Origin of the sequence: Butyrivibrio sp. INlla21, from assembly GCF_900116875.1 — a bacterium.
Taxonomy (GTDB): domain Bacteria; phylum Bacillota; class Clostridia; order Lachnospirales; family Lachnospiraceae; genus Butyrivibrio.
In genome coordinates this window covers 1-57,671 of sequence record NZ_FPCC01000003.1, presented here as the reverse complement: position 1 = coordinate 57,671, position 57,671 = coordinate 1, and the positions used below count along the sequence as shown (strand labels likewise).

The following is a 57,671-nucleotide window of genomic DNA, read 5'->3' as shown; positions in this document are numbered from 1 at the left end:
CAAGAGGTCTTGAGCTCGGACAGGGCTGATGATCTCGGAATTATTATGAGTATCTTTTTGGGAGGATATTTATATGGCATCACTTGATATTTCTCAGCTTAGAAACGTATCATCACCTGTTATCAGGAATGCTGAGAAGGCTAACAGCAGAGTATATAACGTTCTCGGTAGCGATCAGAAGGGCAATGAGCAGGCTTTTTCAGTGTTCTTTGATAAGGCTGTGGAGAATATCCATACAACCAATGCTTATTTATCTGACGCAGAGAATGAAGAGATCAAATGGGCACTCGGACAGACGGACAATACCCACGATCTTTCAATTGCTCTTCAGAAAGCGCAGATGGCTCTTCAATATACAACGGCCATCAGAGACAGAGCGCTTGCTGCTTACAGAGAGCTTACTCAGATGCAAATCTGATGTTTTTTAGATTTATTTTTTAGTTTTTTGGGGAGGGAGAATACATGGCTGAAAGACTTAAGGCCTTGTGGCAGAAAATTCTCGACTGGTGGAATCAATTTACTGCAAAACAGAAAACACTCGTTGTTGGGGCGGGTTCTGTTATATTACTGACCATAATTATAACGGTTTCCGTACTTAATCAGCCTCAGTATATTCCTTTGGCTACCGCCAATTCTACGAAAGAAGCTTCAGAGATAAAAGAGCTTCTTGATTCTAACTCTATTAACTACAAGATTTCCGATGACGGATTGGAATTCAAAGTACTTAAAAAAGATCAGGCCAATGCCAATCTGTTGCTTGGAGCCAATGATATTCAATCATACGCTTACAGTATCGATAATGTCACAAGCGGCAGTTTTTCAACAACGGAATCAGACAAACAAAAGAAATATGTGCTTTACTTGGAGAGTAGGCTGGAATCCGACTTTATCCAAAAGTTCAGCGCAATAAAAAGTGCCAACGTCAATCTCCATATTCCGGATAATGACGGAACACTTATCGGTAATAAGGAACAGTCAAGCGCCAGCATATTATTGGAACTTGCAGAGGGCGCCGAATTTTCGGAAGATAATGCGGCTTTCCTTGCAAAGGCCGTTGCCAAGGCTATAGGTAATGACAATACTCAGAATATTGTTATTCTTGATACTAACGGAAACATGCTCTTTTCCGGAGACGAGGACACAACCACTTCCGGAATGGCAAGCACACAGCTGTCTGTTAAAGCCAAGGCTGAGCAGATAGTTAAAAATGAAGTGAAGAAAGTATTACTTGGAACCAAGCAGTATGATGATATAGAGGTTGCAAGTAATCTTGTCATGGATTTTTCTCATGAAGAGACTGTAGATCATACTTATACACCCGCTGAAGATCAGACGCAGGGTGTGCTTAGTCATGAGGATATTTATACTGCGGAGAACGTAAACGGTATCAGCGGAATTCCGGGAACGGATACCAATGCCGATGATGAGACCACATACGTAACTCAGGACAATAACAATTCAAGTTCGAATATCAACGAGGAATCAAGGGATTATCTTCCCAACGAGAAGATAACCACAAGGACCAATCAGCCGGGTGCTATAAAGTACTCGGATTCATCAATATCTGTTACTGCGATCAACTACATTGTCATGAAAGAAGAGGATTATGATCCTGCTGAGAATGAAAACATGACATGGAATGAGTTTAAGATCGCAAACAAGGAGCCTATTCCGACCGAGGTTCCCGAGGATATGATAAATGTTGTTTCCAAGGCAACGGGTATCAGCCCCGAGAATGTTGCGATGACGGCCAATAATGAGTATGTATTCTTTGACAGAACAGGATCGAGGATGACTCTTACAGATATCCTTCAGATACTGATGATACTCATTATTCTCGGACTTTTGGCATTCATTATCGTCAGAAGTATGTGGATGCAGAAAAAGACAGAGGAAGAGCCCGAACCCGAACCGCTTTCGGTTGAATCACTTCTCGAGTCACAGCCTGAGGAAGTTCTTGAAGATATCGAGATTGATACGGGATCTGAGACTAAGAGACTTATCGATAAGTTTGTTGATGAGAATCCCGAAGCCGTTGCGACACTTCTTCGCAACTGGCTCAATGAGGATTTTGGTTGATATATTTAATTTTGAGCATCTAAGTATTTTAACTTAATAATATATACAAATAAAAGTTTCAAGAGGGTAGAATTATGGACGCTGGGATGAGAGGAACCAATCCGCTTACCGCGGATTTTACCGGCACACAAAAAGCGGCAATACTTCTTATAGCTTTAGGACCTGAGAAGTCATCCGCCATATTCAAACATCTCAAGGAAGAGGAAATTGAGGAGCTTACTCTTGAGATTGCCAACACAAGGAGCGTAACATCGCAGATCAAGGAGGCAATTCTTGAAGAGTTTTACGGTGTCTGTCTTGCGCAACAGTATATTGCGGAAGGTGGTATCAATTACGCCAAAGAGCTTCTTGAAAAAGCCCTCGGTGAAGATAAGGCTCTCGATGTTATCAGTAAGCTTACCGCTTCACTTCAGGTTAAGCCCTTCGAGTTTATCAGAAAGACCGAGCCGTCTCAGATACTTACCTTTATTCAGGACGAGCATCCGCAGACCATCGCTCTTATTTTGTCATACATGTCACCTGCACATTCATCGCTCATTCTTTCGGCTCTTCCGCCTGACAGACAGGCAGATGTTGCCAAGAGAATTGCGACCATGGACAGAACAAGTCCGGATACCATAAAGGAAGTGGAAAAAGTGTTGGAATCCAAGCTGTCTTCTTTGGTAAATCAGGATTATACGATTATCGGCGGCGTAGATGCTGTTGTAGAGATCTTGAACACAGTAGATCGTGCAACGGAGAAGCATATCATGGAGACTCTCGAGATCGAAGAGCCCGAGCTTGCCGACGAGATCAGAAAGAAAATGTTCGTATTCGAGGACGTTCTCCTTCTGGACGACCGTTCTATTCAGAGAGTGCTGCGTGAAGTTGAGAACAGTGACCTTGCTCTTGCATGTAAGGGTGCTACCGAGCAGGTTCAGAATGCTATCTTTAACAACCTGTCCAAACGTCTTGCTGCAATGATCAGAGAGGATATGGATTTTATGGGTCCTGTTCGTATGAAGGATGTTGAAGAAGCACAGCAGAAGATTGTTAACGTTATCAGAAAGCTTGAAGATTCCGGCGAGATCGTAATCTCCAGAGGCGGAGGTGATGAGCTAGTTGTCTAATCTTTTTAAGGCCGGTTATGTAAGCTTTGGTCAAGGTGAAGCCCGCATAATTGACAATAACGAACTTGCCAACAAAAAAATAGAAGAATATCAGGAGCAGGAAATTAAACGCCAAAGAGCTCAGATGGCAACGGAAGAGGGCTTTGAGGAGGAAGGTGCTCCTGAGGAATTCACACCCGGAATAGATATGAACCAGCTTACTCAGCTCACGGAAGATCAGGGCATGCTTGGTTCTTTTCCTGACCCTCAATTTGACATGGAAGCAATGCAGGCTGAGATCGATCTTAAGCTCCAGCAGGCGCAGGAGCAGGCTGATATGATCATAGAAAATGCCAATGCACAGGCTGAAAATATCAGAAATCAGGCTATTGAAGAGGGACGAACAGAAGGCTTTAACGCCGGTTATAATGAGGGCGTTGCCGAAGCGGAAGCCATTAAACAGGAGGCTGAAGCGCACAAACAGGAGCTTGATAAAGAGTATCAGCAGCTCGTAGATGAGATAGAACCCGAGATGGTTGATGTTCTTACACAGATATATGAGCACGTATTTGATATCGACCTTAGAGAAGATAAGGGTATTATCTTACATCTTTTGAAGAGTACTCTCGGTCGAATTGAGCCCGGAAATGACCTTATCGTTCATGTTTCATCCGATGACTATGACGAGATAATGGATCATAAGGAAACTCTGGATGCGTGCATAACTTCACCGAATACCACGATGGAGATCATTGAAGATCCGCTTCTTAAAGAGAACGAGTGCATGATCGAGTCTGACAGTGGGGTATTCGACTGCAGTCTCGGCGTAGAGCTTAAAGAGATTTCAAGGAAGCTGAAGCTTCTTTCTTTTGACAGAAAAAAGAGATAGTAAATTTGAAGAAAAAAGAAGGAACTGCCTATGCTTACATCGTCTATTGATTTTTCAAAATATAAAAAGATGCAGACCGCGCCTTTTTATCGCATGAGAGGCAAGGTCGTCAATGTTATCGGCCTTACCATTGAATCTGCGGGTCCCGATGCTAAGCTTGGTGACATCTGTCTTATTTATCCTAAGAAAAAAGACAATGAGTCTGCGACTGAACATGTCGAAAGACCTGCAATGGCTGAGGTTGTCGGGTTTAAAGACAATCATGTTCAGCTTATGCCTTATGAAAATACCAGCGGAATCGGTAACGGAAGTATTGTTGAGAATACCGATTCGCCGCTTCGCGTTAATGTTGGAGAGGGACTTCTGGGAAAGACTCTCGACGGACTCGGAAGGATTGACGGAACGAGCTTTGGAAAAGGTACTATGCTCGAAGGCGGAGTTGCCTATTCTGTTGAAAATCAGCCGCCGGATCCAATGACAAGAGACCCGATATCGGATGTGCTTTCTCTCGGTGTTAAGGCCGTTGACGGACTGCTTACAGTCGGAAAAGGCCAGCGTATCGGAATATTTGCAGGTTCCGGTGTCGGAAAGAGTACACTCCTTGGCATGTTTGCAAGAAATACTCAGGCCGATATCAATGTTATCGCACTTATCGGAGAGCGTGGAAGGGAAGTTCGAGAGTTTATCGAACGAGACCTTGGCGAAGAAGGTATGAAGAGATCCATCGTTGTTTGTGCAACCAGCGATAAACCTGCGCTTGAGAGACTTAAAGCTGCCAAGACGGCTACTTCTATAGCCGAATATTTCAGAGATAAGGGTAAAGATGTTCTTCTTATGATGGATTCGCTTACCCGTTTTTCCATGGCACAGAGAGAAATAGGACTTGCCAGCGGAGAACCTCCTGTTTCGAGAGGATATCCGCCCAGTGTTTACGCAGAGATGCCCAAGCTCCTTGAAAGAGCCGGCAGATCAAGAAAAGGATCCATAACAGGTCTTTATACCGTTCTTGTAGACGGTGATGACATGAATGAACCCATTACCGATACCGCCAGAGGTATTTTGGACGGACATATCGTTCTTAACAGAAAGCTTGCGCAAAAGAATCACTATCCTGCGATAGATGTTCTTGCGAGTATTTCCAGATGTATGTCGGCAATAGCCGATCCCGAGCATAAAAAAGCCGCGGGAAAGCTTAAAAACGTTCTTGCCACATACAATGACGCCGAGGATCTTATCAATATCGGCGCTTATAGAGCAGGTGCCAATAAGAATATCGATTATGCCGTATCCAAGATAGAACGTGTTAATGAGTTTCTTATGCAGGAAACGGATGAGAAATTCTCTTTTGAACAGATCAGAGATATGCTTTTAAACATTTTTGCCGATTGATTTTTATATGTGGTAGTGTATGGCGAGATTTGTCTATAGAATGCAAAGTGTCCTAAATATCAAGCAAAAGACCGAAGGGCAGATAAAAATGGAATTTGCCGCTGCCCAGGCCGAGCTTAACAGGCAGTATGATATTTTGGATGAATATATAAACAGAAAAGAGAATTATCTTATCGAAGCCGAGAAGCTTCGAAATGAAGAGACTCTTCCGCTTCAGGATATTCTCGACAATCAGTATGCGACTGCGCAGATGGACGTTATGATCGCTTCGCAGTACAAGATTGTTCAGGAACATGAGGCGGAAGTGGAAAAGGTTCGTGTCAGGCTCACAAGGGCCATCCAGGAAAGAAAGATGCAGGAAACCTTGAGGGAAAGAGCCTACGCTGAATATCTTGAAGAAGAAAAACAGGAAGAAGCCAAGGAAAACGACCAGAGAAGCAGTTTTACTTACGGACAGAGACAACAGGAGAATAACTGATCATGGCAGATACCAATTTAACAATGCCGCCGTTTGACGATCCCAAGGCGGCAAAAGCCAAGCTTAAGGCTGATAAAAAAGAATACAGAAAACAGCTTCGCGAACAGAGAAAAGAACAGAGGGTAAAAGAAAAAGAGTTTGCCGACAGAGCAGCCGATCTTAGCGGGGATGACGCCGGCGGACTTGCCACTTTGGTCATCACTTTTCTAATTGTTCTTATTTGGCTTGCCATTATGTGCCTTTTGATCAAACTGAACGTTGGTAATTTCGGTTCCGATATTTTGGCTCCGATCATTAAAGATGTTCCTTATCTTAATCTTATCCTTCCGGATGAAGTATTGGATAAGGATGACGACGTTGCGGTAGTATCACTTCCGGATAGTGCCAATGTTGACATTTCCGTAGAAGATGCCGATTCTATCACAACTCCGGAACAGGCCAATGCTTATATTAAGAGGCTTGAGAAGGCTCTTCAGGATGAAATGGAGCAAAACAGCGCGTATGCTTCCGAAATAGACAGGCTTAAAACCGAAGTGGCAAGGCTTGAACCTTTTGAACAACAGCAAAAAGCATTTTATGAACAGCGTAAACAGTTTTACGAGGAAATGGTTAACGGTGAGAACGCACCGTCTACAGAAACATATACACAGTGGTATGAGACTATAAATCCCGAGGATGCCGAGCGAATTTATAAAGAGATTAAAGAAGGCGACCTCGATGAAGCTGCCATTAAGGCATTCGCCACAACATATTCGGGCATGAAGGCTAAACAGGCTGCCAAGATCTTTGATGAGATGGTAGCAGAGAATCAGATTCAGCTTGTAGCTCGTATTTTGGCGCAGATGAGCGTTGAGAACAGAGGAGACATCCTTGCTCAGATGGAAAAGCCGAATGCAGCCAAACTTACACAGCTTCTTGAGCCCGGTGCACTTGAGAAAAAATCAACACAGGTTACGGGATAAAATATCTAAAAAAGTTTGATTTTTCTCTAAAGTTTGGATTAAATACTCCGATATACAAACTGAAAGTGTATAACTATGTTTATGCACAAAAGTTAATATCGGAAGGAGGACATTTAATGAGCAGTGCAGCAAACGCAGTTAACAGCGTAATGCCGATCATGGCACAGAGCACTGCAGCCGCAAATGTTTCCGCTTTATCCGAACTTAGACAGACTGCATCCAAGGCAGGCGCAAGCTTTGATAACATCTTGGGAAAGGTTTCCGAGACTGTTATGAACACCAAAGCAAACGACAACGGAAATAACCTTGGTAAGATGCAGCAGGATACAAAGGATGTATCCGCTCAGTCTAAAGAAAACAATTCTTTCCTTGAGCAGACCAAGACGGTCTCCGGTGAGAATGAAAACAAACTTAGCGATGACACAAACGTAACAGAGGAAACAGCACAGATCGTTAAGGATGCGGATAACGGAGCACAAGGCAAGGAGGCTTTAAAAGAGCTGCAGGAAGCTATCAATGAAGAAGGCAATAAGCTTATCTCCGAGATAGCACAAAAGCTTGAAATGTCTGAAGAAGATATCATAAACGCTATGCAGGTGCTTGGACTTACAGCAGCGGATCTGCTTATTCCAAACAATTTACAGCAAGTCGTTTTGGCATCAACTTCTAATGACACAGCCCTTGATCTTATCACAGACTCAGACCTATATGCATCATTGCAGGACCTCATAGAGGATGCGGATAGTATGGGAAGCGAACTTATGAATGAGTTCGACTTAACTGAGGAAGAATTTCAAGAGGCTATAGGCATTACTCATGAGGAATTTTCTGAAAAACTTAAGGGTGAAGGCAAAAAGGATCCCGAAGCTTTGACAGTTCCCGTCATGGAAGATGAACCTGAAGAAAACAATGAAGTTTTAATTAGGAACAAGACAAAAGAAACTGTTAAAGTGACTTACGAAGAAGATGTGGATCATGACTTTAAACCCATCGAAATTTCCCATGAAACAGACCAAAATAATAACAGCAGCCTGAATAAGCAGGCAAATCCGGAGACTTTCTTCAATAACTTTATTAAGAACGTCACGGACACGATAACAAACGAATTTGATGTAATGAACACGGAAGTGTTTGAGCAGAGAGCTCAGATGGAAAACGTGATCAGACAGATTACAGAGAAGATCACAGTAACCGCCAAGGAAGACGTTACATCAATGGAACTTTCACTTCATCCCGCAAGTCTTGGTAACGTAAGTGTACATCTTACAAGCACCAAGGACGGAATCGTAGCTAAGTTTGCAGCTCAGAACGAGATCGTAAAGGAAGCGGTCGAGAGTCAGCTGGTAATGCTTCAGCAAAAGTTTGAAGAGAAAGGCATCAAAGTTACAAGCGTAGAAGTTACGATAGCAAGCCACGGATTTGAGCAGAACCTCGACGGAGGCAATCAGAAGGAAGCTCAGGGAGAGGATCCCAAGAATAAAAAGAGCCTTCGCAGGATCAACCTTTCGGAGATAAAGGATATCGACGAAAGCCTCGAGGAAGAAGAAAAGCTTCAAGCTCAGATGATGGCAATGAACGGAAATACCGTAGATTTCAGTGCATAAGCAACAGCTTATAGAAAGAGGGTATTATGGCAGATAACAATATTAATCCTGTAAGCGCCGTTATCAAGGATGGTAAGATCGAAAATCTCGATACAAAAAAAGCGTCAAAGGATATGAACACAGCTGCAGGCTACGACAAAGATTCTTTTCTTAAGATCCTTGTAGCTCAGATGAAATATCAGGATCCCATGGAGCCTACATCCAATACCGAGTATATTTCACAGTATGCGACATTTACTCAGGTTGAGCAGCTTTCTAATATGGCTAATGCCATGAGCATGTCCAGAGCATCTGAAATGGTTGGTAAGACCGTTACCATTAAGCAGGTAAATGCAGAAACAGGTAAGACATCCGAGATACAGGGTGTTGTCGATATGGTTACCTACAGCGGAAACAAGGCATACCTTACAATCAACGGCAACAATTACAGTATCGACGATGTTACCGAGGTACTTAACAGCGATTATGTTAAGCAGACACAGATCGTTGAAGATCTTCAGAAGAACATTGACGGGCTTCCCAGAACTCTCGATCTTATCAGCCTTGGTGAGCACGGTGAGAAGATCCTTACAATGTATGATTATTACAATAATCTCGATGATAAGACCAAGAACCTCATCGATAAGGATTATGTAACCGCGCTTACTCAGTATAAGAAGAGAGTTGATGAGCTCAACGATGCTCTCGGTGAGTTTGAAAAAGCAATCGAGAATCTTCCCAAGAATGAAGAAGATGTCACACTCGAAGATCACGGCGAAAAGGTTGATGAGCTTTACAAGTACTATATGGCACTTGATTCTGCTACCAAGCAGGTTGTTGAAGAAGATTACAAGACAGCACTTCAGCAATATGTCGATAAGATCGACGAACTTAGAGGCGACACACACAGGGTTGTTTCAAAACAGTAACCGATAAAATTAGCGGAGGAATAAATCATGATGATGGATAATCGTCAGTTCTTATCCATTGGGCAGGTGCAAGACCAGTATTTAACCGGTAACTTGCCCAAGGATGATAAGAATAAACAAAATATTCCCGCAGGTGAAAATTCTTTTGCATCTGTTCTAAATAAAGTTAAGGAATCTGCCGATAAAAGTTATAGTACGGAGGACCTTAAGTTTTCTAAGCATGCCGTGAACAGACTTAACGACAGAAACATCGAGCTTTCCAAGGAGCAGATGCAGAGACTTAACCAGGGCAAGATAGAAGCCGGAGAAAAAGGCATCAAAGAATCACTTATTCTGGTTGATGAGCTTGCGTTTATAGTAAATGTTCCGAATAACACGGTAGTGACAGCAATGGATCAGACCGAAAACAAGAACAACGTATTTACAAACATAGACGGTGCAGTGATAGTATAATGGATTGGACCGAAGCGGTAATGAGCCCGAAGTGCCTTGCCGTCAGGAAATCTAAGCTTCCCGACCGACAGAAGGAAGCATCTTAAAAAATCACAAAGCATCCGTCCAAAATCCAATTTAATAACCTTTTTATTTATTTATGATGGAGGACTTTGCCTTATGATGAGATCTTTGTATTCCGGTGTAGCAGGACTTAAGACCCACCAGACAAAAATGGACGTTATTGGTAACAATATCGCCAACGTTAACACAACATCTTTCAAATCTCAGTCAATCACATTCTCTGATCTTATGTATCAGACAACACAGACAGCTTCAGGCGCAACTGAGACTAAGGGTGGTGTAAACGCTCGCCAGATCGGTCTTGGTGCTAAATCCGGAGCGATCAACACAGCAATTACAGCGCAGGGCGCAACTCAGACAACAAATAACCCCTTTGATATCATGATCACAGGAGAGTCATTCTTTGTTGTTAATAACGGAACTCAGAACCTTTACACAAGAGACGGTTCTTTTTACGTAGACGGAGCAGGTAACCTTGCAATGCAGTCTAACGGATATCTTGTTCAGGGATGGGCAGCAAAAGAGGATCGTGAGACAGGTGAGATCACAATCAACAAGGGAACTCTCACTGGCCTTCAGATCATGAGTGCTGCTAACTACACATATGCACCTGCTTCTACAACAGCCGGACTTGTAAGCGGAAATATCGATGCAAGAGATAAGAACGTTCAGTCTGACGATGGAAAGACAATCACTCTTGAGTTTTATGATAACAAGGGCTACCTCTACACAGGTAAGTTCGTACTTAAGGATACAAAGCCTGAGGACGAGCACATGTACGCCCTTACACTTACAGATATTATTGACTCTAACGGAAAGTCAATTAACGAAAACGAGAATATGTATGATCTTATGAGCCAGATTACTTTCGGTAACACAGAAGCTTCTTCAAGATCATCAAAGCCCAGCAAGACTGAGCCCAATTACAGCATCGTTGCAGGAACGGATTCTGCACACGTTGTTATAAATAAAGCAGACGGTGATGTTAAGTTTGATAACGTTCCCGCTACTGGAAACCTTAAAAATCTTATGTCAGCTGAATCTGCAGGAAATTCACCTTATGCAAACCTTTTATCAAACGCATACGGTTTATCTGATGATGCAGTAAAGGCACAGCTCGGAGATGCTTGGGAGACAGCTCAGTACACAATCGATTCAAGCGGAGAGCTTACAATCAGAAGTGAAGTCTCTGATTTCCCGAGCCCTGATTCATCCGATTCTTATGTAGGCTTTAACACAACCAAGTTTGCCAATATTGATTTCAGAACTCCCAATGAGACTGTTAAGTATTACACACAGATTGACGGAAATGTGGCTTATAAGGTTCCTACAGCAGTTCCACCTGAGGCAAAAGAGCTTACTGCAGACCTTCTTTCAGATGTTTTTGGTATAAATCAGACTTACGGTGATGAATACAGATATGAGATGACTGCAGGTGGAAAATTAAACATCTACAAGAAGACAACCAATATTAATGCTTCAGCTGATAATACAATTACTCCTGAGGCGAAGGCGCAGATGGAGTTCTTCAAAGATGCAAATGGTAATTCATTAATTGATGCAATTGATGGATATACAGGAACAGGCGTACTTAAGTATACATATACCGATGGTAAGCTTACTTTAAAACTGACAGTGAATCAGCCAACAACAATTACTGAGACAATTCAAACTGATGTATCAGCTAATGGCCAGGGAGCTTCAGATTTATGGTCTCAGCTTGGTATTTCAGATTGGGCAACAGCTGCTTCATATGACCAGATTGCTGCTTGGCTTACTACTGCTGACACGACTGATCCCGCATTGGCAGATGCTATCGCATCAGCAAATGCAATAATGACTGCTATTAGTGCCAACTCACAGTTACAAGGAAAAGATACATCAACATTTATGATCACATTAGCTAATGTAACCGGAACAAATGGATTTAATGTTGATTATGATGAATATAATGATGTTACAACTGATTATCCCTCTGCAGGAGTATCTTATGAGAATAAGGCTGCTGTAAGTGCATCACCTATTACAACAGCATTTACAACAAAGACTCCCGCATATGTATATACAAGCGTAGATACATACGGAAAATCATACTTCGTTCCGGAGGATAAGCTTGAGAAAACAGTAACTAAGGATACAGCTTCAGATAACATGAATGCTGACTTTATCAGCAACGTATTTGGAATTGACGTATCTACTCTTACTGACGGAACAGAGTATACATTATCAATCGATAAGAAGACAGGCGGAATCAAGATATCTCATTATCAGAACGGAACACCCAATCCTCTTGTAGGAGAGTACTCAGGACAGGGAATGTTCGAGTCAACAGGCGACGGAAAGTTCAGATATAAGACAAGCAAGGCCTATGTAGATGTTCCTACAACAGGAAATATCGCAGACCTTCTTGAGAAAGCAAGTTCAACTGATGATGCTGCAGGAAGGTACGCAGGTGTGCTTAGCAAAGTATATGGAATCACAGATGACATGGCAAGAGCTTACGGTACAGACGGAACGTATACAATTGACAATACACCCGGTTCTGCAACATATGGTCAGATCACACTTACAACAGGTAAGCACACAGTTCAGCTTAAGTTTAACGCTGATGACGGATCAATCCTTTCAGCCGACAACGACAAGAATGCCAAGATCAACATGACATTCGGACAGGGTTATCCCGGACTTGAGGCTTTCGGTTTCCAGGCATCACCTAACAACGCAGCTGAGCAGGAGAGAGCATATACAATCTCCTTTGACTTTACAACACTTACAAACTACAACACTAACGGATCATCAACAATCACAGCTACAAAGGGTGATCTTTCATCACTTAACACAGGACGTGCCGTTGGTGAGATGAACGGTGTATCTGTAGGAACAGACGGACGTATCTTCGCTAACTATTCAAACGGTCAGACTAAGCTTCTCGGACAGATCGCATCTGCAGAGTTTGCCAATGCATCAGGTCTTTCCAAGGAAGGTGATAACCTCTATGCTTCTACTCTTAACTCAGGAGAAGCAACAATCCAGGATATCACAACAGACGGTGGCTACATGAATACCGGCGTACTCGAGATGTCAAACGTAGATCTTTCACAGCAGTTTACAGAAATGATCACTACACAGCGTGGATTCCAGGCTAACAGCCGTATCATTACTGTATCTGACACACTTCTTGAGGAGCTTACAAACCTTAAGAGATAATAGTTAAAAATCATAGGCAAAGTTATAGAAACCCTACTTTTCTGTCGGAAGTAGGGTTTCTTTTTGAATTAATGCTGTACTATACCAAAAAATGTGTTACAATAAATAAAATACCACAATATGTAGTACTATGTCTTTTTATAAGTAACCGTTAATTAGTTACGAAATAGCATAGATACACAATAAAATTTCATAAATCGAGTGCGAAAATGAAATTTTTATTCAAAACACGTTCACATATAAACGCAAATACGAGATTTTGAAGGCGAAAAGTGGTAAAATATTAGTATCTGGAAATAAAATTTCAATTTTCATTCAATAATTTCATTCAAAAATGAAATTTTATTGCGAAAGGCGCTATGAATTCAGGTATCATCGAGCTTACCAAACTTGATACAAGAAAGATACTTATCAATCCGGCGGCCATAGAAAGCGTTGAGGCCAATCCGGATACTGTGATCATTCTTACGACCGGACGCAAGCTTCTTGTAAAAGAGAAGCTTGAAGAAATATACACTAAGATTAACGGTGGACATTAAATTTTTTTCAGATGAGGGGTAAATGCTGTGGATATTGCGTCAATTATCGGTGTAGCAATGGGTATTATTCTGATGCTTCTGGGTATTATCACATCCGGTGGTATTCAGACCGTAGGAAACTTTTTGGATGTACCGTCTGCTCTTATCACTATCGGTGGATCTAACATGGCGGTTCTTGCGTCAAGAAGTATTCCGGAATATGTTGGGGCTTTAAAAAGTTATACAATGATCTTTAAGGTGGCTGCGAATGATACCAAGGGTGTCATCAAGCAGATCATCGATCTTTCCAATACAGCCAGAAAAGAAGGTTTGCTTGCTCTGGAAGAAGCTGCGGGCGCACTTGACGATCCTTTTATGAAAAAGGGCGTTATGCTTATCGTTGACGGTACCGAGCCTGAGCTTGTTAAGAGCATTCTTGAGGCTGAGATTGATTCCATGGCCGACAGGCACAAATCCAATTATTCTGTTTTTGAAGATATCGCAGCTCAGGGTCCTGCTTGGGGTATGATCGGTACCCTTATCGGACTTGTTAACATGCTTAATGATATGAGTGATGCGTCCAAGATCGGTCCTTCCATGGCGGTTGCTCTTATCACTACTTTGTATGGATCTATCGTAGCGAACTGGTTCTGTTTCCCTGCTGCGGGTAAATTGAAGGCAAGAAGTAATGCCGAATATATGGCTAAGAGTATTGTTATCGAGGGTCTCCTTTCCATTCAGGCAGGAGAGAACCCACGTGTTACCGAAGAGAAGCTTAAATCATTCCTTTCACCTGCCGACAGAGCGGCTTATGAAGCTGATAACGGCGGCGGTGCTACTGAGGGAGGCGCAGAGTGATGGCAAAAAAAGCGGAAGAAGTAAAACCCGGCGCACCGGCCTGGACCGCGACGTTTGGCGATCTGATGAACCTTCTTTTGTGCTTCTTCGTTTTGCTTTTCTCCATGTCAACTATGGATGCCGCAAAATTCGAAGAGGTTGCCGCTTCGTTTAGTTCTGCTTTTGGTATTTTTTCAGGCGGAGAGATGGCGATAGGTCAGGGTGCACTTATAGGAGACGGTGTTTCGCAGTTAACCGAGCTTTCAAGCTATATTACATCTATGGGACTTGCACAGAGCGGTGACGATTCCGATTCGGAAGAAGCTGCCGTGGGCGACATGGAACAAGCGGAGCTTTTGGAGGCTGCGGAAGAAGAACAGCTGGAGGCATCTCAGGAACTTGCAGAACAGATCGAGAAGGCTCTTGAAGAAGAACAGATTCAGAATGATGTAGATCTTAATTATACAAGCCAGTATGTACAGCTTACGATCCAAGGTTCGATTCTTTTCGATTCAGGTAAGACATATCTTAAGGAAGATGCGATTCCTGTTATCGACAAACTCGGACAGGTTCTTGAAACATATGCGGGCGGTACGATTGAGATCGAAGGTCATACAGATAATGTTCCGATGACTTCCGGAGGAAAATATTCCAATAATGATGAACTTAGTTCCGGAAGAGCGCTTTCCGTATTTTACTACCTTGTAGAAAATACGAATCTCGATCCGGCCAATCTGATACATACGGGGCGCGGCGAATATAGCCCGATAGCCGACAATTCGACGGATGAGGGACGTGCTCGTAACAGAAGAGTAGAGATAAAGATTTATAATCCGCTTAGTTCTTCATATTAACAAAGAGGGGGATCAATCCTATATGAAAAAGAATCTATTATCGATAATCATCTTGGCACTACTGGTTGTAAACATTGCTATGACAGGCTTCATGCTTCTTTCGGTGATGACAACCAATTCGCAGACGGCTAAGCTTGTTTCCGATATTGCTGCAGCTCTTGAGCTTGAAGCCAGCGGCGGAGCAGGCGGTGGTTTTTCACCTGATAACACGGGAGTCGTTGAGGTATCCAATATCGCGACATTCGGATTTACAGGCCAGGATAAGCTTACAATCAACCTTAAGCCCGGTGCTGACAGCAAGTCACACTACATGGTTGTTGAAGTTGTATTTTCAATGAATACCGCAAGCCCTGATTACGCAACCTATGGTTCAAGCGAATCACTTGCGGGAACAAGAGATCTTGTAAAATCTCAGATAACCAACGTTCTTTCCAAGTATACGATGGAAGAACTTCAGGCTGATACAGAGGCGGCCAGAGCTGAGATTCTTGAGGGAGTTCAGACACTTTACGGTTCAGCATTTATATATGATGTAACCTTTAGCAGTATTTTGTATAACTAATTATCATCTGATTTGCTTATGTTTAGTGTAATTCAGAGGAAGGAGAACCAATTTGAGTGAAGTACTGTCACAAAATGAAATAGATGGTCTGTTGGCAGCACTTAACAGCGGTGAACTTGATGTAGATCAAATGCAGGCGGCGGACGAGAAGAAAGTCAAGGATTACGACTTTAAACGACCTGCCAAGTTCTCTAAGGAACACCTCAGAACGCTTGAGATGATCTACGAACATTACGGAAGATTATTATCCACCACATTGCCGTTATATCTTCGAAAAAATGTTGTGGTTACGGTAGCCAATTCCGAGACCGTTACATATTCGGAATTCAGCAATGCCCTTTCCAATCCTGTAATCCTGGGAGTTATAAGTTTTCTTCCTTTACAGGGAAACATTATTTTGGAGTTGCAGGCAAATATAGGTTTTTCTTTTATCGACAGAATGCTTGGAGGTAGCGGAGGAACCTTGGATAGGCCCCGTCCGTTCACCGATATTGAGATGCCGCTTATTGAGAAGCTTGTTACTATCTGCATGCAACTTATGGTTGAGCCATGGCAGAACGTTGTAGCGATCAACCCCGTTATGGAGAGAATTGAGACCAATCCGCAGTTTGCGCAGGTTATATCGCCTACGGACATGATTGCGATCGTAACGCTCAACATCAAGATCGGAGAGACAGAAGGACTTATGAATGTATGTCTTCCGTATTTCACGCTTGAGAGTGTAATGGACAAGCTTAATACCAAGTTCTGGTTTTCAACAATGCAGAAGAACACCGATGAGAGCTTTGACGAATATATCGAGGCGATGGTCAAACACGTTGATGTGCCTGTTAAAGCGGTTCTCGGAAGGTGTAACGTCTCGGTCAATGATTTTGTTCATCTTCAGGCCGGAGACATCATAAGACTTGATAACAGAGTTAATACGGATATGCAGGTATATGTCGGTAATCTGTATAAATTTACCGCATTGCCGGGTACGACAAAAGATAAATACGCCGTCAGGATCACGTCGGTCGTAAGAGAGGAGGAAGAGTAGGAGCATGGATGGAATGTTATCTCAAGATGAAATAAATGCTTTATTGTCCGGTATGGATACATCAGCCGGTGGGGATGCTCCCGCTACAGATGCCGCCGATGGCGCAGCACCTGAACCTGCAGCTCCTGCAGCTACGGTAGGAGGTGGAGATATAGACGAATCGCTTCTTACCGATTCAGAGAAGGATGCGATTGGTGAAGTTGCCAACATAAGCATGGGTTCGTCTGCAACAACACTTTACTCTCTCGTAAATCAGAAGGTTAATATTACAACCCCTCAGGTTGAACTGGCCAATTGGGAGAATGTAATAAACAATTATGAGAGGCCTTGTGTATTCATTCAGATCAAATATACACAGGGACTTGACGGAACCAACATCCTCATTCTTAAAGAGCGTGATGTTATGGTCATCACAGACCTGATGATGGGAGGAGACGGTACCAATATTGAAGGTGAGATCGGAGAATTGCAGCTTTCAGCTATCTCTGAAGCAATGAACCAGATGATGGGTGCTGCTGCCACATCACTTTCAACCATGATCAATTCAAAGGTTGATATCAGCCCTCCGTCTGCGACAGTACTTGATATGATCAATGACGATCCTTCGGATATCGCTGATTTTCTTACAGGTACTTTTGTAAAAATTTCCTTTAAGATGCAAGTCGGTGAACTCGTTGATTCCACTCTTATGCAGTTATATCCCGTGGAATTTGCAAAAGAGTTAAAAGACACCGTTATCACTGCAGAGAATAAGACTTCCGGTGAGCAGAACGCTGAAGCTGAAGCAGCTCCCGCACCTGCACCGGCACCTGCACCCGCTCCGGCGCCTACACCTATGCCTGCTCCAGATGCTTCGGCTATGGGCGCTCAGCCTATGCCTCAGATGGGAATGCCTCAGATGCAGATGGCAATGCCGCAGATGCAGATGGCACCTCAGATGATGAATATGAATATACAGCCTGCTCAGTTCCAGACGTTTGCAGGCGGTACAACCATCATGGCGGGCGGCGAGAATATCGGTATCATCAAGGATGTACCTCTCGAAGTTACGGTTGAACTCGGAAGAACGGCAAAGCCAATTTCCGATATCCTTGATTTTGCTCCGGGTACCATCATTGAGCTTGATAAAGTGGCCGGTGAACCCGTGGATGTTCTTGTAAACGGTAAGTTTGTTGCCAAAGGCGAGGTAGTAGTTATCGAAGAAAGCTTTGGTGTCAGGGTTACAGAGATAGTTCAGTAATTTAGTTAATATACAATTCGGAGAAAGCGGTATGTCCGGTGATTCATACTTACAATTTATAGTGATACTCATTATATTTGTCGGAATCTTGGCACTTACCTATTATGTCACTAAGTGGATGGCAGGGTATCAGAAGACCAAGAGTATTGGCTGCAATATTGAAGTAATAGAGACTTCAAGAATATCTGCGACCAAATATGTTCAGATCGTCAGAATAGGCGACAAATATATGGCCATCGGAGTCGGTAAAGACGAGATTACCGCTTTGTGCGAGGTTTCCAAGGATTCTCTTTTGATAAAAGAGGAACCGGAAAACAATATGAGTTTTAAAGAAATTCTTGAAAAAATAAAAGGCGAGATTAAGAAGTAATATGAAAATGAAGTGGGGAGACATTAAAAAGAATAAATATATTTTGGCACAAATTAAGAAGTGCCTTCTTTGTGTCACTCTGACAGCGCTTTTGTCTTGTTTTCTTGGATTTGCGATTCCTTCCACCGCTCATGCAACGGAAAATGTTGTGGACAGCACAACACCCACAGATCCAACCAGAGACAGAGACTCTAATCTTACGGGTTCGCAAGATGAGAGGACCAATATTACGGACCCTGGAAGTTCGGAAGATCCCGACGATCTTAAGAAACTTAATATTGCCAATACCGTTACGGTAACTTACGACAACGGAAACGGCTCTCTGAACGGCGCCTTGAGGATACTTATTACTCTGACGCTGATTTCGCTTGCGCCGACACTTCTTGTAATGATGACTTCTTTTACAAGAATCGTCATTGCGCTTCATTTTACGAGAACCGCCATAGGTACCCAGACATCACCGCCCAATATCGTGATGATAGGTATAGCTCTTTTCATGACTCTTTTCATCATGCAACCGACTCTTACCGAAGTTTATAATGATGCTGTCATACCTTTTGAGAACGGACAGATGGATCAAAAAGAGTTTATCGATACAGCAATGGGACCGTTTAGACAGTTTATGTACGGACAGACGCAGACTAAGGACGTTAGGCTCTTTATGGAAATTGACCATATAGAGTGGGACGGAGAGCTTGAGAGCATTCCGAACGTCGTTCTTATTCCGAGTTTTATTGTAAGTGAGCTCAGAACAGCCTTTATTATAGGCTTCCTGATATATGTACCATTTATTGTTATCGATATGGTCGTGGCTTCGGTGCTTATGAGTATGGGTATGATGATGCTACCGCCTACCACGATCTCGATGCCGTTTAAGATCCTTCTTTTTGTTCTTGCGGACGGTTGGAGCCTTATTATCGGTAACCTTGTTAAGTCGTTTTATTAGTTACTTTAGTTTGGAAAGGAGGAGATATATATGATCACAATGTCCGATATCAATACAATCGTTAACGGAGCGCTTTTTCTTGTTATCAAGATGTCTCTTCCGGTACTTTTGACTTCGATGATAATCGGTCTTGTAATTTCTATATTCCAGACCGTTACTTCTATTCAGGAGCAGACACTTACCTTTGTGCCTAAGGTAATCGGCGTGTTTGTAATGATCATGCTTATTGGTAACTGGATGCTCACAGAGCTTTCGGGATATATTACGCAGCTTTGGTCCGATTTTTCGCAGTATGTTCGCTAGATAGTGGGATAAACAGATGATCGATTATTCTTTTAGCTACGGCGACCTTGAAGTATTTCTTTTGATACTTGCAAGGATTACAAGTTTTATATTTGTTTGTCCGTTTTTTGGAGGAAGGCAGACACCGAATCTTGTAAAGGTTGGTTTCGGGATCATGCTTTCCGTGCTTGTTTACGGAGCGGTGCCTTTTTATCCGCCTAATTACAACACGATCATCGGATACACGGTTATTGTGTTAAAAGAGGTTATTACAGGCTTCCTTGTCGGTTACGCCGTTCAGTTATGCGAGATGATAGTTAATTTCGCCGGTCAGATTGTTGATATGCAGATAGGTCTTTCAATGGTCAATCTTTTTGATCCCGCGACCAATCAGCAGGTGACCATAACGGGCTCCTTGTATTCACAGGTGCTTACGGTAGCTCTTTTGTTATCCGGGATGTACAGGTTTATCTTAAGCGCACTTGTTGATACTTTTACACTGATCCCGATAAACGGTGCGGTTATTCACGCTGACAGAATGCTTGATTCGGTTGTATTGTTCCTTAGGGACTACATTGTTATCGGATTTAGAATAGCTCTCCCAATATTTATTATTACGTTTATAACCAATGTAATCTTGGGAGTTCTTGCTAAGGTTTCACCTCAGATGAACATGTTCTCTGTAGGTATTCAGATCAAGATTGTCATCGGACTTATGGTTATGTTCATAACGGTTTCGATGCTTGGCGATGCTTCCAATTTCATTTTTATAAACATGAAGGAGCTGATGCATAACTTTGTTTACAGTATGCAAAGCGGATGATAATTTGTTGTACGAACCGCTGTTAATTGCATATGATCTGCAGTTTTTTGCAGAGGACGCCAACGGTGCCGAAAAGACCGAGGAGCCTACTGCCAAAAAGCTTGATGATGCAAGAAAAGAAGGTCAGGTTGCAAAGAGCCAGGAAGTTGCGACTGCCTTTAGTTTGCTTGCACTTTTTATTATTTTAAGGCTCTTTTATGCGACAATGGGTGCCAATTTCCACAAGATGTTCGAAAGGGTATACAACGATATTCCCAATGTTGCAAGGACATATGACGGATACCTTCCGGTTGCGACACTTAGTGCAATCGTTAAGAATGCAATGTTGCAGCTGCTTATTCTTTGTGCGCCGTTCTTTGGCGTAGGATTTTTGGTCGCATTTATCTGCGATTACGTTCAGGTTGGATATAAGCCGACTTCAAAACCGTTACAGCCTAAGCTTTCCAAGCTTAATCCCGTTTCGGGACTTAAGAAGATCTTTTCCGCAAGAAAGCTTTTCGAGCTGGCAAAGTCATTACTTAAGCTTGCGCTTATGGCTATTGTCATTTATACGTTTTTTAAAGCAAGGACGGAATCGCTGTTTCTTTTGTATGACATTCCTTTAAAGAGCGCGATCGGACTGATGGGTAATCTTATATTTGACCTGGGCACGAGGATTGCTGTCGCATATATGGTCATAGCTTTTGCGGATCTGATCTATCAGAAGCGTAAGTTCAGGAAAGACATGATGATGACCAAACAGGAAGTAAAGGACGAGTTCAAGAATTCGGAAGGAAGTCCCGAGGTTAAGTCTGCGCAGAAGAGAAGGATGATGGAAGCATCCAGAAGGCGTATGATGCAGTCGATTCCGCAGGCCGATGTTGTCATCACGAACCCGACGCATTACGCCGTTGCGATCAAATACGATGCGGAAGAAGCCGATGCTCCTATTGTTGTCGCAAAGGGTGCGGATTATGTTGCTCAGAAGATAAAAGAGCTTGCTAAGGACAATGACGTTGAGATTGTTGAAAATAAGCCGCTTGCGCGTATGCTATATGCAAATGTGGAAGTCGGAGAGATGGTTCCGCCGGAGCTGTATAAGGCGGTTGCCGAGGTTCTTGCTTATGTATATCACTTGAAGGGCAAGATCTGATATTGTTTTTGTTTAGTTTTTAATACTGACAGGGAAAGGAGGAAATGGCATGGATACAAAGAAAATAATGAATCGTGTTTATGATTACGGCCTTGCGCTTTATATCGTTGCGGCTGTAGTAATGCTTATCATTCCTCTTCCCGATTGGTTTTTGGATATTTTGCTTGCGTTTGATATGTCGATTTCCTTTGTGATCATGTTTACGGCTATGTTCGCTCAGGACGTACTCGATATGTCATTCTTCCCTACGATACTTCTTTTCACGACCATATTCAGGATCGCACTTAACGTATCGTCTACAAGACTTATTCTTACGCAGGGAAGCGCGGGACAGGTTATTGAAGTATTCGGTTCCTTCGTTGGTGGAGGCGACCTTATTGTAGGTGCGATCATCTACATAATCCTTATTATCGTTCAGCTTATGGTCATCAACAAAGGTTCCGAGCGTGTAGCTGAAGTATCTGCTCGTTTCACATTGGATGCTATGCCCGGTAAACAGATGGCTATCGACGCCGACCTAAATACCGGCGCGATATCGGATGAAGAAGCTAAACAAAGAAGACAGAAGATCCAGGACGAGGCAAGCTTCTTCGGAGCTATGGACGGTGCTACCAAGTACGTTAAGGGAGATGCTACCGCCGGTCTTATCATCACCGCGGTCAACCTTCTCGGCGGTATCGCCATGGGTGTTGTCCGTATGGGAATGGATGTCAACACCGCTATAAATACTTATTCGATTCTTACCATGGGTGACGGTCTTGTAAGTTCTATTCCTTCACTCATGATTTCTATGTCTACAGGTATTCTGGTAACCAAGGGCTCTAAAGAGGCTGACTTTGGTCATGTACTTATCGGGCAGCTGTTTGGAATGCCTAAGACTTTGTACCTTGTAGGCGGCGTAGTTGCGGGACTTGGTATTTTGTCACCTCTTCCGACACTTCTTTATGTTACTTTCGGTGCCGGATTTATCTTTATGGGAAGAGTTGCAAGCCAGACAATTGAAGAAGTCGCTACGGAAGGAGAAGTTGCGACACCTGAAGAACAGCAGGCTGAGGAGATCAGACAACCCGAGAATGTCACGAGCCTGTTGCAGGTTGATCCTATCGAGCTTGAGTTTGGTTACGGTATCATTCCTCTTGCCGATGTCAATCAGGGCGGAGACCTTCTTGACCGAGTTGTTATGATCAGGCGTCAGGTAGCGCTTGAACTAGGTACTGTGGTTCCGATTATTCGACTTCGTGATAATATTCAGTTGAATCCTAATCAATATATCATTAAAATTAAAGGTATACAGGTGAGTGACGGAGAGATTCTTTTCGACCATTACATGGCTATGAATCCGGGTCACGTTGAAGATGAGATCACCGGTATTCCTACATTTGAGCCTTCTTTCCATCTTCCTGCGATTTGGATAACAGAGGGCCAGAGAGAAAGAGCGGAGAGTCTTGGCTATACTGTAGTCGATCCGCCGTCTATTATCGCTACGCACTTAACTGAGATTATCAGAGAACATATTTCCGAGCTTATGACCAGGCAGGATGTTCAGAATCTTATCGATAATCTCAAAGAGAGCAATGCTGCTCTTGTTGAAGAGCTTGTTCCTAAGCTTATGAGCCTTGGTGAGATTGAGAAGGTACTTCAAAATCTACTGAAAGAAGGCATATCTATCAGAGATCTTGTTACTATTTTTGAGACGCTTGCTGATTTCGCACCCTCAACACATGATCCAGATATCCTTACGGAATATGTTCGTCAGAGTCTTAAGAGGGCGATATCAAACAAGTTCTTTATGCCTGGAGAAACTACAAGTGTTGTGACACTGGATCCCAAGATAGAGCAAGAGATCATGAACAGCGTAAAACAGACCGAGACAGGTGCTTATCTGACTTTGGATCCCGCTCGCACCAAATCGATACTTGCATCTGTGGGAGAGCAGGTCAAGAAGCTTGAGGATGCCGGAAAACAGGCCATTATCATGGCATCGCCTATCGTGCGAATGTATTTTAAGAAAATGACGGAAGATTACTACAAGGATCTTGTGGTGATTTCTTATAACGAAGTAGAAGCTAACATTGAATTACAATCTGTGGGGATGGTAACGGCATAATATGATTATCAAAAAGTATGTTGGAAAAACTGAAAGTGAGGCTGTTGAGGAGGCAAAAAAGGAGCTCGGACCAAACATCGTTGTGATGAATGTAAGACCCCTTAAAAAGAAAGGTATCTTGTCTCTTTTCCAGACTCAAAAGATCGAAGTGACTGTTGCACTCGAGGAGGAGACGGAGAGACCTATGAGGACATATTCTCCGCAAAAGAGTTCGTCACATGACAGCGCTCAGAGAGATACGGTTGTAGCTGCGACCGCTACCGCAACCAAGGTGCGCGAAGTCAAGGAAGACAACAGTGCGATCGAGGAGAAGCTTGATAACTTAAGCTCTCTTCTTGAAAAAAATATTCTTAAAAACGAAAAAGATGAACCTTCGGAAGATAAGAAAGAGGTAAAAGAAAAGGATACCAAGCAGAAGTCTCAGATTAATGCAGCCGGTAACGATATATCCGAAGAGACCCTCTCTTTTATCAAATTGTTATATAATACTCTTATAGAGAATGAGGTAGATGAGATCTATGTAAATCAGCTCACGGATGAGGTTGAGAAGGTTAGTAAGCCGGGACTTCCTTTTGATTTTGCGCTTGCAAACGTATATCAGAAGATGGTTCTTAAGTTTGGTAAGTCAGAGCCTATCGACACGGAAAAAGAAGGTCCGAGAGCTGAGATATTTATTGGACCTACGGGTGTCGGTAAGACAACTACGATCGCCAAGCTTGCTTCCGAGCTTTCTGTAACCAAAAAGAAGAAGGTAGCTCTTTTAACTGTTGATACATACAGAATTGCCGCAGCCGAGCAGCTTCGTACTTATGCATCAATTCTTGAGATACCTTTCAGAGTCATATATTCCGTTGACGAAATGAAGCAGGCAGCTGAGGATTTCAAGGACTATGACTATATCATGGTCGATACCGCAGGACATTCTCTTAAGAATGAAGAGCTTAAGAAAGATGTCGAGAACTTCATCAGATGTCTTGAGGATGTCATGGAGTGCGAGAATTTCCTTGTTCTTTCGGCGACTACAAAATATCGCGACCTTATTGAGATTGCGGATGCTTATTCACAGATGGTTGCTTATAAGCTTATTTTTACCAAGATGGATGAAACAGGTGCCAAGGGTAATCTTTACAATATCAGGATGCATACCGGCGCACCCGTTGCCTATATAACCAACGGTCAGAACGTTCCTGATGATATCGCCGTATTCGATGCGCAAAGAATCGTCAAGAATCTTCTGGGAGGAAAGAGTTAATCTACATCATAGTTCGGGGAAAGCATTATGGATCAGGCGCAGCAACTTAGAAATATTATTAAAAATTCAAATAAGCCCCAAAGACCTCTTGCCAGGATCATCACTGTAACAAGCGGTAAGGGAGGCGTTGGTAAATCCAACGTTTCCATCAATCTTGCGATACAGTTTCGCAAGATGGGTAAAAGAGTCATCATTCTGGACGCGGACTTTGGACTTGCAAATATTGAGATCATGTTTGGCACGGTTCCCAAGCATAATCTCTGTGATCTTATTTATCAGGGTAAGAATATTAAAGATATCATCACCTGGGGACCCGAGGGTGTCGGCTTTATATCCGGCGGTTCGGGAATTTCGGGAATGTATAACTTAAGCAGGGATTATCTTGTATATATTATTGTCAATCTGGCAGAGCTCGACGCTATAGCTGATATAATAATAATAGATACTGGTGCCGGCATTTCGGATGCTGTTATGGAATTCCTTGTTGCAAGCGGTGAGATCATTCTTGTGACCACACCGGAGCCGACATCGATCACTGATTCGTATTCTCTTTTGAAAGCACTTAATCAGTCACCCAGATTCTCGAGAGAGAACACACAGGTCAAGGTCGTATCAAACAGGGTGTCTTCCGATGACGAAGGGCAACAGCTCTTTAATAAGCTTAACGCCGTTGTTGCCAGATATCTTAAATTGCCGCTTAATTACATGGGTGCTATTCCGCAAGATCAATATCTTGCAAAGAGTGTTATGCAGCAGTCGCCGGTATCGCTTCAATATCCCAATGCCAAATCGGTAAAGGCATTTGAAAACATAGCCGGTCAGCTTATGAATCCCGGCGATGCCGAGCAGGTTAAGCAAAGGGGCATGGCTGCTTTCTTTTCACATATCATTACGGGAAGAAAGCTTTCGGCGACTCAGCCCAAAGCGGCTGAAGCCAAGGTGATCAACTAATTATTACTTTACTTATAATCAGATTCAGAATGGAGATTACTGATATTTATGCTCACGGATTACATTTCACCCGGAAACAGGGTTGAATTAAAAGCCACCGGAAAGATCTGGATGGACGAGGATATGCGGACAAGGCATATCTACATGAGTAAAATAATGGATGTTACGTCGGATGACAGGATAGAGGTACTGATGCCTTATGAAAAAGGGAAACTCGTCCTGCTTCCCGTTGACGGTGAATACAGTCTTTGTTTTTACAGCCCGAGAGGACTTTTTCAGTGCTATTCGAGGATTGTAGACAGATACAGAAGCGACAACATGTATATTCTGGTGCTTGATCTTACAAGCCAGCTTCAGAAACTTCAAAGGAGGGAATATTACAGATTCAGTTGCGCTCTTGAATTAAAATCAAGAATCTGCTCCAAAGAGGAGCTGGAGGCATTTGAAAACAACAGAAAATATCTTGTCGATAACAACAAGAATCAGCTTCAGAGAAGCGTAGTTGTTGATATAAGCGGCGGCGGACTTAGGTTCGTATCCAATTTCAGATATGAAGAAGGCAGTACCATATATTGCTCATATCGTTTACCCGGAAACGTAAATGATAAAGAATATGAGATGATTTGCAGTATCCTGAAGGTTCAAGAGCTTGAAAGCAGACCGGGACTTTTTGAACATCGTATCCAATATGTGTATATTGATGAGACTTCCAGAGAAGATATTATCCATTTTATCTTTGAAGAAGAACGAAAAATCAGAAAGAAGCAAACATAATTATGAAAAAAATTTTGTTAATTGATGACTCTGCACTCATGAGAACGGTTCTAAGTGATATCATTAATTCAGATTCAAGATTCCAGGTGGCTGACAAGGCCCGTGACGGAGTCGAAGGTCTGGAGCTCCTTAAGAAGAATTCGTATGATGCCGTAGTACTTGATATTAACATGCCTAGGATGGACGGAATCACGATGCTCAAAGAGCTCAACAAGCTGGGAATCAAGGCTAAGATTATGATGGCCAGCACCGATACCAAAGAAGGTGCGAAGGTCACTCTCGACTGTCTTGATCTCGGAGCCTTGGACTTTGTACACAAACCTGACAGAGCATCTGAGTGTAAGGGCGATGAATTCAGTAAACATTTCATCGATACGCTTGCGGCTGTGGCAGACAGTAAAATGCCTGTTACAAACAAGGCTTTTTCTTTCGAAGAGGTCAAGGAATCACGCAAGGTAGTTGAACTGGTTACTAAATCCGCCGGAAAGATCACAGGTAACAGAATCGTTGCCATCGCCAGCTCTACCGGTGGACCTCGTGCACTTCAGAGCGTTATACCCAAGCTTCCAAAAAATATAAAAACACCTATTGTTCTGGTTCAGCACATGCCGGAAGGATTCACGGCTTCACTTGCCGAGAGACTCGATTCTCTTTCGGAAGTAAGAGTTAAAGAGGCTGCCGAAGGAGACGTTTTGGAAGTCGGAACCGTCTATATCTCAAGAGGCGGAAAGCATATGCACATAGTTAAGAACGGTTCAAAGAGCGTTGTTCACTATGTGGACGGACCCACAAGAGAAGGCGTAAGGCCTTGCGCTAACTTTATGTATGAATCTCTTATGGATTCGGATTATGACGAAATATGCTGTGTTGTTCTTACAGGAATGGGAGCTGACGGCACGGAAGGAATCAAGAATCTAAAATCTAAGAAAAAAGTTCACGTGATCGGACAGGAAGAAAGTACCTGTACCGTTTACGGAATGCCCAAAGCAGTAGCAGTAGCCGGGCTTGTCGATCAGGTTGTAAAGCTTGACGATGTGGCTCAGGAAATAATAATGAATGTCGGCGTGAACTAGGTTTTTAGTTTCTTATTTTCTTACGGAGGTAAATAGGTTATGGATGTTTCCCAGTATCTAAGTGTCTTTCTTGACGAAGCAAAGGAGCACCTTCAGTCCCTCAATGATAACATTATGACTCTCGAGCAGGATCCTGAGAATGAGGATTGTATCAATGAGATTTTCAGATCCGCTCACTCCATGAAGGGTATGGCCGGTACTATGGGTTATACCAGAATGCAGAATCTTACACATGACATGGAAGATGTATTCTCTGACGTTCGTGCCGGTAAGATTAAGATCAAATCTGAAATGATCGATATCTTGCTTCAGTGTCTTGACGCGATTCAGGGTTATGTTGACAACATTACCGAGAATCAGGACGAAGGTACGGAGGAACACCAGAATATCATAAAAGCTCTCGGAGATATCAGAAACGGTACTCTCGGAGCATCGGGTGATGCCGCTCCGGCAGCTTCAGATTCGGCACCTGCCGAAGAGCCTGCTGAAAGTTCCGCTCCCGGATCCGATCCCGCATCGGATTACAGAGCAATACGTCTTGATTCTTCTGCAAGATCAACTCTTGAAGAAGCTAAGAATCAGGGCAAAAAAATCTACGGCATTACCGTACATATTATGGAATCCTGTATTTTGAAGGCTGCAAGAGGCTTCCTTGTATTTAAGGGCCTTGAAGATGTCGGCGAGATCGTCGTATCAGAGCCCAATACACAGGATATTGAAGATGAGAAATTCGATTTTTCTTTCAGTCTCATTCTTATTTCTGATGAGTCAAAAGAAAAGATTGAAGAAATAGTTAAATCAGTTTCCGAGGTTGAAGGCTGTGATGTCGGTGAATTTGATCTAAACGGTGCTAAGGGATCCGATGATAAAGAAGAAGCTTCTTCCGAAGCTTCAACTGCGGCAGCTCCCACAGCCGGAACACCCGCACCCGCAGCGGTTAATACACCTGCACCCGCAGCTGCAGCCGGTGGCGCAAAGAAGCCTGTCGGTAAGCCTGTGGTTAACAGAACGGTTCGTGTAGATATCGAAAAACTCGATGTACTTATGAACCTTGTAAGTGAGCTTATCATTGCCAAGAACTCACTTATTTCCGCAGCCAATTCTTCTGGTGTCAGCAACGGAAACGTTAATGAACAGATTGAATATCTTGAGAGCGTAACGACTAACCTTCATGAATCAGTCATGAAAGTTCGAATGGTTCCTATCGAGAGCGTTCTCCAGAAATTCCCTCGTATGATCAGAGATCTTAACAAGACTCTGGGTAAGAAGATGGAACTTACCATGACCGGTGAAGATACAGAGATGGACAGAACCGTGGTTGATGAGATCGGTGATCCTTTGATGCACCTTATCAGAAACAGTGCCGATCACGGTATTGAGTCTGCTGAACTTCGTGCCGAGAGAGGTAAGCCTGAAGTAGGACAGATCTTCTTACACGCTTTCCAGGACGGTAACAGCGTTGTTATCGAGGTAGGCGATGACGGTAACGGTATTGATGCTGAGGCCGTTAAGAACAAAGCTATTGAAAAGGGCGTTGTTTCTGCTGAGCAGGCAGCTCTTTTAACTGATAAACAGTGCGTTGAACTTCTTTTCCATCCCGGATTCTCAACTGCTAAGCAGGTATCCGAGATCTCAGGAAGAGGCGTCGGACTTGACGTTGTTAAGTCCAAGGTTGAGTCACTTTCCGGTGAAGTATCCGTTAAGACCAAGCTTGGCGAAGGTTCAACATGGGTTATCAGATTACCTCTTACGCTTGCTATTATCCAGGCTCTCATGGTTATCATCGGAGAAGAGAAATATGCAATTCCTCTTGATTCAATTCAGAGTATTGAGGATGTTTCTCCCGCAGACCTTAAGCTTGTTGAGAACAGAGAGGTTATTAACTTAAGAGGAAGCGTTACACCTATCGTCAGACTTAATGAGGTTCTTGACACAGAATCCACCAAGGCTCCCGAGGATGATATGGTTGTTGTTATTGCAAGAAAGGGTGACCAGCAGGTCGGACTTGTAATTGACGAACTTATGGGACAGCAAGAGATTGTTATCAAGCCTCTTGGCAAGTACACCAATAAGTGCAAGCTTATAAGCGGTGCTACTATCCTTGGTGATGGTGAGATAGCTCTTATTCTTGATACTAATTCAATTTTCTGATCGTAGTTTAATACGAGGAAAGGATGAATCGATATGAATGAACTTAGAGAGACTACTACCGATGTTGGAGAACTTATTCAGTATATAGTTATTAAGATTGATGATGAGTATTACGGAATCAACATCAAATTCATAGACAATATTGTAAGAATGCAACAGATCACACGTGTTCCCAAGGTTGATGCGTTCCTTAAGGGCGTTATCAATATCCGAGGCGAGATAGTTCCCGTTATGAGTATTCGTATGAAGATGGGACTTGAAGAGGATGTTATAACGGACAAGAGCCGTATCATTATCCTTAAGACCGAGGCCGGAGACCTTGTTGGAATCATAGTTGATCAGGTTAATCAGGTTCTTACACTTGATTCCAAGAATATTGAGAAGGTTCGCTACGATGACAAGAAAGGCAAAGCAAATGCCACATTTGTCAGCGGAGTAGGACATTATGACGGCGGACTTGTATCAATTCTCGATCTCGATGCCGTTGTATCCGAGAAGGAAGTTAAAGAAAAAACATCTAATGCAAGTTGATCGGAGGAAGTAATATGGGAGAGATGAATCTGGACAATTTATCCAGCCAGTATTTTGACGTACTTAAGGAACTGGGTAATATTGGTGCAGGTAATGCCACAACAGCACTTGCGCAGATGATTGGAACCAAGGTCGATATGTGTGTGCCCCAGGTAAGACTCCTTGATTTTAAGGATGTCGGTGATCTTATGGGCGGTGCCGAGAAGATCATGGCAGGTATTTATCTTGCGCTTAACGGTGATATCGACGGAAGCATTATGTTCCTACTTGGCAAGCAGGCTGCGAGACATCTTGTAGATAAACTTATGGGAACCGGTCCGAAATCGGAAGATGAGGAGTTTGACGAGGTTGAGATGTCCGCTCTTAAAGAGGTCGGCAATATCATCACAGGTTCATACCTTAATTCCTTGTCAATGATGACTAACCTTAAGCTTATTCCTTCAATTCCTTATGTTGCAATTGATATGGCCGCTGCGATCTTAAGCGTTCCGGCTATCCAGTTCGGCATGATGGGGGATAAGATCCTTCTTATCGAGACCCAGTTTTTTGACGAGCTTAAGTTAAGTGGTTACTTTATACTATTACCTGATATTGACGGTTACAGTAAAATTCTCTCTTCACTGGGAATGGGAGAGATCTCAAATTAACGAAGGGGTCTTATATGAGTCAGATTATTAAGGTTGGTATGGCCGATCTGAACATTTGCGTAAGCCCTGACGGAATAACCACTTTAGGGCTTGGATCCTGCGTAGGAATTGCGATAAGGGATCCCGTCACCAAGATAGGTGGCCTGGCGCACGTAATGTTGCCGGATTCAACTGAAATAAAAAACAACTCTAATATACCTAAATTTGCGGACACCGGAATTCAAGAGCTTGTAGACCAGATTGTTGCCAAGGGTGCGAACAAATCGAGGCTTGTCGCCAAAATAGCGGGAGGCGCTCAGATGTTTGCATTTCAATCACAGAATGCAACGATGCGAGTCGGCGACAGGAATGTAGCCGCTTCGCTTAAGAAGTTAAAAGAGCTTAATATACCGGTTCTTGCACAGGACACCGGCGACTCATACGGAAGAACGGTCATTTTTTATCCTGAGAATGGGGATTATATTATCAGAGCTGTTGGAAAGCCTGAGAAAGTAATATGAATGAAACTGAAGACTTAAAGAAATTCAATAAAAAGATCATCACGCCGCTGATAGTGCTTTCTGCGACTGCAATTATTGCGGTATTTACGTATTTTAAGCACTATCCTATGCGTGATTGGCTTTTGATAGTCCTTTGTTCATTGGTCATCTTTGTTGCGATATCTCTTTTGTTCGAAAAGATGATCATGGGCTTTATGGATATAAATAGAGAGAAGGCTCTGGCATTACAAGCCGAAGAAGAAAAACTTCTTGAGGAGGAAAATCCCGAAGAAGAGGAAAGTATTGAAGAACAAGAAGAGTCGGATTCCGATTCAATGGAAGTTCACGACATTCTTGAATAAAACATTCGGGGATCTGGTACATGGACGAAGCAGGCAAGAATAAATTATGGACAGAATATGGAAAGACTAAATCCGCAGAACTTAGAGAGCAGCTCATATTAGAGTATGCTCCTCTTGTTAAGCTTGTAGCGGGTAGACTCAGCATGTATCTTGGATTTAACGTTGAGTATGACGATCTTGTTGGATACGGCATCTTTGGACTTATCGATGCGATCGACAAATTCGACCTTATGAAGGATGTTAAGTTTGAAACTTATGCAAGCCTTCGTATCAGAGGTGCGATTCTTGATCAGATAAGAAAGATGGACTGGATACCGCGTACTATCAGACAGAGACAGAAAAAGATAGAAGCGGCCATAAGAGAGATCGAAAAAGACAGCGGTCACGTTGCGACCGATGCTGAGATAGCTGCCAAAATGGATATCTCTGAGGATGAGTATCAGAATTGGCAGAATCAGATGAAGGTAACGGGCGTGGTATCTCTAAATGAGTTTATGGATTCCGGCGCCGATATTCCCGAGGATTCCAACAATCATTCTTCAGGATTCACCAAACCCGAAGAGGCTGTTGAGAAGGAAGAGCTTAAGAAGATGCTCGCGGAATCTTTGGAGCTTCTTACCGAAAAAGAGAAGAAGGTTATTTTGCTGTACTATTATGAAGAGCTTACATTAAAGGAAATCAGTGAGGTTCTCGAAGTATCTGAATCGAGAGTATCTCAGCTTCATACCAAGGCTCTTCAGAAAATGAGGGAAAAATTGGGTAATTATCTTGGACTTGTTACCAATTCCAGATAAAAGAACTATATATATAAAGGGGTTTATGAGATGAACGGTTACTTCCAGCTTGTTATCACACCTAAGGGTACCGGGATTAAAGTATTTGCACCAACAGACGGAGGAGATGCTTTAAATTTTACTGATGTCCGCGATTACCTTGAGGACAAAAAAATAGAATATGATCTGACTGTTTTAAATGAAGCTGTGGCCAATGCGGATGGTAACGTGGTTTTGATTAATAATGCTCAAATTTTGCCTGAAAGAGAGTATGTCAAATTCTACGTTCCTAATGACCGTATGAGTGTCACGGCATTTTTTATTCCTCCGACAGAGGGCGGAGAGCTTATGACCGAAAAAGAATTCCTTGATACTCTGGCTTACAGAAAGTATAGATTCGGAATCCGGACCGAGGATATTCATAAGTTCTTTGAGCACAGAGAATATTGTAAGGATATCCTAGTGGCAAAGGGCCAGGAAGTTGTTCAGGGTAAAAATGCGAGCGTAGAGCTTCATTTTAATGCCAATTTAAGAGCTAAACCCACTCTTCGTGAAGACGGAAGCGTTGATTACTTCCACCTTAATTTCATAAACAATGTTCAGGCGGGTGATCTTCTTGCGACACTTCATCCCGAGGTTTTGGGGCAACCGGGAACAACCGTTTTTGGTGAACCTATAAAACCCGCCGCTGTTAAGGCTACATATATTAAAGCCGGTAAAAATACCGTACTTTCCGAAGATAAGCTTACTTTGACAGCTGCCACTGCGGGCCATGTTACCGTTAAGGAAGGCAGAATAATGGTATCCGATGTACTTACGCTTGAAAATGTCGATGTTTCAACTGGAAATATCGATTATGAAGGAAGTGTTGAGGTTAACGGCCTTATTGCTTCTAATTTTACCGTTAAAGCAGGTGGAAATATCCATGTAAGAGGCATTGTAGAAGGAGCTACACTTGATGCGGGCGCCGATGTTATACTTGAATGCGGAGCAAAAGCAGGCGGTAATATTCATGCGGGCGGCAATGTAGTAACAAAATTCATTGAGAACGCCACGGTTACCGCAAGCGGAGGAATCACGAGCGAATCCATACTTCATTCCAATGTTTCATCGGGAACCGAGATAAACGTTACCGGAAGAAGAGGCTTTATTGCAGGCGGAAGAGTTAGTGCCGCTGATAAAATAACGGCCAAGGTTCTCGGCTCTGAAATGGGTGCAAATACCATTATTGAAGTCGGTGCGGATCCTCAGATCAAGCAAAGACTTAAAGAACTTCAGAAAAACATAGCTGATTCTCAGAAAAAAATAGAGAGCATCAAGCCTACGATCGAAGGCTTTACCAAGATGCTCAAGGCCGGCGTTAAATTTAATCCTCAGCAGGTTGAAAGTGCCAAGAAGCTTATTGAAATGAATAAGACGCTTACTCAGGAGATTCAGGATGATTCAGATGAATATGCCAATCTTATGGCTAAGCTTGCGGAGGCAAAGGATGCGCAGGTTGTCGTTGAAGGTACCGCTTATCCCGGTACAACCGTTAATATAGGCGAACTTTCGATGATAGTTAAAAAACCCGTTCAATACAGCAGATTTGTTGTTAAGGAAGGAGATGTAAGGTTGGCTCCTATTTAAGCCGATATAAATAATATAGGAGTCGTATATCGTAATACATACTTGCATGTTAAGCAAAGACGCCCAAAAGGAAGGTGAGTAACATGTCGATCAACAGGATAGACTTTGGAGTTATAGCCGCATCAAATGAGGTCTCCGCAGTAAAAGCCGCCGAAGATTCAAGACCCATGATGGACAGGCAGAGCTTCCAGACACAATTTAATGAAGAGGTAGACAATCAAAAGAATTCGGTCATACAAAAAGATGATGTGAGTGGACCGGAGGTTCAGGCTGATGCCCAGGGGAAGGGCAACAACGAATATGCCGGTGACGGTGGAAAAAACCGTAAAAAAGGACGTGAAGAGAGAGGCGAAAAGAATCCGATCTTTGAAAGACAGCTTTCTTTGGAAAAAATGGAAAAGATCGGGGAACACATGCTTGATAAAAACGGAAAAGCCGTTGATCTTCATATTTCCTCGGGTTTTGATTTGAAGATTTAAACTATCTATATTATAATAAATTAGTTTATTAAACGTAGAAAGTTGAGTTGGGTCCCGAATGATTAGTATTACCGAGATTGTTCTCATAATTGCGGGTTTTGCCGCAATAATATTGGGGTATCTTCTTCCTGTGGGAAAAGAACTGGATGAAGAAGATAAAGTGCTCATGGAGAGAGAAATCCGTGAGCTTGTTCGTCGTGAAGTTGAAGGACAAAAAGAGACAATTGAGAACATGGTCGATGACAGCGTAGAGGACACCATCGGTAGAACAGAACGCACAATGGAGCGCATTTCCAATGAAAAGCTTTCCGCAATAAATGAATATTCCGACACTGTCATGAGTGATATTCACAAGAATCACGATGAAGTAATGTTTATGTACGATATGCTTAATGATAAGCATAAGAATCTTACAAGTGTTGTTTCCGAAGTAACCAGAAAGGCTGATGAAGCCAGACAGACTGTCTTGGATGCGGAACTTACCGTTAAGGAAGCTCAGGAAGCAACCAATTCACTTAAGAATCTTCCCAAGAACGACATACCGGAACCGATCAAACAGACACCGGAACAGCAGGTTTCTGCCGATCAGTCGATCAAACAGAAATCCGAAGAGCCGCTTAAAGAGAAATCTGAGCAGCCGATTCCCGTCGTTCGAGAGCCTGAGCTTAATGAAATAAAGCCTAAAGTTATCGTTCCCGATGAAGTTTCCAATCTTCATATTATCGGTAACGATATTAAGGATAAAGACGATGCGGCCGAGCACCACGTTAAAAGCAAGGTTGTTCCTATCACCGAAGCTGTTCGCGTTGAAGGAAAAAGCGTTAATCCCGATAAGAACATGCAAGAGCTTACAGCCAATGATCCTATATCTCAGAACAGGCAGATCATCGAGATGCATAAGGCAGGCAAATCCAATATGGTCATTGCAAGAGAACTCGGACTTGGTATTGGCGAAGTTAAGCTTGTTATAGATCTTTCGAATAAACACAGAAAAGTAAAGTAAAGGATAAGAGTAGATGAAACTTAAGTATTATCTTAGGGGAATCGGTATAGGCGTTATCCTTACGGCTCTTATTATGGGCTTTGCTCTCGGAGGAAGGAAATCCACCATAAGCGATGCCGAAGTGATAGAGAGAGCCAAGAAACTGGGAATGGTCCAGGGCGGCGTACTTACCGATTATTCAAACGAGGAAAACAGCATTGATAATAAAGAGAATTCTTCTTCATCCGCTACGGAAATATCTAAAGAAGGAAAAGCGATATCTTCGGAAAACGACGAAGGACTCACTTTATCAAGTACGCCGATTCCAAAAGTGGATACGGCGACATCGGAAAAAAGCAGCGAAGATAAAATGGCCTTTGCCGCAAGTTCACAAGGTAAATCGGAAGTAAATTCCGATAATTCTAACAAAGCTACAGATGCATCTAAGGATTCCGCGAAAGATACCAAAGCGGATTCCAAGTCAGATAATCCCGATTCAGATAGTAAAGAAGAAAATAAAGAAGATAATAAAGAAGATTCCAAATCAGATACCAAGGCAGAGGATAAAAAAGAGGACTCCAAAGCTGATGATAAGGAGGAATCCAAGCCTGCGGAGGAATCTACAAAGCAGGAAACTCCCAAGCAGGAAAACACATCTTTTGCTACAGGAGAAGCCAAGACAATTACAATACCGGGAGGCCTTTCCTCCGATGGTGTTGCAAGACTTCTTTATGATCAAGGTCTGATCGATGACGCCGTTTCTTTTAACAAGTATCTAGTAGACAACAAGAAGGACAGGATTATCCGTTCGGGAGTTAAGAATATACCTGCCGGGTCGGGTTATGAACAGATTGCTTTAATAATTACAAAATAACTTGGTAAATACGTTAATATAGTGTTGCATTCCCGCAAATTATATGCTAATATGAAAAAGCTGTTGATTTGCGGGATTTTTATGCCCTGATCACGGTGAAAACAAGTAAACACGCATATCTGTTTCTCTTATTGGTGTCAAATCTTTGATCGTAAGGGAGTCATCGCATTTGATAACGCGCTTATGCGGATTAACGACTAAGGGTATGCGGAAGAATTTAACCAAACGGAGGTAATATCATGAGCGTTGTATCAATGAAACAGTTACTTGAGGCAGGTGTACATTTCGGACACCAGACAAGAAGATGGAACCCTAAAATGGCTCCTTACATCTTCACAGAGAGAAACGGAATCCACATCATCGACCTTCAGAAGTCAGTTGTTAAGGTTGACGAGGCTTACAAGGCAGTTTTCGAGATTGCACAGCAGGGTGGAACAATCCTTTTCGTAGGAACCAAGAAGCAGGCACAGGACGCAGTTAAGACTGAGGCTGAGCGTTGCGGAATGTACTACGTTAACGAGAGATGGCTCGGCGGTATGCTCACAAACTTCAAGACAATCCAGAGCAGAATCGCAAGAATGAAGACTATCGAGAAGATGCAGGAAGACAGAACATTCGAAGTTCTTCCCAAGAAGGAAGTTGCACAGCTTAAGAAGGAGCTTTCCAAGCTTCAGGCTAACCTTGGCGGAATCAGAGATATGAAGAGAATCCCTGACGCTATATTTGTAGTAGATCCCAAGAAGGAAAGAATCTGCATCCAGGAAGCAGAGGCACTTGGAATCACTCTTATCGGTATCGGCGACACTAACTGCGATCCCGAAGAGCTTGACTTCATCATCCCCGGTAACGATGATGCTATCAGAGCAGTAAAGCTTATCGTTGGTAAGATGGCTGACGCTGTAATCGAGGCTAATCAGGGTGCTGAGACTGACGTAGCAGCTGAGAGCGAGGACGCTGAAGTAGAAGAGACTACAGAAGAAGTAGCTGAGTAATTTTTGAATATATTTTAATTAAATAAAATCTTAGGGAGGATAATATAGATGGCTATCACAGCAGCAATGGTTAAAGAATTACGTGAGTCTACCGGTGCAGGAATGATGGAATGCAAGAAGGCTCTTACAGAAACTAACGGAGATATGGATGCAGCCGTTGAGTTCCTTAGAAAGAACGGTATCATGAAGGCTGAGAAGAAGGCTAGCAGAATCGCAGCCGAGGGTCTTACAAAGATCGCTGTTAAGGACGACAAGACTGCAGCAGTTGTTGAGGTTAACTCAGAGACTGACTTCGTTGCTCAGAACGAGAAGTTCCAGGCATTCGTTGAGGCTGTTGCTACACAGGCAGTTAATTCCGATTCTAAGGACCTTGATTCATTCATGGCTGAGAAGTGGAATGAGGATGCTTCCAAGACAGTTAACGATGCTCTTGTAGAGATCACAGCAGTTATCAGTGAGAAGCTCAGCATCAGACGTTTCGAGAAGGTTGTTGCTTCTAACGGTATCGTAGTTCCTTACGTACACGGCAACGGAAGAATCTCAGTTATCGTTGAGGCTGACACAGACGTTGTTAACGACGAGATCAAGGATGCTGTTAAGAACATCGCTATGCAGGTTGCAGCTCTTAATCCCAAGTATGTTGCTACTGAGGATGTTTCTCAGGAGTACAGAGATCACGAGAAGGAAATCCTTCTTGCTCAGGCTATGAAGGAGAACGAAGAGCTTCCCGAAGGCAAGAGAAAGCCTCAGGAGATCATCGAGAAGATGCTTATCGGACGTCTCAACAAGGAGCTTAAAGAGATCTGCCTTAACGAGCAGGTTTATGTAAAGGCTGAAGACGGTAAGCAGACAGTTGGTCAGTACGTTGCTCAGGTTGCTAAGAACAACGGTGCTAACCTTAAGATTAAGAGATTCGTTCGTTTCGAGACAGGTGAAGGAATCGAGAAGAAGAGTGAGAACTTTGCAGAGGAAGTTGCAAAGCAGGCAGCTGGTCTTAACTAATCATATTTAAAGATTTACGGAGCTCCGGTTTGTTGACCGGAGCTCTTTATATTTTAGGCGAAATGTCCTATACTAGTAGGGTATGATTTTTTAAGCAAAGGTTGGTAAGGAGTTTTGAATCAGCTAGTTACGATCAAAGGAACCAAATCAGGAATTATCCTTGTTCTTGAGCCTTCTGCTCCTTTCCCTGTACTATCTGATGAAGTTGCTTCCAAGTTTAAGGAGGCCTCGTCATTTTTGGGAAATAAGAACATGGGTCTCATTATCAGAGGCAGAAGTCTTTCTGACGATGAGGAAAGCAAGATAGTTAAGATTATCGAAGATAACTGCGACCTTAAGATATTCTGCGTTATTGATGAGGAATCAGGCGCCGAGAAGTTTTTTGAACATGTAGTTCAGGAACCCGTGGTCAATACTCGCGGAATGGATTCAAGCGTTGAATCCGATACCGTAACTGCGCAGAGTGGCGATGACGGCAACAATGCTCTTATTCTTAAAGGAAACTTGAGATCCGGACAGGATGTTTCATGCAAGCAGAGCGTTGTTATCCTGGGTGATGTTAAGCCCGGTGCCAACGTTATATCTTACGGCAGTATCTTTATATTGGGTGAGCTTCGCGGTAATGCATTTGCAGGTGCCGGCGGAGACAGAAATGCGATTGTTATGGCGCTTAATCTTAATCCTTTACAGGTTAGGATTGCGGATGCCATTGCTATTTCACCCGATGCCGAAAAAGGCCCCAAACTTAAATTCAAGAAAAAGAAGCTTATGGGTAATGAAAACAGTGGTGAGCCTGAAGTTGCTTATATTGAAGGCGACCATATCGTAAAGACAGCTTACGGCGCTTCGTTTCTCAGACAGCTAAATAACTAATTGGAGGAAAAAATGGGAGAAGTAATAGTAGTAACATCAGGAAAAGGCGGAGTAGGAAAGACAACAAGTACTGCTAATTTGGGTACCGGTCTTGCCAAACTTAATAAAAAAGTAGTTCTCATAGACACTGATATAGGTCTTCGTAACCTCGACGTTGTTATGGGACTTGAGAACAGGATTGTTTATAATCTTGTCGACGTTATAGAAGGTAATTGTAAGATCAAGCAGGCTCTTATAAGGGATAAGAGATATGAGACACTGTTTCTTTTACCCGCTGCTCAGACTAAGGATAAGACAAGCGTAACTCCTGAGCAGATGAAGCAGCTTACCGAGCAGCTTGCTGCTGAATTTGATTATGTTCTTCTTGATTGCCCCGCCGGTATCGAACAGGGCTTTAAGAATGCCATTGCGGGAGCAGACAGAGCACTTGTAGTTACAACACCTGAGGTTTCAGCTGTTCGTGACGCAGATAGAATTATCGGTCTTTTGGAGGCCAACGAGATCAAGAAGACTCAGCTTATCGTTAACAGACTTCGTGCCGAGATGATTAAGAGAGGCGACATGATGTCAGCCGATGATGTCATTGACATTCTTGCCGTTGAGCTTATCGGACAGGTTCCCGATGATGAACATATCGTTGTTGCAACCAATAACGGTGAGCCTTTGGTCGGTGACAATTCACTTGCGGGACAGGCTTATATGAATATCTGCCGCAGGATTACCGGAGAACAGGTTCCTTTCCTTGATCTCGAAGCCAAGAAGGGCTTGTTTGGCTGGCTTAAGAAAAAATAAAAAGGAGGCAATATTATGAAATTATCAGATCTTTTCAAAAAGAAGACTTCAAGTGATATTGCCAAGGATCGTCTTAAGCTTGTACTTGTTTCCGACAGAGCATCATGCTCACCCGAGATTATGGCTAAGATCCGCAGTGATATTATAGAGGTATTATCCAAATACGCTGAGATTGATATGGATGGCATTGACATCAACATTACGCATATTGACGCCGATGAAAACGGCGGAAAATCTGCACCTGCGCTTTATGCCAATATTCCTATCAAGAACATGAATCATAACGTTAAATAAAATTAATGGGCAAGGAAGTAATATTCCTTGTCCATTATTTATTTAAACAGCTTTAAACTAATGAATAATCCTTATTTTGTGGTATAATTGGGATAGTTAAGTTTTTATTATATCTTTCAGGAGACTTTTATGAGCGTAAAAGAAGAAGCATATGAATCATTAAAACTTGGAAATCAGCTTTGTTTCCCTCTTTATGCATGTTCCAAGGAAATCATCAGAAAGTATAAGCCTTTTCTTGACGCTTTGGATCTTACTTATACTCAATACATTGTAATGATGGTAATGTGGGAGAAGAAGAGAGTTAACGTTAAGACTTTAGGTGAGAATCTTTTTCTTGATTCCGGAACTCTTACTCCTGTTCTTAAAAAGCTTGAGAGCAAGGGCTACATTAAGAGAGATCGTTCGGAGAAGGACGAGAGAAATCTCGTGGTTACGCTGACGGATGATGGTGAAGCTCTTAAAGATAAGGCCGTTAATATTCCTCAAAAGGTCGGCTCTTGCGTTTGTTTGTCTATGGAAGAATATAAAACTTTATATGATCTCTTGTATAAAATAATCGGTAAAGTCAAAGAAACAGATTGATTTTTTTACCAAATAGAAATACAATTTATACGGTCAATGATGCGTGGTTAGTTTGTTTTTTGGAAAGTCAAAAATTTAACAAATCACGCGTTGTTTATGGAGGTAATTATGAGTTCTCATAATCATAATCATCACCACGACCCGGAAAAGATGAAAGCCATCGTCAACAGGCTGTCCAAGGCAATCGGACACCTTGAATCGGTCAAGAGGATGGTCGAGGACGACAGGGATTGTTCCGAAGTTCTCGTACAGTTGGCAGCTGTACGTTCCGCGCTTAACAACACGGGAAAAGAGATACTTAAAGAACATATAAGTCACTGCCTTGTCCACGCAGTTCAGGAAGGTGATGAAGATGCCATCATAGAACTTAATGATGCCATCGACAAATTTATGAAGACAACATGAGAATAAATCTCATGTAAAATGTATGTGAAAGGGGCGAACACCTTGGCTAATATTTTAAACGTGGTTAACTTTCTTATTCTGTTTCCTTTTATTATGGCGATAATAATAGGATTTCTTAAGAAGGCAAGTCCACTCAGAAGTGCAGTTATTATTATAGGTGGATTTACTATCATGGCCGCCGCCATCTATGTTGCTGTCAATGTTCTCATGTCCGGTAATAAAGCAGACTTCGTTTATCTTGAGAACACAGAGCTTCATGGGCACATAGTGGTTGCTGCTGAAATCTTTCTAATGGGTCTTGTATGTTTTCTCAGCATTAAATACAAGAAATTCTACGCAATTATTTTTTCACTTGTAGGAACTGTTCCCGTTCTTTGGATGGATCTTACAGGTAAGGCAGTAGAAGGCTTTACACATGTACGTATTGATACTTTTGCCGCTGTTATGTACCTGATCGTCGGAGTTGTAGGTATTCTTATCTGTATCTACGCATCAGGATATATGAAGGATTATCACCATCATCATACAGATGTGCAGGATCGTTCCAATTACTTTCTTGCACTTATGTTTGTGTTCCTCGGAGCAATGTTTGGTCTTATTTCTTCAGATAATCTCGGATGGATCTATTTCTTCTGGGAGATCACAAGTGTATGCTCATTCCTTATGATCGGCTACACAAGAACTCAGGAAGCAGTAGACAATTCATTCAGAGCTTTATGGATGAACCTTCTCGGAGGCTGTGGATTTGCGGCAGGCCTTATGTATTGCAATATGAATCTCGGAATTGCAAACTTAAGCCAGCTCACAGACAGCGCTCCGTCTAAATTTGTTCTTGTACCTGTTACACTCTTTGCCTTTGCGGCTCTTACAAAGAGTGCACAGTTTCCTTTTTCAAAATGGCTGCTCGGAGCCATGGTTGCACCTACTCCTTCCAGCGCGCTTTTACATTCTGCGACAATGGTTAAGATCGGTGTATACATGCTCATCAGAATCTCACCTATCATGTACAACACTCTTACGGGTATCATGATCACGGTCATCGGTGGATTCACATTCTTTGCGGCATCACTTCTTGCAATTACAGTCAGCGACGGCAAGAAAGTACTCGCATACTCAACAATTTCAAACCTCGGACTTATCACAGCTTGCGCAGGTACAGGTACCACAGAAGGTGTTTGGGCCGCTGTTATGCTGGTTCTTTTCCATGCCGTTTCCAAGTCACTTCTTTTCCAGACAGTCGGAGATATCGAGAACTGTATGGGAAGCCGTGATGTTGAGGATATGCACGGACTTATCATTAAGCTTCCGAGACTTGCTTTTATCATGATGATCGGTATCTGCGGTATGTTCATGGCACCGTTTGGTATGCTTGTATCTAAATGGGCTGCTCTTAAGGCATTCGTAGATTCAGGTAGTGTATGGCTTGTTATCTTCCTTGTATTCGGTTCGGGAAGTACGCTTTTCTACTGGGCTAAATGGCTTGGAAAGATCTGTACCGTTATCCATCAGTCTTTCGAGCTTGAAGATATAACACCAAGAAGCGAGATGGTATCTATTTTCCCGCTTACTTCGCTTATAGTTATCATGTGCTTTGCATTCCCTTGGATGTCAACCAACATGATCCAGCCGATTCTCGATGAGGCGTTCCATACCAATATCCCCGATGTTATCGGAGGAAGCGATGTTATCATCATGATGATCATGGTTACAATGATCTTCCTTATTCCTATCGGTTCAAGATTCCTTGCCATCGGTAAGAATTCAAAGATGACAATGTCTTATGTTGCGGGTGTCAATGCCGGTGATGACAGACATTATATTGATTCTTTCGGTAAAGAGAGAGCACTTTACATGTCCAACTGGTATATGGATGAATTCTTTGGTGAAAAGAAGCTTCTTTTACCTTGCATAATCGTGGCTGCCGTACTTGTTGCGGTAATGCTTATTATTGTGGTAGGAGGTGCGTTCTGATGACTGTTTCTATTATCATAAAAGCTATACTTTATGTACTTTTGGCTCCGTTTATCGGAGGACTTTTATCAGGCATAGACAGAGTCTTTTCCGCACGTATGCAGGGAAGACAAGGACCTCCTGTTTTTCAGCCTTTTTATGATGTATTTAAGCTTATGAACAAGCAGACCACCGTTGTTAACGGTATTCAGGTTCTGTTTGTAACGGCCTATCTTATCTTTACGATATTTACAGGCGCTCTGTTCTTTGCAGGCGGAGATATGCTTCTTGTATTCTTTGCTCTTTCAATGTCAGAGGTTATGATGGTACTTGCCGCTTTTTCAACAAACGGCCCTTACAGTATCATGGGAGCGCAGCGTGAGCTTTTACAGATGATGTGTTATGAACCTATGACTCTTCTTGTTGCCATCGGTTTTTACTATGCAAACGGAAGTTTCATGGTTAATGATCTTATCCATGCATCTGTGCCCGCGATCGTACAGATACCCGGTTTCTTTATCGGATTTGTATTTATCCTTATCATTAAACTTAGGAAGTCGCCTTTTGATCTTAGTACTTCACACCATATGCACCAGGAGATGGTTAAGGGACTTACGACAGATCTTTCGGGTGGCAACCTTGCACGCGTTGAGATAGCAGAGTGGTATGATACTGTTCTTATGATGGGTATCGTAGGAATGTTCTTTATTACAAACAATCCTATCAGTATCCTTTGGGCAGTTATTGCATGCTCCGTTGTTTTCTTCCTTGAGACACTTATTGATAATCTTTTCCCTCGTGTTAAGTACATCACCATGCTCAAGGTTACATGGGCGGTTATCCTTGTATTTGCGGGAACCAACCTGCTGATCCTTAATGTTTTGAAGTAATGAGAAGGAGATAAGCAAATGAAAATATCAAAATCACCATGGGTGTTACATTATGACGGTTCCAGCTGTAACGGCTGCGATATAGAAGTACTTGCTACCATGACTCCTCTCTATGATGTTGAGAGGTTCGGTATTATAAATACAGGTAATCCCAAGCATGCAGACGTCCTTCTTTTGACGGGAGGTGTCAATGCTCAGACTGCACCTGTAATCAGACAGCTCTACAATATGATGCCCGATCCCAAGGTTGTTGTTGCCTGCGGAATCTGCGCTTGCGACGGCGGAATCTTTAAGGAGTGCTATAACATTTTGGGTGGCGCCGACAAGGTGGTTCCTGTAGATGTATATGTACCGGGATGTGCCGTAAGACCTGAAGCGCTTATCCAGGGTGTTGTAAAGGCTGTAGGAATTCTCGAGGAGAAGAGAAAGAAGTTAAAAGAATCTATGAAGGCCGGCTACTGTATGGTTGATTACAGTAAGATGGCTGTACATATGACCGCGGATGACTATGATCCCAGCACTCAGTATGATGCGATCCTCACAGAGGAAGCACTTAGAGAACAGGCTGAGGAGAAGATGAAAGCTACCGCAAAGCCAACACCTAAGCCGGCAGCACCCGCTGCGGATAATTCCGGGAAAGGAGATAACGCATAATGAATACAGAATTCACAGCCGTTAACCCCGGCAGCATTATAGATGAATCACAGAAGCTTAAATTTGCGGGATACCATCTCATGCAGCAGTGTGCTACAAGAATTCCCGATGCTTATGAGCTTATATATACCTTCGGAAAAGGACTTGAAGTTAAACAGCTCAAGATTACCCTTCCCGAAAACGAAGAGATCTCAAGTATAACAAGTATTTATCCTTGCGCTTTTATATATGAGAACGAGATGCATGATCTTTTCGGTGTGCAGATCAAGATGATCAACATTGACTTTGAAGGTAAACTCTATCGCACAGCGATCGAGACACCGTTTAAATAATTGGAGGAACCAAAATGTCTAACAGAAGTGTAATTCCCTTTGGACCCCAGCATCCGGTTCTTCCGGAGCCGATTCACTTAGACCTTGTTATGGAGGATGAGAAGGTTATTGAAGCTATTCCTTCCATCGGTTTCATTCACAGAGGTCTTGAGAAGCTGGTAGATAAAAAAGATTTTAACGAGATGGTTTACGTTGCGGAGCGTATCTGCGGTATCTGTTCTCTTGGTCACGGCCTTGGATATTCTGAGGCGGTTGAGCATATTATGGATATCGAAGTCCCCGCAAGAGCAAGATATCTTAGGACTATTTGGTCCGAACTCAGTAGGATCCATTCTCATTTGCTTTGGATGGGTCTTCTTGCAGATGCTTTCGGATTTGAGAGCTTGTACATGGACTGCTGGAGACTCAGAGAAGAAGCTCTTGATATGTTCGAAGCTTCTACAGGCGGACGAGTTATCTTTTCCGTTATGAAGATCGGCGGTATCAGAAGAGATGTATCCGATGAGATGCTTAAGGACTTTAATGAGCGTATTTTCAAGATGGAAGAGGATCTTAAGACTATCGCAAGGCCTTTCCTTGAAGATGCGGCGGTTCAGACAAGACTTCGCGGTGTCGGCGTTCTTACTGCAGAGCAGGCCGATGCACTCGGATGTACGGGACCGTTCCTTAGAGCAAGCGGAATAAGCTGCGATATAAGATCAACAGGCTACTGTGCATACGGTGATATCGATTTTACACCTATCGTAAGCACCGAGGGAGATTCCTATGCTCGTACAAAATGCCGTATTGAAGAGATTTTCCAGGCTTTTGATATCATTCATCAGTGTATCGACAAAATGCCTTCAGGAGATATCGAAGTTCCCGTTAAGGGAATGCCTAACGGCGAATATATGATGAGAATCGAGCAGCCTCGAGGCGAAGCTCTTTACTATGTAAAGGCTAACGGAACCAAGTTTATCGACAGAATGAGAGTCCGCACACCTACATTTGCAAATCTTTCCGGTCTTGTTGAGATCTTGAAAGGCTGTGATCTTGCGGATGTTCCTATCCTCGTTCTTACGATCGATCCTTGCATCAGCTGCACGGAGAGATAAATAGTATGAGTATTGATATGCTCACAATGGGAGATTATTATGGCACTTATAAGTTTTAAGAAAACTATATTACGTAATCTTTTTTCAAAGCCCTATACGAGAAAGACTGAGAAGGAATTTCCCGAAGGAACAAGAGGACATGTTGAAAACGACATGGATGTGTGTATTCTTTGCGGACTTTGTTCAATCAAATGTCCAACACATGCTATTACTGTAGATAAAGCAGAAAAGACATGGTCAATAAGACCTATGAGCTGCATTCAGTGTAGATGCTGCGTTGACAATTGTCCTAAGAAATGCCTTTCAATGGGTACAAGATTCCAGGAGCCGGGCGATGAGAAGGTTACCAAGACCTTTAAACAGTCTGAGAAGGCTATCGCTGCACAGGAAGCACTTATGAAGGCTGCCAAAGAGAGAGCTGCCGCCGCAGCCGCTGCAAAAGCCGCAGCCGCACAGGGTGGAGCGGCACCTGCCACACCTACTCAGGGAGCACATGCAGCACCTGCTCAGAACGCACCGCAGAACGCGGAAGAAAAGAAAGATTGATGATAATATCACTTATGATTAAAGGGGCGGTCCAAGGAGTTGGCTATCGCCCCTTTATTGCCAGCTTAGCAACTGAATATCATCTTAAAGGAATGGTAAGAAATATCGGCACTGCAGTTGAAATCCGGGTGACAGGTAATGACAAGGATTTAAATGAGTTTGTAAATGTCGTTAAGACCGAGTACCCTGCAGGTGCTTTTATTTTGGATGTCGAGGAAAAGCATATTAAAAAAGATCCTTCTTTTAAGTATGACAGTTTCGTGATTGAAGATAGCATTCCTGTTTCTTTATCAGATGATCTTTCCGTCTTTTCACCCGATATCGGTATCTGTGATGATTGCCTTAAGGAGATGCTTGATTTTAAGAACAGAAGGTACAGATATCCTCTTATAAGCTGCGCTTCATGCGGCCCCAGGATAAGTATTACTGACCGTTTCCCCTATGACAGAGATACAACAACCATGGATGCTTTTAAAATGTGTCCTGTATGCGAGGCGGAATACAAAGAAGGCAGACGAAGACACGCTCAGACAATTTCCTGTCATGATTGCGGTCCTCAGATGCTTCTTGATTATTATGAATTTCGCGGCAGAAATAATCTTTTATCTCATGAGGAAAAGGATAGTGCTGTAAAGAAAGCAGCCGAAATTCTTCTTCACGGAGATGCCATAGGTCTTAAGGGGATAAGCGGATATCAGCTTCTTTGCCTTCCTACAGACGGCTCGGCAAAACTGCTAAGACAGATAAAAGGCAGAGAAAATAAGCCTTTTGCAGTAATGTTTTCGTCTATAGAACAAATAAAAGAATATGCGCATGTTTCAGCGCTTGAAGAAAAGCTTTTGACTTCCTCATCAAGGCCGATAGTTCTTTTAAATAAAAAAGTTGATTTCGGTGATGAAGTATTAAAGGGGTCCGAATATATCGGAGCGTTTCTTCCATCAGCAGGCATCCATAGACTGATCTGCGATGAGGTTGGTCCTGTTATATGTACAAGTGCCAACAAGTCCGATGCTCCTATGATCATTTCGGACGATGATTTTAGAAAGACGTTCATGCCGCCGTTTGGTGATGAGTATAATTCTCAGATACATGTGCGCGGTATGCTTTATCATAAAAGAGAGATAAATATGGCTCAGGATGACAGCGTCATGTTTGTTATTAAGCATCAAGACGGATTGGAAACAAGCCATTTTATCAGGAGAGCAAGAGGATTTGCGCCTCTCCCTGTTTTGGTTAAAAACATTAAGAATAATACAAAAATACTAGCCATGGGCGGTGACCTTAAGAGCACTTTTTCTTTTGCCCTTAAAGATAAGATAATGTCGTCTCAATATATCGGCGATCTTGAGGATTATTCGGTATTTGAGAATTACAAGGATGTACTTGATAGATATGAGAATCTCTATGAGTTTGAACCTGAAATCATAGTAAGAGATATGCATCCTCTATATATTTCACATTCATACGCAGATAAAAGAGCCGACATGGGCATAGAAAAGCTTAAGATACTTGATGTTCAGCATCATCATGCACATGTGCTTTCCGTCATGGCCGAGAATTCGCTTGACAGTTGTATTGGTGTAAGCTTTGACGGTACAGGATACGGAACAGACGGTAATGTCTGGGGCGGAGAATTCCTTTTGTGCAACAGAACAAAATTTGAGAGGAAAGGGCATCTTTCGTATGTTAAGCTATGCGGTGGAAATACAGCGCCAAAAGATGCGGCTCTGGTTGCAGGCTGCTATGAAGATGCTCTTGGATACGATGGTTTAGAGGATGCACAAAGGGCTGCGCTTGCAAATAATATAAATACTTTTGAGACTTCAAGTATGGGAAGGTTATTTGACGCCGTCAGTGCGCTGTTAAATATTCGTACGTTTAATTCATATGAAGGAGAATGCGCCGTAATGCTTGAAAAGGCAGCAAGCTCTTTTTCCGGGGATTCATGTCCCGAAATATGCTTCAATATTGAAGAAGACGACGGCGTACTTATAGCAGATCAGCTTTTGCTATATAATGACATTAAAAAGTTTTTGGATTCAAAAGAATTTGATATAAATCAGATCGCATATGCCTTTCATATGGCTGTTGTTAAGCTTATTTTGGATGTGTGCGCAAGGATAAGGAGAGCTTTTGGCGAAAATAAGGTCTGTTTATCCGGCGGAGTGTTCCTAAACAGGATCATCCTAAGAGAGAGTATTCGTGTTTTAAAAGAGAATTCTTTTGATGTATACGTTAATAAGCTTGTTCCCGCAGGAGATGGCGGAATATCTTTGGGACAAGCGTATTATGCGATGATGTATTGTGATAAGTGATTTTTGCTTATCAACATAGAAAGGAAATATTATGTGCGTTGCGATACCCGGAACGGTCATAGCTTTAGAGGGAACCAAAGCCACGGTTGATTTTAGCGGAAATAAGGTTAACGCTGAGGCCGGACTTGTCGATGTGGCCGTGGGAGATAAGGTTTTGGTTCATGCGGGCTGCATAATTCAAAAGATGGATGAACAGCTTGCAAAAGAAACTATGGATCTATTCAAAGAAATTGAGGATTTGATGGTCTGATATGATCGGTGCAGATATAAATGCTATTGCGGAACAACTTAAGAACTATGACGGCGAAGAAGTGAGGATAATGGAGGTTTGCGGAACGCATACGGCCTCCATATCGGAAAACGGCATTCCTTCTATGCTTTCTCCTAAGATCAAGCTGATATCGGGACCGGGGTGCCCCGTTTGCGTTACGGTTACTGCGGTTATCGATAAGCTTGTTGAGCTTTCCATGAGAGAAGATACAGTCGTACTTACTTTTGGCGATCTTATCAGAGTCAAAGGGACGAATAAATCTCTTGCCGATGCCAAAGCTGACGGAGCACATGTCAAAATGGTCTATTCGCCAATGGAAACCGTAACGATGGCTGAAAAAGATCCCGATCACACATATGTATTTGCGGCTATCGGCTTTGAAACAACGGCTCCCGTTTATGCCAATGTACTTAATGAAGCTGTAAACAAGGGACTTGATAACGTAAAGCTTTTAACTTCTCTAAAGACTATGCCTCAGGTCATTCGCTGGGTCGTAAATAACGGCGGCGGGATAGATGGCTTTATTGCACCGGGACATGTTGCCGCAATAACCGGAAGCGATATATTTAAGGCGCTTTCAGAGGAGCTTGGTCTTCCGTTTGTAGTATCGGGATTTGAAGGAGAGCAGCTTCTTTTGACTATATATGCGCTTCTTCGCATGAAGGGTAATAAAGGCATTAAAAACCTCTATAAGAGCGTCGTAACCTCGGAAGGTAATATTAAGGCAAAAGAGATGGTTGATAAGTATTTTGAGCCTTCTGATGCCTCCTGGAGGGGTATGGGTAAGATACAAGGTTCAGGACTTGTTCTTAGGAAGGAATATGAAAAATTTGACGCAGGAAGCCGAGATCTTGATGAAGATCACATGCCGCCCGGATGCTCATGTGCATCTGTTCTTGTAGGCAAGATAAAGCCAAGTGATTGTCCGATGTTCGGTAAAATGTGCACTCCTGATAATGCACACGGTGCATGCATGGTTTCCACCGAAGGAAGCTGCTATAACTATTTTGTTTCGGGAAGAAAGTGATGATATGAAAATTACAATGGCTCATGGGAGCGGCGGTGAATCGACTTCTGCTCTTATTAAAGACGTTTTTTCCAAATATTTTAAGAATGAGATTCTTGATAAGCTTGAAGATTCGGCTGTTGTATCGGGAAGCTCCAAGATTGCGGTTACTACAGACAGCTTTGTTGTGACACCTCTTGTTTTTCCGGGAGGAGATATCGGAAGGCTTTCCGTTTGCGGAACCGTAAATGATATTTTAATGAGCGGAGCTACTCCCAAATACATTACCTGCGGTGCCGTACTCGAAGAAGGGCTTGATATCGATCTTCTCGACAAGATAATAGCTTCTATGGCCGAAACTGCCAAGGAAGCCGGCGTTATTATAGTAACAGGTGACACCAAAGTTATAGAGAACAGAGGCGCTGAACCCGGACTTATCATCAATACTTCCGGTATCGGTTTTATCGATGAGACAAAAGAGTCGGTGGGTCCCTATAATCTTAAGGACGGCGATAAGCTCATCATTACAGGTAATCTTGGCGATCACCATGCTGCGATACTAGGTTGCAGGATGGGAATCGAAAATAATATTAAATCGGACTGCGCACCGCTTGGAGATTTTGTGGGAAAGCTCAAAGACGCCGATATACGTGTTCATGCCATGAGAGATGTCACAAGAGGCGGCCTAGGTACGGTTTTAAATGAATTTGCTTCAGCTTCTTGCTGTAATATTGAGCTTAGTGAGGAAGCTTTGCCGGTAGAACCGTCCGTTAAAGAGTTCTGCGGTCTTTTGGGACTTGATCCCATGTACATGGGAAATGAAGGAAAGGCTATTATCTCTGTACATAAGGATGATGCCGAAAGAGCACTTTCTCTTATCAAAAGTGCCAAGTATGGTGAAAATGCAGCTATAATCGGAGAGGTTATTAAGAATAACAAACCTGATGCCGATAATAATGTTATTCTGAACACAAAGTTAGGCGGGAAGCGCATTATAGGGCTTATGTACGGCGAGGGGCTTCCAAGAATATGCTAATTGTTGTACAATAGCATATAAGAATTCAAATGAGGTAGATAATGGAATTTAAAAGAATAGATAAAGAGACTGTCAAATGTATCATCACGGAAGATGATATGGATGAACAGGGAATTAAATTAGAAGACCTTTTTGAGAAGAAGAAAGAAGCTATGGATTTTCTTCATGATGTTATGAGGAAAGCCCAGGAAGAAGTTGATTACAGACCCACAGGTTCTTTTACACCCATGCAGATAACAGTTCTTCCGGATCATACGATCTCGCTTACACTTTCCGAGAATTCTTCAAGCTCTTTTGCCGATATGCTTAAAACAGTTACTCAGCAAGCCGGTATCAAGATTCCCAAGAATATTCTTGAGGATCTCGGTGATTGCGAGAACGAGGAGCGACTTCAGAGGCTTAATGAATATCTTCAGAGCCTTAAGCAGCTCACAAGTTCGGTGAAGAATATTCTCGATAAGGGCAAAAATAACAATAATAAAAATAACAATAATAACGATAAGATAACCATCGAATCCAACGCATCTGCCGATGCAAGAAGACAACTTGCCGATCAGATAACGAACAGTGCAAAAGAAAAGTACAATGATATCAGGAAGCCTTCCGATAAGGCATTGGAAGATCTTGAAAGACTTAAATTCAGCGAGTATATTTTCTCTTTTGCAGATATCAGAACAGCAATTAGCTTTTGTGCCAAGGCTCCTATGGATCTTAAGATTACAAGTTCCTTGTACAGAGACGTTAGGAGTGGCAGTTATTTCCTTTATCTTGAAAGATGTGAGGAAGAAGCCAAGAGATTTGCGGCGCTCTTTACGATGGCTTATGAATTCGGACATTTCTATGCTTCGAATCCTACTGTGATAGCGCACATCAAAGAGACATACGAGTGCCTTATCGGTGAAGATGCACTTTCCAAGCTTTCGACGATTGCTTGATCTTTAATTGGTTTTTATTCAGTCTCAGCATTAATGCTGAGGCTGTTCTTTTATATCACGATCATCGGGTAATATTATGAGATTAAACAGATATATAGCTGCGTGCGGCGTATGCTCCAGAAGAGCCGCGGATAAGCTTATTGAGGAAAAAAGAATAACTGTTAACGGCCATCTTGCTTCATTCGGAACGGAAGTTAATGATGGCGACAAGGTTTTGTTTGACGGAAAAGAAATCTCTCTTTCTAAAGAAAGCATTGTTCTTGCTTATTACAAGCCTGTTGGCGTTGTCTGTACCGAAAAAGATAAGCATGCTGCCGAGACGGTAATTGATAATCTGGGCTTTTCAGAGCGCGTAACTTACGCCGGCAGACTGGATAAGGACTCCGAGGGGCTCCTCATAATGAGTAATGACGGGAAAATCATTGAAGCCATGATGAAGAGTGCCAATAAGCATGAAAAAGAGTACGAAGTAGTAGTTGATAAGGATTTAAACGGCGAGATTTTAAATAAGCTTGCCAACGGAGTATATCTTCCTGAACTTGACCGCACCACAAGGGGCTGCAAAGTAAAACGCACCGGAACAAGGTCTTTTAACATTATACTGACTCAGGGGCTTAACAGGCAGATAAGACGAATGTGCAAGGAAGTTGGGCTTAAAGTCCTAACTCTTAAAAGGATCAGAGTTATGAATGTCCGTCTGAAGGATTATAACCTTAAGCCGGGAAAGTATGTTGAGCTATCGGCCAAAGAAAAATCGGCATTGTACGAGGCGTGTGGCCTAAAAATGCGCAGCTGACCATATTTTTACAAAAGAAATATCGCAACGGGCGTTTTTGCTGGTATAATAGGATTTGATCGCAGATTATATTAGGCGATAGATATAAAAGAATATAAATTCGGGGTGTTTGAGATGTCTTTTGATGAAACTAAAATTGATTTGAAAAAAGAGTATGACGAGCTTGTAAAGACCATCAAACATCACATGGATCTTTATTACAATCAGGATGAGCCTGAAATATCCGATTATGAGTACGACATGCTTATGCAGAAGCTTAAGAGGATAGAGAAGGAGAATCCTGATTTTGTTATGCCCGATTCTCCCAGCAAGATTGTTGGAGGTGTCGCTAAGAGAGAAGCCGGAGTTAAGGTTACTCATAACGTACCGATGCTCTCTATCGAAGATGTGTTTAACAAAGAGGATGTCGAAGCCTTTGTTCAAAAAGTACTACTTAAGCATGCGGATGCTTCTTTTTCCGTAGAGCAAAAGATTGACGGACTTAGCATTTCTCTTAGATATAACAAAGACGATTCCGATAACAAGCTACATTTAACGCTTGCCGAGACAAGAGGTGACGGCCTTATCGGCGAGGATGTTACGGCGAATGCGCTTGTTATTCCCGATATTAAGCAGGTTTTGGATCTTCCGTATGATTATCTTGAGCTTAGAGGCGAGGTTTACATGTCTCATGAAGCTTTTGATAAGTTCAATGAAGAGCAGGAAAAACTTGGAAAAAAGACAGCGGCCAATCCCAGGAACTTGGCTGCCGGAACGTTAAGACAGCTTGATCCATCCATAACAAAGGCTCGCGGCCTTAAGATGTTTGTATTTAACGTTCAGGACGGACCGCAGGAACTTAGAAGTTCTCACTGCGGAGGCCTTGATATACTTGAAAAGGGCGGCGTAGAAACTGTTTTCCATAAGCTTTGCAATAGCGCGGATGAAGTTGTTGCTACGATCGATCAGATCGGAGAGATGAGAGAGGATCTTGAATTTGACCTTGACGGTGCCGTTATTAAGGTCGATCAGATCGCATACAGAGAAGATTTTCCCGCAGGATCAAAGTACTCAAGCGGACATATTGCATATAAGTATCCTCCCGAAGAGAAGATCATCGTCATGGACGAGATACTTGTTGATGTAGGAAGAACCGGAAAGCTTACGTTTACGGGAAGCTTCCATGACAGAGAGACCGGAAAGCCCGCAAGGCTTTGTGGAACCAGTGTTTCCAGAGCTACATTACACAATCAGGATTATATTACCGAGAATAAAGTAGGCATAGGCGGTGAGTACAAGCTCTATAAGAGCGGAGAGATCATTCCTAAGCTCAACGGTTGTGTCAAGGAGCCTGAATATATATATGAGGCCCCTCGAATGTGCCCTGTATGCGGAAGCCACCTTATAAGAGAAGAAGATACGGCGGATATCAGATGCGTTAATCCTACTTGTCCCGCACAGGTGACAAGAACGATCGCGTATTTCACTTCAAGAGATGCCATGAATATCATGGGACTTGGGGATACGCTTGTTGAAGCGCTTGTTTCCGAAGGATATCTACATGATTATTCCGATATCTATCTTCTTAAAGATCATAGGGATGAGCTTATAGAAAAGGGAATAATCGGTAAGGAAAAGAATACCGATAAGCTGCTTAATGAAATTGAAAAGTCTAAAACCAACGATCCTATAAGGCTTCTTACGGGACTTGCGATACGAAATGTCGGAAAGTCCACTGCAAGAGAGCTTATGAAGCATTTTGACAATCTTATGGATATGTCAAAGGTCACTGTCGACGGATTTTCACAGATTCAGGATATCGGTGAGACAACGGCGGGCGATCTTTATGATTTCTTTCATGATGAAAAGAACCTTGAGATTCTTCATAAGATGCAAGAGCTTGGCCTTAATTTCACAGCCGTAAAGGAAGAAGGTACTTCCGATAAACTGGCCGGAATGACTATAGTCGTAACAGGAACACTTCCGACGCTCGGCAGAAAAGAAGCAGAAGAGCTTATCGTCAAAAACGGTGGTAAACCATCCGGAAGCGTATCAAAAAAGACGAGCCTTGTTCTTGCCGGTGAAGCTGCGGGAAGTAAACTTACCAAGGCAAATGAGCTTGGGATCAAAGTTATAGATGAAGCTGAATTTATGGAGATGATAAAAGATGCCAATTAAGATACAGAACGATCTTCCCGCAAGGGAAATACTTGAAAAAGAGAATATATTTGTTGTTGATGAGAACAGAGCATGTCATCAGGATATCAGATCCCTTCAGATCTGTATTCTTAACCTGATGCCGCTTAAAGAGGATACCGAACTTCAGCTCCTTCGCTCAATGTCCAACACACCTCTGCAGATTGATGTTTCTTTTATGCAGATGAGCTCGCATCATTCCACAAACACGTCTCCGAACCACCTTAACAGATTCTACAACACATTTGAAGAGTTAAAAGACAGAACGTTCGACGGAATGATAATCACAGGAGCTCCTGTTGAGCAGATGCCTTTTGAAGAGGTTGATTACTGGAAGGAACTATGCGAAGTCTTTGAATGGACGAAGACCAATGTAACTTCTACGTTTCACATCTGCTGGGGAGCACAGGCAGGAATCTATTATCACTACGGAATAGACAAAGAGCCTCTTACTGAAAAGAGATTTGGTATTTATGAGCATACCGTTATGAACAGGAAAGTACCGCTTGTTCGAGGCTTTGACGATGTGTTTAAGCTTCCTCATTCAAGACATACCGAGACGCCCGCGGATAAGATCCATGCGTGTGACGATCTGGTTGTTCTTGCAGAATCCGAGATCGCGGGAGTATTCCTTTGTATGAATAAATCCGGAAGTCAAATATTTGCAATGGGGCATGCCGAATATGACAGATTAACGCTTGATAAAGAATACAAAAGAGACCTGGATAAAGGCCTTGATATCAAGATGCCGCTTAATTATTATCCAAATGACAATCCCGAGGAGAAGCCTATGCTTCAGTGGAGGAGTCACGCCAATATTCTTTATACAAACTGGCTCAACTACTATGTTTATCAGAACACTCCTTATCAGTGGGGACAGATCCTTGATGAGGAAAAGAGAAAGCTCGCTTCAAAAGGACTTACCAAGAAGCTTCAATCAGAACTATAAAGCCACATATGAGCTTGCTTAATGGGCTGTTATAGTTGTAATTGCGCTTAAAATAAGTTAAAATATATATGTTAAGTCGTTCATTTTAACCGTCAATCATGCTTCAAAAAGTGCGTTGCACAAAGGAGATAATCGTATGGGTCTTGAAATGGATAATGAAGAGCTTGAAACTAAAACTGAACTTAAGAAAAAACCTACAAAGAAGACCAAAGAAATGTTAGAAGAAAATTCGAAGCAGATTGAAGAGCTTAAGGATGAGCAGGTTAAGCTTAACGAGATCCTTGCGGAACTTGATAAGGAAGAAGAGGCTATAGGCTCTCGTTCTGCGCTTAAAATGAAAGTTACTCATAAGAAGTTCGGCAACGGACAGGTTGTTAAGCAGGAAGGAAAGTACATCGAGGTTAAATTCAAAGATGTAGTAAAGAAATTCGTCCTTCCCGGCTGTATCGCCGATAAATACCTGGAAGTTGAGGACGAAGATGTCTATGAGTACTATGTAAAGTGCAATGAGAATCACAAAAAGCGTATGGAGACAGAACTTAAATTCAAGTCTGCTACATATGCCATTCAACGTCACGAAGATGCTATCGATAGATTAAATGCAAAACTAAAATGATTGTTAGGATTATTTTCAAGAGCTTATCATTTGATAAGCTCTTTCAGACTGTAGACAAAGTCCACGGCAAATGCTGTGGATTTTTCTTTTAAAAAGTGTCACAAGCCCTGTATTTATCTGGGATTGAGGCACTTTTTATGGTATAATAAAAGTATCAAAGTTGTGGATGGGGATAGCCTTTATGATGACTTCTAATACCGAAAGAAAGCGTGAACAGATGCAGTTTGTGAGCATGGATGATCTGGTACCTCAGGATCACATGCTCAGGCTTATTGATAAAGCAATTGACTGGTCATTCATATATGACCTTGTTGAAGATAAGTATTCATCAGATATGGGCAGGCCCAGCATGGATCCTGTCACACTCATTAAAATCCCTTTC

The 57,671-nt window shown here is 42.6% G+C and carries 60 protein-coding genes and 1 pseudogene (1 of these 61 running past the window's edge); all 61 read left to right on the top strand.

The window, feature by feature from the left end; genetic code table 11:
- Window positions 1–29, top strand: the end of a protein-coding gene (gene flgC / locus BM377_RS01855) for a flagellar basal body rod protein FlgC (RefSeq protein WP_092242819.1). It extends 418 nt beyond the left edge of the window; 29 of the gene's 447 nt are visible here — the last part of the coding sequence; its start codon lies beyond the left edge, outside the window; its stop codon occupies window positions 27–29.
- A 44-nt stretch (window positions 30–73) separates the two neighbouring features.
- Window positions 74–418, top strand: a complete 345-nt coding sequence (locus BM377_RS01850; RefSeq protein WP_092242815.1) for a flagellar hook-basal body complex protein FliE — start codon at window positions 74–76, stop codon at window positions 416–418.
- Window positions 419–462: 44 nt separating this feature from the next.
- On the top strand, window positions 463–2,079 hold the full coding sequence (gene fliF / locus BM377_RS01845) for a flagellar basal-body MS-ring/collar protein FliF (RefSeq protein ID WP_092242812.1): 1,617 nt from the start codon (window positions 463–465) through the stop codon (window positions 2,077–2,079).
- Window positions 2,080–2,153: 74 nt separating this feature from the next.
- Complete coding sequence (gene fliG / locus BM377_RS01840) at window positions 2,154–3,188, top strand: flagellar motor switch protein FliG (protein ID WP_242948067.1); 1,035 nt, start codon at window positions 2,154–2,156, stop codon at window positions 3,186–3,188.
- Window positions 3,181–4,056 (top strand): FliH/SctL family protein, encoded by an 876-nt coding sequence (locus tag BM377_RS01835; protein ID WP_092242808.1) that lies wholly within the window; start codon window positions 3,181–3,183, stop codon window positions 4,054–4,056. Before fliG ends, BM377_RS01835 begins: the two co-directional genes overlap by 8 nt.
- 30 nt (window positions 4,057–4,086) lie before the next feature.
- Complete coding sequence (gene fliI / locus BM377_RS01830; protein WP_330392925.1) at window positions 4,087–5,445, top strand: flagellar protein export ATPase FliI; 1,359 nt, start codon at window positions 4,087–4,089, stop codon at window positions 5,443–5,445.
- 19 nt (window positions 5,446–5,464) lie between these two features.
- Complete coding sequence (fliJ, locus tag BM377_RS01825) at window positions 5,465–5,923, top strand: flagellar export protein FliJ (protein ID WP_092242805.1); 459 nt, start codon at window positions 5,465–5,467, stop codon at window positions 5,921–5,923.
- 2 nt (window positions 5,924–5,925) lie between these two features.
- Window positions 5,926–6,885, top strand: coding sequence for a MotE family protein (locus BM377_RS01820; RefSeq protein ID WP_092242802.1), 960 nt, complete (start codon window positions 5,926–5,928; stop codon window positions 6,883–6,885).
- 116 nt (window positions 6,886–7,001) lie between these two features.
- The gene (locus BM377_RS01815) at window positions 7,002–8,489 is read left to right on the top strand and encodes a flagellar hook-length control protein FliK (protein ID WP_092242799.1); all 1,488 of its coding nucleotides are present in this window, start codon (window positions 7,002–7,004) and stop codon (window positions 8,487–8,489) included.
- A gap of 26 nt (window positions 8,490–8,515) precedes the next feature.
- Complete coding sequence (locus BM377_RS01810; RefSeq protein ID WP_092242796.1) at window positions 8,516–9,397, top strand: flagellar hook capping FlgD N-terminal domain-containing protein; 882 nt, start codon at window positions 8,516–8,518, stop codon at window positions 9,395–9,397.
- Window positions 9,398–9,424: 27 nt separating this feature from the next.
- Window positions 9,425–9,850 (top strand): TIGR02530 family flagellar biosynthesis protein, encoded by a 426-nt coding sequence (locus BM377_RS01805; RefSeq protein ID WP_092242792.1) that lies wholly within the window; start codon window positions 9,425–9,427, stop codon window positions 9,848–9,850.
- A gap of 159 nt (window positions 9,851–10,009) precedes the next feature.
- Window positions 10,010–13,120 (top strand): flagellar hook-basal body complex protein, encoded by a 3,111-nt coding sequence (locus BM377_RS16480; protein ID WP_242948066.1) that lies wholly within the window; start codon window positions 10,010–10,012, stop codon window positions 13,118–13,120.
- Window positions 13,121–13,479: 359 nt separating this feature from the next.
- Window positions 13,480–13,659, top strand: coding sequence for a flagellar FlbD family protein (locus BM377_RS01790; RefSeq protein ID WP_242948065.1), 180 nt, complete (start codon window positions 13,480–13,482; stop codon window positions 13,657–13,659).
- 27 nt (window positions 13,660–13,686) lie between these two features.
- Window positions 13,687–14,496 (top strand): motility protein A, encoded by an 810-nt coding sequence (locus BM377_RS01785; protein WP_092242789.1) that lies wholly within the window; start codon window positions 13,687–13,689, stop codon window positions 14,494–14,496.
- Complete coding sequence (locus tag BM377_RS01780) at window positions 14,496–15,329, top strand: OmpA/MotB family protein (RefSeq protein ID WP_092242788.1); 834 nt, start codon at window positions 14,496–14,498, stop codon at window positions 15,327–15,329. Before BM377_RS01785 ends, BM377_RS01780 begins: the two co-directional genes overlap by 1 nt.
- Window positions 15,330–15,351: 22 nt before the next feature.
- The gene (locus BM377_RS01775) at window positions 15,352–15,891 is read left to right on the top strand and encodes a flagellar basal body-associated FliL family protein (protein ID WP_092242787.1); all 540 of its coding nucleotides are present in this window, start codon (window positions 15,352–15,354) and stop codon (window positions 15,889–15,891) included.
- 52 nt (window positions 15,892–15,943) lie between these two features.
- Window positions 15,944–16,927, top strand: coding sequence for a flagellar motor switch protein FliM (gene fliM / locus BM377_RS01770; RefSeq protein ID WP_092242786.1), 984 nt, complete (start codon window positions 15,944–15,946; stop codon window positions 16,925–16,927).
- Window positions 16,928–16,931: 4 nt separating this feature from the next.
- A complete protein-coding gene (gene fliY, locus BM377_RS01765) occupies window positions 16,932–18,167 on the top strand; it encodes a flagellar motor switch phosphatase FliY (RefSeq protein WP_092242785.1) in 1,236 nt (411 codons plus the stop codon).
- Between the two features lie 31 nt (window positions 18,168–18,198).
- On the top strand, window positions 18,199–18,537 hold the full coding sequence (locus tag BM377_RS01760) for a flagellar biosynthetic protein FliO (RefSeq protein WP_092242784.1): 339 nt from the start codon (window positions 18,199–18,201) through the stop codon (window positions 18,535–18,537).
- A gap of 1 nt (window position 18,538) precedes the next feature.
- The gene (gene fliP / locus BM377_RS01755) at window positions 18,539–19,483 is read left to right on the top strand and encodes a flagellar type III secretion system pore protein FliP (RefSeq protein WP_092242781.1); all 945 of its coding nucleotides are present in this window, start codon (window positions 18,539–18,541) and stop codon (window positions 19,481–19,483) included.
- A 30-nt stretch (window positions 19,484–19,513) separates the two neighbouring features.
- Window positions 19,514–19,786, top strand: a complete 273-nt coding sequence (gene fliQ, locus BM377_RS01750) for a flagellar biosynthesis protein FliQ (RefSeq protein ID WP_092242779.1) — start codon at window positions 19,514–19,516, stop codon at window positions 19,784–19,786.
- 16 nt (window positions 19,787–19,802) lie between these two features.
- On the top strand, window positions 19,803–20,588 hold the full coding sequence (locus BM377_RS01745) for a flagellar biosynthetic protein FliR (RefSeq protein WP_092242777.1): 786 nt from the start codon (window positions 19,803–19,805) through the stop codon (window positions 20,586–20,588).
- 7 nt (window positions 20,589–20,595) lie between these two features.
- The gene (gene flhB / locus BM377_RS01740; RefSeq protein WP_242948064.1) at window positions 20,596–21,720 is read left to right on the top strand and encodes a flagellar biosynthesis protein FlhB; all 1,125 of its coding nucleotides are present in this window, start codon (window positions 20,596–20,598) and stop codon (window positions 21,718–21,720) included.
- Between the two features lie 49 nt (window positions 21,721–21,769).
- Window positions 21,770–23,827 carry a flagellar biosynthesis protein FlhA gene (gene flhA, locus BM377_RS01735; protein ID WP_092242775.1) on the top strand — a complete coding sequence of 686 codons (2,058 nt, stop codon included), beginning with the start codon at window positions 21,770–21,772 and terminating at the stop codon, window positions 23,825–23,827.
- A 1-nt stretch (window position 23,828) separates the two neighbouring features.
- Window positions 23,829–25,079: a flagellar biosynthesis GTPase FlhF gene (gene flhF, locus BM377_RS01730; protein ID WP_092242773.1), complete on the top strand. Its 1,251-nt coding sequence runs from the start codon at window positions 23,829–23,831 to the stop codon at window positions 25,077–25,079.
- Between the two features lie 27 nt (window positions 25,080–25,106).
- Window positions 25,107–26,030 carry a MinD/ParA family protein gene (locus tag BM377_RS01725; protein WP_092242772.1) on the top strand — a complete coding sequence of 308 codons (924 nt, stop codon included), beginning with the start codon at window positions 25,107–25,109 and terminating at the stop codon, window positions 26,028–26,030.
- 48 nt (window positions 26,031–26,078) lie between these two features.
- On the top strand, window positions 26,079–26,804 hold the full coding sequence (locus tag BM377_RS01720) for a flagellar brake protein (RefSeq protein ID WP_092242771.1): 726 nt from the start codon (window positions 26,079–26,081) through the stop codon (window positions 26,802–26,804).
- 2 nt (window positions 26,805–26,806) lie between these two features.
- Window positions 26,807–27,877, top strand: a complete 1,071-nt coding sequence (gene cheB / locus BM377_RS01715) for a chemotaxis-specific protein-glutamate methyltransferase CheB (RefSeq protein WP_177223766.1) — start codon at window positions 26,807–26,809, stop codon at window positions 27,875–27,877.
- Window positions 27,878–27,916: 39 nt separating this feature from the next.
- The gene (locus tag BM377_RS01710) at window positions 27,917–30,028 is read left to right on the top strand and encodes a chemotaxis protein CheA (RefSeq protein WP_092242769.1); all 2,112 of its coding nucleotides are present in this window, start codon (window positions 27,917–27,919) and stop codon (window positions 30,026–30,028) included.
- Between the two features lie 33 nt (window positions 30,029–30,061).
- Window positions 30,062–30,559 (top strand): chemotaxis protein CheW, encoded by a 498-nt coding sequence (locus BM377_RS01705; protein WP_092242767.1) that lies wholly within the window; start codon window positions 30,062–30,064, stop codon window positions 30,557–30,559.
- Between the two features lie 14 nt (window positions 30,560–30,573).
- A complete protein-coding gene (locus tag BM377_RS01700) occupies window positions 30,574–31,206 on the top strand; it encodes a chemotaxis protein CheC (protein WP_092242766.1) in 633 nt (210 codons plus the stop codon).
- 14 nt (window positions 31,207–31,220) lie between these two features.
- Window positions 31,221–31,706, top strand: a complete 486-nt coding sequence (locus tag BM377_RS01695) for a chemotaxis protein CheD (RefSeq protein WP_092242765.1) — start codon at window positions 31,221–31,223, stop codon at window positions 31,704–31,706.
- Window positions 31,703–32,047 (top strand): hypothetical protein, encoded by a 345-nt coding sequence (locus BM377_RS01690; RefSeq protein ID WP_092242762.1) that lies wholly within the window; start codon window positions 31,703–31,705, stop codon window positions 32,045–32,047. The genes BM377_RS01695 and BM377_RS01690 overlap by 4 nt, the downstream gene beginning before the upstream one ends.
- Before the next feature lie 20 nt (window positions 32,048–32,067).
- Window positions 32,068–32,841: a FliA/WhiG family RNA polymerase sigma factor gene (locus BM377_RS01685; RefSeq protein WP_092242760.1), complete on the top strand. Its 774-nt coding sequence runs from the start codon at window positions 32,068–32,070 to the stop codon at window positions 32,839–32,841.
- Window positions 32,842–32,871: 30 nt separating this feature from the next.
- Window positions 32,872–34,449: a DUF342 domain-containing protein gene (locus BM377_RS01680; protein ID WP_092242759.1), complete on the top strand. Its 1,578-nt coding sequence runs from the start codon at window positions 32,872–32,874 to the stop codon at window positions 34,447–34,449.
- Between the two features lie 83 nt (window positions 34,450–34,532).
- Window positions 34,533–34,928, top strand: coding sequence for a hypothetical protein (locus BM377_RS01675; RefSeq protein ID WP_092242757.1), 396 nt, complete (start codon window positions 34,533–34,535; stop codon window positions 34,926–34,928).
- Window positions 34,929–34,986: 58 nt separating this feature from the next.
- The gene (locus tag BM377_RS01670) at window positions 34,987–35,931 is read left to right on the top strand and encodes a DUF6115 domain-containing protein (RefSeq protein WP_092242756.1); all 945 of its coding nucleotides are present in this window, start codon (window positions 34,987–34,989) and stop codon (window positions 35,929–35,931) included.
- A 13-nt stretch (window positions 35,932–35,944) separates the two neighbouring features.
- Complete coding sequence (locus BM377_RS01665; protein WP_092242755.1) at window positions 35,945–36,784, top strand: hypothetical protein; 840 nt, start codon at window positions 35,945–35,947, stop codon at window positions 36,782–36,784.
- Window positions 36,785–37,023: 239 nt separating this feature from the next.
- Window positions 37,024–37,776 carry a 30S ribosomal protein S2 gene (gene rpsB, locus BM377_RS01660; protein ID WP_092242754.1) on the top strand — a complete coding sequence of 251 codons (753 nt, stop codon included), beginning with the start codon at window positions 37,024–37,026 and terminating at the stop codon, window positions 37,774–37,776.
- 48 nt (window positions 37,777–37,824) lie between these two features.
- On the top strand, window positions 37,825–38,778 hold the full coding sequence (tsf, locus tag BM377_RS01655; RefSeq protein WP_092242753.1) for a translation elongation factor Ts: 954 nt from the start codon (window positions 37,825–37,827) through the stop codon (window positions 38,776–38,778).
- A gap of 114 nt (window positions 38,779–38,892) precedes the next feature.
- A complete protein-coding gene (locus BM377_RS01650; protein ID WP_092242752.1) occupies window positions 38,893–39,651 on the top strand; it encodes a septum site-determining protein MinC in 759 nt (252 codons plus the stop codon).
- Between the two features lie 12 nt (window positions 39,652–39,663).
- A complete protein-coding gene (gene minD / locus BM377_RS01645; RefSeq protein ID WP_092242749.1) occupies window positions 39,664–40,443 on the top strand; it encodes a septum site-determining protein MinD in 780 nt (259 codons plus the stop codon).
- A 15-nt stretch (window positions 40,444–40,458) separates the two neighbouring features.
- On the top strand, window positions 40,459–40,737 hold the full coding sequence (gene minE, locus BM377_RS01640) for a cell division topological specificity factor MinE (RefSeq protein WP_092242746.1): 279 nt from the start codon (window positions 40,459–40,461) through the stop codon (window positions 40,735–40,737).
- Window positions 40,738–40,866: 129 nt separating this feature from the next.
- Complete coding sequence (locus tag BM377_RS01635) at window positions 40,867–41,319, top strand: MarR family winged helix-turn-helix transcriptional regulator (RefSeq protein WP_092242745.1); 453 nt, start codon at window positions 40,867–40,869, stop codon at window positions 41,317–41,319.
- A 108-nt stretch (window positions 41,320–41,427) separates the two neighbouring features.
- Window positions 41,428–41,724, top strand: a complete 297-nt coding sequence (locus BM377_RS01630; protein ID WP_092242744.1) for a metal-sensing transcriptional repressor — start codon at window positions 41,428–41,430, stop codon at window positions 41,722–41,724.
- 42 nt (window positions 41,725–41,766) lie between these two features.
- A complete protein-coding gene (locus tag BM377_RS01625) occupies window positions 41,767–43,695 on the top strand; it encodes an NADH-quinone oxidoreductase subunit 5 family protein (protein ID WP_242948063.1) in 1,929 nt (642 codons plus the stop codon).
- On the top strand, window positions 43,695–44,564 hold the full coding sequence (locus tag BM377_RS01620; RefSeq protein WP_092242738.1) for a respiratory chain complex I subunit 1 family protein: 870 nt from the start codon (window positions 43,695–43,697) through the stop codon (window positions 44,562–44,564). The genes BM377_RS01625 and BM377_RS01620 overlap by 1 nt, the downstream gene beginning before the upstream one ends.
- A gap of 18 nt (window positions 44,565–44,582) precedes the next feature.
- The gene (locus BM377_RS16670) at window positions 44,583–45,218 is read left to right on the top strand and encodes an NADH-quinone oxidoreductase subunit B family protein (RefSeq protein WP_092242735.1); all 636 of its coding nucleotides are present in this window, start codon (window positions 44,583–44,585) and stop codon (window positions 45,216–45,218) included.
- A complete protein-coding gene (locus BM377_RS01610; protein WP_092242732.1) occupies window positions 45,218–45,550 on the top strand; it encodes an NADH-quinone oxidoreductase subunit C in 333 nt (110 codons plus the stop codon). Before BM377_RS16670 ends, BM377_RS01610 begins: the two co-directional genes overlap by 1 nt.
- A 14-nt stretch (window positions 45,551–45,564) precedes the next feature.
- On the top strand, window positions 45,565–46,644 hold the full coding sequence (locus BM377_RS01605; protein WP_092242729.1) for a hydrogenase large subunit: 1,080 nt from the start codon (window positions 45,565–45,567) through the stop codon (window positions 46,642–46,644).
- 39 nt (window positions 46,645–46,683) lie between these two features.
- Window positions 46,684–47,190, top strand: coding sequence for a 4Fe-4S dicluster domain-containing protein (locus BM377_RS01600; protein ID WP_092242726.1), 507 nt, complete (start codon window positions 46,684–46,686; stop codon window positions 47,188–47,190).
- Window positions 47,190–49,505 carry a carbamoyltransferase HypF gene (gene hypF, locus BM377_RS01595; RefSeq protein WP_092242724.1) on the top strand — a complete coding sequence of 772 codons (2,316 nt, stop codon included), beginning with the start codon at window positions 47,190–47,192 and terminating at the stop codon, window positions 49,503–49,505. The genes BM377_RS01600 and hypF overlap by 1 nt, the downstream gene beginning before the upstream one ends.
- Before the next feature lie 31 nt (window positions 49,506–49,536).
- Complete coding sequence (locus BM377_RS01590) at window positions 49,537–49,755, top strand: HypC/HybG/HupF family hydrogenase formation chaperone (RefSeq protein ID WP_092242720.1); 219 nt, start codon at window positions 49,537–49,539, stop codon at window positions 49,753–49,755.
- 1 nt (window position 49,756) lies between these two features.
- The gene (gene hypD, locus BM377_RS01585; protein WP_092242718.1) at window positions 49,757–50,803 is read left to right on the top strand and encodes a hydrogenase formation protein HypD; all 1,047 of its coding nucleotides are present in this window, start codon (window positions 49,757–49,759) and stop codon (window positions 50,801–50,803) included.
- 4 nt (window positions 50,804–50,807) lie between these two features.
- Window positions 50,808–51,818: a hydrogenase expression/formation protein HypE gene (hypE, locus tag BM377_RS01580; RefSeq protein ID WP_092242716.1), complete on the top strand. Its 1,011-nt coding sequence runs from the start codon at window positions 50,808–50,810 to the stop codon at window positions 51,816–51,818.
- A 41-nt stretch (window positions 51,819–51,859) separates the two neighbouring features.
- Window positions 51,860–52,753: an adaptor protein MecA gene (locus tag BM377_RS01575; protein ID WP_092242713.1), complete on the top strand. Its 894-nt coding sequence runs from the start codon at window positions 51,860–51,862 to the stop codon at window positions 52,751–52,753.
- Between the two features lie 76 nt (window positions 52,754–52,829).
- Window positions 52,830–53,549 carry a pseudouridine synthase gene (locus BM377_RS01570; RefSeq protein ID WP_092242710.1) on the top strand — a complete coding sequence of 240 codons (720 nt, stop codon included), beginning with the start codon at window positions 52,830–52,832 and terminating at the stop codon, window positions 53,547–53,549.
- A gap of 114 nt (window positions 53,550–53,663) precedes the next feature.
- A complete protein-coding gene (gene ligA / locus BM377_RS01565; RefSeq protein WP_092242709.1) occupies window positions 53,664–55,706 on the top strand; it encodes an NAD-dependent DNA ligase LigA in 2,043 nt (680 codons plus the stop codon).
- A complete protein-coding gene (gene metA, locus BM377_RS01560) occupies window positions 55,696–56,673 on the top strand; it encodes a homoserine O-acetyltransferase MetA (RefSeq protein ID WP_092242708.1) in 978 nt (325 codons plus the stop codon). The genes ligA and metA overlap by 11 nt, the downstream gene beginning before the upstream one ends.
- Window positions 56,674–56,809: 136 nt before the next feature.
- Window positions 56,810–57,289 (top strand): hypothetical protein, encoded by a 480-nt coding sequence (locus BM377_RS01555; protein WP_092242707.1) that lies wholly within the window; start codon window positions 56,810–56,812, stop codon window positions 57,287–57,289.
- A 181-nt stretch (window positions 57,290–57,470) separates the two neighbouring features.
- Window positions 57,471–57,671, top strand: a pseudogene (locus tag BM377_RS01550) (IS5/IS1182 family transposase); the annotation flags it as partial.

Coding starts and splice junctions, on each gene's coding strand:
- BM377_RS01850 (WP_092242815.1), top strand. CDS start 74: ATGGCATCACTTGATATTTCTCAGCTTAGAAACGTATCATCACCTGTT.
- fliF (WP_092242812.1), top strand. CDS start 463: ATGGCTGAAAGACTTAAGGCCTTGTGGCAGAAAATTCTCGACTGGTGG.
- fliG (WP_242948067.1), top strand. CDS start 2,154: ATGGACGCTGGGATGAGAGGAACCAATCCGCTTACCGCGGATTTTACC.
- fliI (WP_330392925.1), top strand. CDS start 4,087: ATGCTTACATCGTCTATTGATTTTTCAAAATATAAAAAGATGCAGACC.
- fliJ (WP_092242805.1), top strand. CDS start 5,465: ATGGCGAGATTTGTCTATAGAATGCAAAGTGTCCTAAATATCAAGCAA.
- BM377_RS01820 (WP_092242802.1), top strand. CDS start 5,926: ATGGCAGATACCAATTTAACAATGCCGCCGTTTGACGATCCCAAGGCG.
- BM377_RS01815 (WP_092242799.1), top strand. CDS start 7,002: ATGAGCAGTGCAGCAAACGCAGTTAACAGCGTAATGCCGATCATGGCA.
- BM377_RS01810 (WP_092242796.1), top strand. CDS start 8,516: ATGGCAGATAACAATATTAATCCTGTAAGCGCCGTTATCAAGGATGGT.
- BM377_RS01805 (WP_092242792.1), top strand. CDS start 9,425: ATGATGATGGATAATCGTCAGTTCTTATCCATTGGGCAGGTGCAAGAC.
- BM377_RS16480 (WP_242948066.1), top strand. CDS start 10,010: ATGATGAGATCTTTGTATTCCGGTGTAGCAGGACTTAAGACCCACCAG.
- BM377_RS01790 (WP_242948065.1), top strand. CDS start 13,480: ATGAATTCAGGTATCATCGAGCTTACCAAACTTGATACAAGAAAGATA.
- BM377_RS01780 (WP_092242788.1), top strand. CDS start 14,496: ATGGCAAAAAAAGCGGAAGAAGTAAAACCCGGCGCACCGGCCTGGACC.
- BM377_RS01775 (WP_092242787.1), top strand. CDS start 15,352: ATGAAAAAGAATCTATTATCGATAATCATCTTGGCACTACTGGTTGTA.
- fliY (WP_092242785.1), top strand. CDS start 16,932: ATGGATGGAATGTTATCTCAAGATGAAATAAATGCTTTATTGTCCGGT.
- BM377_RS01760 (WP_092242784.1), top strand. CDS start 18,199: ATGTCCGGTGATTCATACTTACAATTTATAGTGATACTCATTATATTT.
- fliP (WP_092242781.1), top strand. CDS start 18,539: ATGAAAATGAAGTGGGGAGACATTAAAAAGAATAAATATATTTTGGCA.
- fliQ (WP_092242779.1), top strand. CDS start 19,514: ATGATCACAATGTCCGATATCAATACAATCGTTAACGGAGCGCTTTTT.
- BM377_RS01745 (WP_092242777.1), top strand. CDS start 19,803: ATGATCGATTATTCTTTTAGCTACGGCGACCTTGAAGTATTTCTTTTG.
- flhA (WP_092242775.1), top strand. CDS start 21,770: ATGGATACAAAGAAAATAATGAATCGTGTTTATGATTACGGCCTTGCG.
- flhF (WP_092242773.1), top strand. CDS start 23,829: ATGATTATCAAAAAGTATGTTGGAAAAACTGAAAGTGAGGCTGTTGAG.
- BM377_RS01725 (WP_092242772.1), top strand. CDS start 25,107: ATGGATCAGGCGCAGCAACTTAGAAATATTATTAAAAATTCAAATAAG.
- BM377_RS01720 (WP_092242771.1), top strand. CDS start 26,079: ATGCTCACGGATTACATTTCACCCGGAAACAGGGTTGAATTAAAAGCC.
- cheB (WP_177223766.1), top strand. CDS start 26,807: ATGAAAAAAATTTTGTTAATTGATGACTCTGCACTCATGAGAACGGTT.
- BM377_RS01710 (WP_092242769.1), top strand. CDS start 27,917: ATGGATGTTTCCCAGTATCTAAGTGTCTTTCTTGACGAAGCAAAGGAG.
- BM377_RS01705 (WP_092242767.1), top strand. CDS start 30,062: ATGAATGAACTTAGAGAGACTACTACCGATGTTGGAGAACTTATTCAG.
- BM377_RS01700 (WP_092242766.1), top strand. CDS start 30,574: ATGGGAGAGATGAATCTGGACAATTTATCCAGCCAGTATTTTGACGTA.
- BM377_RS01695 (WP_092242765.1), top strand. CDS start 31,221: ATGAGTCAGATTATTAAGGTTGGTATGGCCGATCTGAACATTTGCGTA.
- BM377_RS01690 (WP_092242762.1), top strand. CDS start 31,703: ATGAATGAAACTGAAGACTTAAAGAAATTCAATAAAAAGATCATCACG.
- BM377_RS01685 (WP_092242760.1), top strand. CDS start 32,068: ATGGACGAAGCAGGCAAGAATAAATTATGGACAGAATATGGAAAGACT.
- BM377_RS01680 (WP_092242759.1), top strand. CDS start 32,872: ATGAACGGTTACTTCCAGCTTGTTATCACACCTAAGGGTACCGGGATT.
- BM377_RS01675 (WP_092242757.1), top strand. CDS start 34,533: ATGTCGATCAACAGGATAGACTTTGGAGTTATAGCCGCATCAAATGAG.
- BM377_RS01670 (WP_092242756.1), top strand. CDS start 34,987: ATGATTAGTATTACCGAGATTGTTCTCATAATTGCGGGTTTTGCCGCA.
- BM377_RS01665 (WP_092242755.1), top strand. CDS start 35,945: ATGAAACTTAAGTATTATCTTAGGGGAATCGGTATAGGCGTTATCCTT.
- rpsB (WP_092242754.1), top strand. CDS start 37,024: ATGAGCGTTGTATCAATGAAACAGTTACTTGAGGCAGGTGTACATTTC.
- tsf (WP_092242753.1), top strand. CDS start 37,825: ATGGCTATCACAGCAGCAATGGTTAAAGAATTACGTGAGTCTACCGGT.
- minD (WP_092242749.1), top strand. CDS start 39,664: ATGGGAGAAGTAATAGTAGTAACATCAGGAAAAGGCGGAGTAGGAAAG.
- minE (WP_092242746.1), top strand. CDS start 40,459: ATGAAATTATCAGATCTTTTCAAAAAGAAGACTTCAAGTGATATTGCC.
- BM377_RS01635 (WP_092242745.1), top strand. CDS start 40,867: ATGAGCGTAAAAGAAGAAGCATATGAATCATTAAAACTTGGAAATCAG.
- BM377_RS01630 (WP_092242744.1), top strand. CDS start 41,428: ATGAGTTCTCATAATCATAATCATCACCACGACCCGGAAAAGATGAAA.
- BM377_RS01620 (WP_092242738.1), top strand. CDS start 43,695: ATGACTGTTTCTATTATCATAAAAGCTATACTTTATGTACTTTTGGCT.
- BM377_RS16670 (WP_092242735.1), top strand. CDS start 44,583: ATGAAAATATCAAAATCACCATGGGTGTTACATTATGACGGTTCCAGC.
- BM377_RS01610 (WP_092242732.1), top strand. CDS start 45,218: ATGAATACAGAATTCACAGCCGTTAACCCCGGCAGCATTATAGATGAA.
- BM377_RS01605 (WP_092242729.1), top strand. CDS start 45,565: ATGTCTAACAGAAGTGTAATTCCCTTTGGACCCCAGCATCCGGTTCTT.
- BM377_RS01600 (WP_092242726.1), top strand. CDS start 46,684: ATGGCACTTATAAGTTTTAAGAAAACTATATTACGTAATCTTTTTTCA.
- hypF (WP_092242724.1), top strand. CDS start 47,190: ATGATAATATCACTTATGATTAAAGGGGCGGTCCAAGGAGTTGGCTAT.
- BM377_RS01590 (WP_092242720.1), top strand. CDS start 49,537: ATGTGCGTTGCGATACCCGGAACGGTCATAGCTTTAGAGGGAACCAAA.
- hypD (WP_092242718.1), top strand. CDS start 49,757: ATGATCGGTGCAGATATAAATGCTATTGCGGAACAACTTAAGAACTAT.
- hypE (WP_092242716.1), top strand. CDS start 50,808: ATGAAAATTACAATGGCTCATGGGAGCGGCGGTGAATCGACTTCTGCT.
- BM377_RS01575 (WP_092242713.1), top strand. CDS start 51,860: ATGGAATTTAAAAGAATAGATAAAGAGACTGTCAAATGTATCATCACG.
- BM377_RS01570 (WP_092242710.1), top strand. CDS start 52,830: ATGAGATTAAACAGATATATAGCTGCGTGCGGCGTATGCTCCAGAAGA.
- ligA (WP_092242709.1), top strand. CDS start 53,664: ATGTCTTTTGATGAAACTAAAATTGATTTGAAAAAAGAGTATGACGAG.
- metA (WP_092242708.1), top strand. CDS start 55,696: ATGCCAATTAAGATACAGAACGATCTTCCCGCAAGGGAAATACTTGAA.
- BM377_RS01555 (WP_092242707.1), top strand. CDS start 56,810: ATGGGTCTTGAAATGGATAATGAAGAGCTTGAAACTAAAACTGAACTT.